Annotated in this window: 59 protein-coding genes, 1 pseudogene and 2 riboswitches (2 of these 62 cut by a window edge); of the genes and pseudogenes, 51 read left to right on the top strand and 9 right to left on the bottom strand. The window is 37.4% G+C overall.

Annotated features, from left to right (window positions below; translation table 11 throughout):
* From dnaX to thiD, 6 genes are all read left to right on the top strand, one after another.
* Window positions 1-1,049 carry the 3' portion of a DNA polymerase III subunit gamma/tau gene (gene dnaX / locus IGI80_RS00615; protein WP_002384047.1) on the top strand. It extends 712 nt beyond the left edge of the window, so the window shows 1,049 of its 1,761 coding nt (coding positions 713-1,761); its start codon lies off the left edge, out of view; it ends in the stop codon at window positions 1,047-1,049.
* A 20-nt stretch (window positions 1,050-1,069) separates the two neighbouring features.
* The gene (locus IGI80_RS00610; protein ID WP_002382484.1) at window positions 1,070-1,384 is read left to right on the top strand and encodes a YbaB/EbfC family nucleoid-associated protein; all 315 of its coding nucleotides are present in this window, start codon (window positions 1,070-1,072) and stop codon (window positions 1,382-1,384) included.
* Window positions 1,385-1,531: 147 nt separating this feature from the next.
* Window positions 1,532-1,620, top strand: a riboswitch (TPP riboswitch).
* Between the two features lie 140 nt (window positions 1,621-1,760).
* Window positions 1,761-2,249 carry an energy coupling factor transporter S component ThiW gene (gene thiW / locus IGI80_RS00605; protein WP_002356342.1) on the top strand — a complete coding sequence of 163 codons (489 nt, stop codon included), beginning with the start codon at window positions 1,761-1,763 and terminating at the stop codon, window positions 2,247-2,249.
* The gene (locus IGI80_RS00600) at window positions 2,233-3,051 is read left to right on the top strand and encodes a hydroxyethylthiazole kinase (RefSeq protein ID WP_002359422.1); all 819 of its coding nucleotides are present in this window, start codon (window positions 2,233-2,235) and stop codon (window positions 3,049-3,051) included. The genes thiW and IGI80_RS00600 overlap by 17 nt, the downstream gene beginning before the upstream one ends.
* On the top strand, window positions 3,048-3,683 hold the full coding sequence (gene thiE / locus IGI80_RS00595) for a thiamine phosphate synthase (protein WP_002387208.1): 636 nt from the start codon (window positions 3,048-3,050) through the stop codon (window positions 3,681-3,683). The genes IGI80_RS00600 and thiE overlap by 4 nt, the downstream gene beginning before the upstream one ends.
* The gene (thiD, locus tag IGI80_RS00590) at window positions 3,680-4,510 is read left to right on the top strand and encodes a bifunctional hydroxymethylpyrimidine kinase/phosphomethylpyrimidine kinase (protein WP_002362487.1); all 831 of its coding nucleotides are present in this window, start codon (window positions 3,680-3,682) and stop codon (window positions 4,508-4,510) included. The genes thiE and thiD overlap by 4 nt, the downstream gene beginning before the upstream one ends.
* A 93-nt stretch (window positions 4,511-4,603) precedes the next feature.
* On the opposite strand, the gene IGI80_RS00585 is transcribed toward thiD, so the two are convergent.
* A complete protein-coding gene (locus IGI80_RS00585; RefSeq protein WP_438722369.1) occupies window positions 4,604-4,960 on the bottom strand; it encodes a winged helix-turn-helix transcriptional regulator in 357 nt (118 codons plus the stop codon).
* Between the two features lie 144 nt (window positions 4,961-5,104).
* On the opposite strand from IGI80_RS00585, the gene IGI80_RS00580 reads away from it, so the two are divergent.
* Window positions 5,105-6,295, top strand: a complete 1,191-nt coding sequence (locus IGI80_RS00580) for an MFS transporter (RefSeq protein WP_002408818.1) — start codon at window positions 5,105-5,107, stop codon at window positions 6,293-6,295.
* A 50-nt stretch (window positions 6,296-6,345) separates the two neighbouring features.
* On the opposite strand, the gene IGI80_RS00575 is transcribed toward IGI80_RS00580, so the two are convergent.
* Together IGI80_RS00575 and IGI80_RS00570 are read right to left on the bottom strand one after the other, a co-directional pair.
* Window positions 6,346-7,707, bottom strand: a complete 1,362-nt coding sequence (locus tag IGI80_RS00575; RefSeq protein WP_002407934.1) for an MFS transporter — start codon at window positions 7,705-7,707, stop codon at window positions 6,346-6,348.
* Window positions 7,708-7,870: 163 nt separating this feature from the next.
* Entirely contained in the window at window positions 7,871-8,656 is a 786-nt protein-coding gene (locus IGI80_RS00570; protein ID WP_002356353.1) for a TraX family protein, read from the bottom strand.
* Between the two features lie 178 nt (window positions 8,657-8,834).
* Window positions 8,835-8,925: riboswitch (TPP riboswitch) on the top strand.
* Between the two features lie 104 nt (window positions 8,926-9,029).
* On the opposite strand from IGI80_RS00570, the gene IGI80_RS00565 reads away from it, so the two are divergent.
* The 16 genes and pseudogenes from IGI80_RS00565 to dinB all read left to right on the top strand — a co-directional run bounded on the left by IGI80_RS00565 (window position 9,030) and on the right by dinB (window position 21,239).
* Window positions 9,030-9,593: an ECF transporter S component gene (locus tag IGI80_RS00565; RefSeq protein WP_002359429.1), complete on the top strand. Its 564-nt coding sequence runs from the start codon at window positions 9,030-9,032 to the stop codon at window positions 9,591-9,593.
* The gene (locus tag IGI80_RS00560; protein WP_002407933.1) at window positions 9,590-10,948 is read left to right on the top strand and encodes an ABC transporter ATP-binding protein; all 1,359 of its coding nucleotides are present in this window, start codon (window positions 9,590-9,592) and stop codon (window positions 10,946-10,948) included. Before IGI80_RS00565 ends, IGI80_RS00560 begins: the two co-directional genes overlap by 4 nt.
* The gene (locus tag IGI80_RS00555; protein WP_002362491.1) at window positions 10,939-11,592 is read left to right on the top strand and encodes a CbiQ family ECF transporter T component; all 654 of its coding nucleotides are present in this window, start codon (window positions 10,939-10,941) and stop codon (window positions 11,590-11,592) included. Before IGI80_RS00560 ends, IGI80_RS00555 begins: the two co-directional genes overlap by 10 nt.
* A gap of 11 nt (window positions 11,593-11,603) precedes the next feature.
* The gene (gene tenA, locus IGI80_RS00550; RefSeq protein WP_002362330.1) at window positions 11,604-12,266 is read left to right on the top strand and encodes a thiaminase II; all 663 of its coding nucleotides are present in this window, start codon (window positions 11,604-11,606) and stop codon (window positions 12,264-12,266) included.
* A gap of 175 nt (window positions 12,267-12,441) precedes the next feature.
* Entirely contained in the window at window positions 12,442-13,038 is a 597-nt protein-coding gene (recR, locus tag IGI80_RS00545) for a recombination mediator RecR (RefSeq protein WP_002356363.1), read from the top strand.
* Between the two features lie 208 nt (window positions 13,039-13,246).
* The gene (gene tmk / locus IGI80_RS00540) at window positions 13,247-13,885 is read left to right on the top strand and encodes a dTMP kinase (RefSeq protein ID WP_002356366.1); all 639 of its coding nucleotides are present in this window, start codon (window positions 13,247-13,249) and stop codon (window positions 13,883-13,885) included.
* Window positions 13,886-13,904: 19 nt separating this feature from the next.
* Window positions 13,905-14,234 (top strand): cyclic-di-AMP receptor, encoded by a 330-nt coding sequence (locus IGI80_RS00535; protein ID WP_002356367.1) that lies wholly within the window; start codon window positions 13,905-13,907, stop codon window positions 14,232-14,234.
* A gap of 1 nt (window position 14,235) precedes the next feature.
* On the top strand, window positions 14,236-15,186 hold the full coding sequence (gene holB / locus IGI80_RS00530) for a DNA polymerase III subunit delta' (RefSeq protein ID WP_194178236.1): 951 nt from the start codon (window positions 14,236-14,238) through the stop codon (window positions 15,184-15,186).
* Window positions 15,187-15,302: 116 nt separating this feature from the next.
* Window positions 15,303-16,142, top strand: coding sequence for a PSP1 domain-containing protein (locus IGI80_RS00525; RefSeq protein ID WP_002356371.1), 840 nt, complete (start codon window positions 15,303-15,305; stop codon window positions 16,140-16,142).
* A complete protein-coding gene (locus tag IGI80_RS00520; RefSeq protein ID WP_002356372.1) occupies window positions 16,135-16,482 on the top strand; it encodes a DNA replication initiation control protein YabA in 348 nt (115 codons plus the stop codon). The genes IGI80_RS00525 and IGI80_RS00520 overlap by 8 nt, the downstream gene beginning before the upstream one ends.
* Before the next feature lie 112 nt (window positions 16,483-16,594).
* The gene (rsmI, locus tag IGI80_RS00515) at window positions 16,595-17,467 is read left to right on the top strand and encodes a 16S rRNA (cytidine(1402)-2'-O)-methyltransferase (RefSeq protein ID WP_010710676.1); all 873 of its coding nucleotides are present in this window, start codon (window positions 16,595-16,597) and stop codon (window positions 17,465-17,467) included.
* A gap of 14 nt (window positions 17,468-17,481) precedes the next feature.
* Entirely contained in the window at window positions 17,482-18,144 is a 663-nt protein-coding gene (locus IGI80_RS00510) for an ABC transporter ATP-binding protein (RefSeq protein WP_438722366.1), read from the top strand.
* Entirely contained in the window at window positions 18,128-18,886 is a 759-nt protein-coding gene (locus IGI80_RS00505) for an ABC transporter permease (protein ID WP_002356377.1), read from the top strand. The genes IGI80_RS00510 and IGI80_RS00505 overlap by 17 nt, the downstream gene beginning before the upstream one ends.
* A 173-nt stretch (window positions 18,887-19,059) precedes the next feature.
* A pseudogene (locus IGI80_RS00500) lies at window positions 19,060-19,257 on the top strand (helix-turn-helix domain-containing protein); the annotation flags it as partial.
* 234 nt (window positions 19,258-19,491) lie between these two features.
* Complete coding sequence (locus tag IGI80_RS00495; protein WP_438722365.1) at window positions 19,492-19,947, top strand: AraC family transcriptional regulator; 456 nt, start codon at window positions 19,492-19,494, stop codon at window positions 19,945-19,947.
* A 176-nt stretch (window positions 19,948-20,123) separates the two neighbouring features.
* Entirely contained in the window at window positions 20,124-21,239 is a 1,116-nt protein-coding gene (gene dinB, locus IGI80_RS00490; RefSeq protein WP_023894966.1) for a DNA polymerase IV, read from the top strand.
* A gap of 44 nt (window positions 21,240-21,283) precedes the next feature.
* Here dinB and nrdG read toward each other — a convergent pair whose 3' ends face one another.
* Together nrdG and nrdD are read right to left on the bottom strand one after the other, a co-directional pair.
* Window positions 21,284-21,880 carry an anaerobic ribonucleoside-triphosphate reductase activating protein gene (gene nrdG / locus IGI80_RS00485; RefSeq protein ID WP_002367217.1) on the bottom strand — a complete coding sequence of 199 codons (597 nt, stop codon included), beginning with the start codon at window positions 21,878-21,880 and terminating at the stop codon, window positions 21,284-21,286.
* A gap of 32 nt (window positions 21,881-21,912) precedes the next feature.
* A complete protein-coding gene (nrdD, locus tag IGI80_RS00480; RefSeq protein ID WP_002382497.1) occupies window positions 21,913-24,096 on the bottom strand; it encodes an anaerobic ribonucleoside-triphosphate reductase in 2,184 nt (727 codons plus the stop codon).
* A gap of 404 nt (window positions 24,097-24,500) precedes the next feature.
* Between nrdD and IGI80_RS00475 the strand changes: the two genes are divergently transcribed.
* From IGI80_RS00475 to IGI80_RS00410, 14 genes are all read left to right on the top strand, one after another.
* Window positions 24,501-25,268: an ABC transporter ATP-binding protein gene (locus tag IGI80_RS00475; protein ID WP_438722363.1), complete on the top strand. Its 768-nt coding sequence runs from the start codon at window positions 24,501-24,503 to the stop codon at window positions 25,266-25,268.
* Entirely contained in the window at window positions 25,258-27,354 is a 2,097-nt protein-coding gene (locus IGI80_RS00470) for an ABC transporter permease (RefSeq protein WP_002384061.1), read from the top strand. The genes IGI80_RS00475 and IGI80_RS00470 overlap by 11 nt, the downstream gene beginning before the upstream one ends.
* A 203-nt stretch (window positions 27,355-27,557) precedes the next feature.
* Complete coding sequence (locus IGI80_RS00465; RefSeq protein WP_002356384.1) at window positions 27,558-27,707, top strand: teichoic acid D-Ala incorporation-associated protein DltX; 150 nt, start codon at window positions 27,558-27,560, stop codon at window positions 27,705-27,707.
* A gap of 14 nt (window positions 27,708-27,721) precedes the next feature.
* On the top strand, window positions 27,722-29,242 hold the full coding sequence (gene dltA, locus IGI80_RS00460) for a D-alanine--poly(phosphoribitol) ligase subunit DltA (protein WP_002356385.1): 1,521 nt from the start codon (window positions 27,722-27,724) through the stop codon (window positions 29,240-29,242).
* A complete protein-coding gene (gene dltB / locus IGI80_RS00455) occupies window positions 29,239-30,444 on the top strand; it encodes a D-alanyl-lipoteichoic acid biosynthesis protein DltB (protein ID WP_002382500.1) in 1,206 nt (401 codons plus the stop codon). The genes dltA and dltB overlap by 4 nt, the downstream gene beginning before the upstream one ends.
* Before the next feature lie 32 nt (window positions 30,445-30,476).
* A complete protein-coding gene (dltC, locus tag IGI80_RS00450; RefSeq protein ID WP_002356389.1) occupies window positions 30,477-30,713 on the top strand; it encodes a D-alanine--poly(phosphoribitol) ligase subunit DltC in 237 nt (78 codons plus the stop codon).
* On the top strand, window positions 30,713-31,987 hold the full coding sequence (dltD, locus tag IGI80_RS00445) for a D-alanyl-lipoteichoic acid biosynthesis protein DltD (RefSeq protein ID WP_438722361.1): 1,275 nt from the start codon (window positions 30,713-30,715) through the stop codon (window positions 31,985-31,987). Before dltC ends, dltD begins: the two co-directional genes overlap by 1 nt.
* A gap of 212 nt (window positions 31,988-32,199) precedes the next feature.
* Complete coding sequence (locus IGI80_RS00440; protein WP_438722359.1) at window positions 32,200-33,282, top strand: M42 family metallopeptidase; 1,083 nt, start codon at window positions 32,200-32,202, stop codon at window positions 33,280-33,282.
* A gap of 20 nt (window positions 33,283-33,302) precedes the next feature.
* A complete protein-coding gene (locus IGI80_RS00435) occupies window positions 33,303-34,094 on the top strand; it encodes a DUF975 family protein (RefSeq protein ID WP_002365061.1) in 792 nt (263 codons plus the stop codon).
* A 145-nt stretch (window positions 34,095-34,239) separates the two neighbouring features.
* Window positions 34,240-34,980 carry an MBL fold metallo-hydrolase gene (locus IGI80_RS00430; protein WP_002356393.1) on the top strand — a complete coding sequence of 247 codons (741 nt, stop codon included), beginning with the start codon at window positions 34,240-34,242 and terminating at the stop codon, window positions 34,978-34,980.
* Between the two features lie 32 nt (window positions 34,981-35,012).
* Complete coding sequence (locus tag IGI80_RS00425) at window positions 35,013-36,017, top strand: lipoate--protein ligase (RefSeq protein WP_002356394.1); 1,005 nt, start codon at window positions 35,013-35,015, stop codon at window positions 36,015-36,017.
* Between the two features lie 613 nt (window positions 36,018-36,630).
* Complete coding sequence (locus IGI80_RS00420) at window positions 36,631-37,320, top strand: O-methyltransferase (protein ID WP_002381418.1); 690 nt, start codon at window positions 36,631-36,633, stop codon at window positions 37,318-37,320.
* Window positions 37,321-37,560: 240 nt separating this feature from the next.
* Window positions 37,561-38,124, top strand: coding sequence for an alkyl hydroperoxide reductase subunit C (ahpC, locus tag IGI80_RS00415; protein ID WP_002356396.1), 564 nt, complete (start codon window positions 37,561-37,563; stop codon window positions 38,122-38,124).
* Window positions 38,125-38,220: 96 nt separating this feature from the next.
* Window positions 38,221-39,903, top strand: a complete 1,683-nt coding sequence (locus IGI80_RS00410; RefSeq protein WP_438722358.1) for an FAD-dependent oxidoreductase — start codon at window positions 38,221-38,223, stop codon at window positions 39,901-39,903.
* A 99-nt stretch (window positions 39,904-40,002) separates the two neighbouring features.
* Here IGI80_RS00410 and IGI80_RS00405 read toward each other — a convergent pair whose 3' ends face one another.
* The 3 genes from IGI80_RS00405 to IGI80_RS00395 form a co-directional block, all read right to left on the bottom strand.
* Window positions 40,003-40,593, bottom strand: coding sequence for a hypothetical protein (locus tag IGI80_RS00405; RefSeq protein ID WP_010710668.1), 591 nt, complete (start codon window positions 40,591-40,593; stop codon window positions 40,003-40,005).
* Between the two features lie 120 nt (window positions 40,594-40,713).
* The gene (locus tag IGI80_RS00400) at window positions 40,714-41,247 is read right to left on the bottom strand and encodes a 3'-5' exonuclease (protein ID WP_002356400.1); all 534 of its coding nucleotides are present in this window, start codon (window positions 41,245-41,247) and stop codon (window positions 40,714-40,716) included.
* Between the two features lie 33 nt (window positions 41,248-41,280).
* Window positions 41,281-42,036, bottom strand: coding sequence for an exodeoxyribonuclease III (locus IGI80_RS00395; protein WP_173961593.1), 756 nt, complete (start codon window positions 42,034-42,036; stop codon window positions 41,281-41,283).
* A 206-nt stretch (window positions 42,037-42,242) separates the two neighbouring features.
* On the opposite strand from IGI80_RS00395, the gene IGI80_RS00390 reads away from it, so the two are divergent.
* Together IGI80_RS00390 and murB are read left to right on the top strand one after the other, a co-directional pair.
* On the top strand, window positions 42,243-43,157 hold the full coding sequence (locus IGI80_RS00390; RefSeq protein WP_002397883.1) for a Gfo/Idh/MocA family protein: 915 nt from the start codon (window positions 42,243-42,245) through the stop codon (window positions 43,155-43,157).
* 86 nt (window positions 43,158-43,243) lie between these two features.
* Window positions 43,244-44,131, top strand: coding sequence for a UDP-N-acetylmuramate dehydrogenase (gene murB, locus IGI80_RS00385; protein WP_153854350.1), 888 nt, complete (start codon window positions 43,244-43,246; stop codon window positions 44,129-44,131).
* Window positions 44,132-44,205: 74 nt separating this feature from the next.
* On the opposite strand, the gene cbpA is transcribed toward murB, so the two are convergent.
* On the bottom strand, window positions 44,206-44,844 hold the full coding sequence (gene cbpA, locus IGI80_RS00380; protein WP_002365057.1) for a cyclic di-AMP binding protein CbpA: 639 nt from the start codon (window positions 44,842-44,844) through the stop codon (window positions 44,206-44,208).
* Between the two features lie 405 nt (window positions 44,845-45,249).
* Here cbpA and IGI80_RS00375 point away from each other — a divergent pair, with 405 nt between their 5' ends.
* From IGI80_RS00375 to IGI80_RS00320, 12 genes are all read left to right on the top strand, one after another.
* Complete coding sequence (locus IGI80_RS00375) at window positions 45,250-46,485, top strand: replication initiator protein A (protein ID WP_438722355.1); 1,236 nt, start codon at window positions 45,250-45,252, stop codon at window positions 46,483-46,485.
* 1 nt (window position 46,486) lies between these two features.
* Complete coding sequence (locus tag IGI80_RS00370; RefSeq protein WP_438722353.1) at window positions 46,487-46,810, top strand: hypothetical protein; 324 nt, start codon at window positions 46,487-46,489, stop codon at window positions 46,808-46,810.
* Window positions 46,811-48,422: 1,612 nt separating this feature from the next.
* A complete protein-coding gene (locus tag IGI80_RS00365) occupies window positions 48,423-48,959 on the top strand; it encodes a hypothetical protein (RefSeq protein WP_438722351.1) in 537 nt (178 codons plus the stop codon).
* A 546-nt stretch (window positions 48,960-49,505) separates the two neighbouring features.
* Entirely contained in the window at window positions 49,506-49,682 is a 177-nt protein-coding gene (locus tag IGI80_RS00360) for a hypothetical protein (protein WP_332115432.1), read from the top strand.
* Window positions 49,683-49,708: 26 nt separating this feature from the next.
* The gene (locus IGI80_RS00355; protein ID WP_438722350.1) at window positions 49,709-50,593 is read left to right on the top strand and encodes a LysM peptidoglycan-binding domain-containing protein; all 885 of its coding nucleotides are present in this window, start codon (window positions 49,709-49,711) and stop codon (window positions 50,591-50,593) included.
* A 143-nt stretch (window positions 50,594-50,736) separates the two neighbouring features.
* A complete protein-coding gene (locus IGI80_RS00350; RefSeq protein WP_438722349.1) occupies window positions 50,737-53,058 on the top strand; it encodes a hypothetical protein in 2,322 nt (773 codons plus the stop codon).
* A 57-nt stretch (window positions 53,059-53,115) separates the two neighbouring features.
* A complete protein-coding gene (locus tag IGI80_RS00345; RefSeq protein ID WP_438722347.1) occupies window positions 53,116-53,733 on the top strand; it encodes a hypothetical protein in 618 nt (205 codons plus the stop codon).
* Window positions 53,734-53,901: 168 nt separating this feature from the next.
* Window positions 53,902-54,288: a hypothetical protein gene (locus IGI80_RS00340; RefSeq protein ID WP_438722345.1), complete on the top strand. Its 387-nt coding sequence runs from the start codon at window positions 53,902-53,904 to the stop codon at window positions 54,286-54,288.
* A gap of 131 nt (window positions 54,289-54,419) precedes the next feature.
* Window positions 54,420-55,841: an ATPase, T2SS/T4P/T4SS family gene (locus IGI80_RS00335; protein ID WP_438722343.1), complete on the top strand. Its 1,422-nt coding sequence runs from the start codon at window positions 54,420-54,422 to the stop codon at window positions 55,839-55,841.
* A complete protein-coding gene (locus IGI80_RS00330) occupies window positions 55,810-56,622 on the top strand; it encodes a hypothetical protein (RefSeq protein ID WP_332115426.1) in 813 nt (270 codons plus the stop codon). The genes IGI80_RS00335 and IGI80_RS00330 overlap by 32 nt, the downstream gene beginning before the upstream one ends.
* Window positions 56,619-57,341 carry a hypothetical protein gene (locus IGI80_RS00325; protein ID WP_438722341.1) on the top strand — a complete coding sequence of 241 codons (723 nt, stop codon included), beginning with the start codon at window positions 56,619-56,621 and terminating at the stop codon, window positions 57,339-57,341. Before IGI80_RS00330 ends, IGI80_RS00325 begins: the two co-directional genes overlap by 4 nt.
* Window positions 57,342-57,351: 10 nt before the next feature.
* A protein-coding gene (locus IGI80_RS00320) for a hypothetical protein (protein ID WP_438722339.1) crosses the window boundary here: on the top strand, window positions 57,352-57,671 show its 5' portion. The gene runs 40 nt beyond the window's last position; only the first 320 of its 360 coding nucleotides appear in the window; it begins with the start codon at window positions 57,352-57,354; its stop codon lies off the right edge, out of view.

The raw sequence follows: 57,671 nt of genomic DNA, 5'->3' as shown, positions 1-57,671 counted from the left end.
TGCAAGTGACAGGCAGCCTAACCTATGAAATGATGGATCATTATATTCAGTGTTGTGTCGCCGGTGATGTTGAACGAGCATTAGAAGGCTTGGAAAGTATTTTAGGCGAAGGCAAAGAAGCGCGCCGTTTCTTAGAAGATTTGTTATTATATTGTCGAGATTTGCTGATGTATCAGCAAGCACCGAAGTTATTAGCAGAAAAAGCAGGAACTTTGACAGAAGCATTTAAGGAACTAGCTACACAAACACCTGCTGAAAAAATCTACCAACTAATCCAAATTTTAAGTGACACACAAAATGAGATCCGCTTTACCAACAATGCGAATATCTATCTGGAAGTAGCCACTGTCAAATTAGCTAAAACGGTGCAACCCAATAAACACAACACGCCAGAAACAGCTAATCAAGATGGTAGTGCAGAGGGAAACCCAGAATTAGCAGATTTACAAAATCAAATCGGGCAACTGAAGAAAGAACTGGCTGAATTAAAGAAACACGGTGTAGCTGCTAAAGAAGCAGATGCGCCACGTCAACAAGCACGACCACAAGCGTCAAAAAGTTCGTTCCGCGTACCCACAGAACGCGTATATCAAGTCCTAAACGAAGCGACTAGAACACATTTAATGAATGTAAAAAATGTCTGGGAAGACTTACTGCAAACATTATCTGTGACTCAACGAGCGATGCTCAAAGCTAGTGAACCTGTCGCAGCGAGTCCTAAGGGCATCGTGGTGGCATTTGACTATGAGATTGTTTGTGCTCGTGCAACAGACGATGAAGAGATGCAGTTAGCTTTCAATAATAATTTAAGCCGTTTGATGGACTATACACCAGAAATGGTCTGCATTACTAGAGAAAGCTGGCCAAAACTAAGACAAAGTTTTATTAACCAAAATCAGGGCAGTTTGAATCATTCTGAACCTGAAAATGAAATGGCTCGTCTAGCGGACGAACCGCCTGTAACAAATGAACATTCACAAGAAAATCCAGTAGTAGATGAAGCAATCGCTATGTTTGGTGAAGAGCTTGTCGAAGTACTAGATGATTAATATGAAGGAGTAGAGGAATTATGATGCGAGGAATGGGCAACATGCAAGGCATGATGAAACAAGTACAAAAAATGCAAAAAGAAATGGCCAAAGCGCAAGAAGCGCTAAATGAAAAAGAATTTATCGGTGAAGCCACCAATCAACTTGTGACAGCGACCTTTACTGGTGATCGCACAATGAAAGATTTGACCATTAAAGAGGACGTGGTTGATCCTGAAGACGTTGATATGTTACAAGATTTAGTCATTATGGCTGTCAACGATGCGTTAGTAAAAATTGAAAAAGAAACCGAAGCAACTTTAGGTAAATACACCAAAGGAATGCCAGGATTCTAAATAATAAGACCAACGAAAGTATGAAAAACGTCATGCCCAAAAAATCGAACTTTTTGGGCATGATGTTTTTTCTGTTTTTGTGGGAAAACTCTTTGGCAATTTTAGTAGTCGCTTCCAAAAAACTATGCTATACTAAAGCCAATTGAAGAGAAACATTTGGGGTGCTATTAGCTGAGATTATACCCATGGAACCTGAAACAGTTAGGACTGGCGCAGGGAAATGTCTTGAAATTTTGACCGATTATTGCACCCAACTACGTTTATTTGTGGTTGGGTTTTTCTGTCTTTTTCAGTCGCGCCTCCTTTTGCTTCTCGCAGAAAGGAGTTTTTTTACGTGGAAAAAAATCGAATCCACAGAGTTACGTTACTAGCTTTAATGATTGCGATGGACGTCGTATTATCACCATTAATGCGAATTGAGGGAATGGCCCCTATGTCCAGTGTCATGAACATTATTGCCGGAGTTTTATTAGGTCCTCTTTATGGAACGCTCATGGCACTTGTCTGCGGCTTAATCCGTATGACATTCTTAGGTATTCCGCCATTAGCGTTAACAGGTGCCGTCTTTGGCGCGTTTTTTGCTGGTTTATTTTATCAATGGGGACAAAAATTAGGCTGGTCGATGCTAGGGGAAATTTTTGGTACAGGCATCATTGGCTCGTTATTGTCCTATCCTGTAATGGTTTGGTTTACTGGCAGTAAGCAGAATTTTTATTGGTTCATTTATACACCACGATTTATTGGTGCCACACTGATTGGTTCAGTGATTGCTTGGCTTGTCTTAGTAAAACTGAAAGAAACTCGAGTATTTAAACAAACACAGGAATTATTTTTGGGAGGGTACTTTTATGAAAACAAGCGTTAAGTTTGAAACGATTTTTCCACTGACAACGGCACCATTAATTCAGTGCATTACGAATGAAATTACGTGTGAGTCTATGGCGAATGCATTACTTTATATTGATGCTAAGCCCATTATGGCAGATGATCCCCGGGAATTTCCGCAGTTGTTTCAGCAAACCAGTGCCTTGGTTTTGAATTTAGGCCATTTATCACAAGAACGAGAGCAAAGCTTGTTAGCAGCTAGTGATTATGCTCGGCAAGTGAATAAACCGACCGTAGTCGATTTAGTCGGTTATGGCGCCAGTGATATTCGGAGTGAAGTCGGGGAAAAGCTGGTGCACAATCAGCCAACCGTTGTGAAAGGGAATCTTTCAGAAATGCGGACTTTTTGCCAGTTGGTGAGTCATGGCCGAGGAGTGGATGGCAGCCCTTTGGATCAAAGTGAAGAAGCAATTGAGGAGCTGATTCAAGCTTTACGTCAACAAACACAAAAGTTTCCCCAGACGGTATTTTTAGCAACAGGGATTCAAGATGTTTTGGTTAGCCAAGAGCAAGTGATTGTCTTACAAAATGGCGTTCCTGAGTTGGATTGTTTCACTGGCACGGGCGATTTAGTCGGCGCATTAGTTGCCGCTTTATTAGGTGAAGGCAACGCGCCAATGACTGCGGCAGTAGCCGCAGTGAGCTATTTTAATCTTTGCGGAGAAAAAGCCAAGACTAAGAGCCAAGGGCTGGCCGATTTTCGCCAAAATACGTTAAATCAGTTATCTCTTTTAATGAAGGAGAAGGATTGGTTTGAGGCGGTGAAAGGACGAGTGCTATGAGAGAGCAATTGAAAGTTTATTTGGTGACAGGCCGGTATGATTTTAGTGATACTGAATTTTTAAAACGAATTGAAACTGCTTGTCGCAGTGGAGTGACATTGGTCCAACTGCGCGAAAAGGAAGTGTCAACACGGCGCTTTTACGAATTAGCAGTGAAAGTTAAAGTGGTAACAGATGCGTATCAGATTCCGTTGATTATTAATGATCGTGTTGATATTTGCTTGGCAGTGGATGCAGCAGGTGTGCATATAGGGGATGATGAATTACCGGTTGCTCTTGTGCGAAAACTGGTTGGGTCCACAAAAATCGTAGGTGTTTCAGCCAAAACGGTGGCACGAGGAGTTGAAGCGGAAAACGAGGGCGCCGATTATTTAGGCGTGGGCGCAATTTTCCCCACAACGACTAAGGACAGTCCGTTAACTTCTTTGCAGACACTTTCTGAAATTGCCGCAGCAGTCACGATTCCTGTTGTAGCGATTGGTGGAATCAAAGAAGAAAATATAGAACAACTTATGGGAACGGGAGTGGCTGGTGTTTCACTGGTCAGTGAAATTATGCTGGCTGAACAGATAACCGAGAAAGTTCAAGGGTTGATGCGTGTAACGGAGCGAATGTTGGAGGCGAGAAAATGACCGAATATAATTTGACACCACAAGTAGTCACGATTGCTGGTTCTGATTCTGGTGGGGGAGCTGGCATGCAAGCAGATTTAAAAACATTTCAAGCACGGCAGGCATTTGGCTTAAATATTGTCATTGCATTGACGGCACAAAATACGTATGGCGTACAAGATAGCTTACCGATTCCTAGTTCATTTATTGATGCACAATTTCAATCACTGGCGGCTGATTTTAAAATTGGGGCAGCGAAAACGGGGATGTTAGCAGATAGTGAGCGTGTCGAAGCTGTCGTTCGTAATTTACAGAAAGTTGATTTTGGTCCGTTGATTGTCGATCCTGTAATGGTGGCTAAAGGTGGACATCATTTGTTAGAAGCCGAGGCAGTTCAAACAATTAAAGAGCAACTGTTGCCACTAGCAACGGTCGTGACACCTAATTTACCAGAAGCGGAAGTTTTACTAGAGACGACCATCAAGACAGAGCAAGAAATGCAGACCGCAGCAAAAAAATTACAACAATTGGGCACAAAAAATATTATTATGAAAGGCGGACATAGCACAAATCAACAAGCGGCTGATTATGTGTTAATGGAAGACGGTTCGAGCTTTTGGCTAAGTGCACCACGAATTGTAACGAAAAATACTCATGGAACAGGAGATACTTTTTCAGCGTGTATCGCAGCCGAATTAGCAAAAGGTACGCCGTTAGAAGCGGCGATTGTGATTGGCAAACAGTTTATACAAGGGGCCATTAGCCAAGCAATTTCTGTTGGACATGGCCACGGACCCACTAATCATTGGGCCCAATTAACGCAAGATATTCAAGTTATTAAAGCATAAGAAGAGCCTGGGGAAAAATCATTTTAGATTTTTCCCCAGGCTCTTAAATAGCTTAAAGCTCTTTTTTGATATAGTTTATAAACGTTTTATTCACTAATCTTCACATTTTAAATAAATTTCTTGGCCTTGTTCTTGCAAATGAGCCACGTGGGATTCTCCCCAATTACATAAGTTATCTAAGACAGCAGAGAGGCTTTGACCATAATCGCTTAAATAATATTCGACTTTTGGTGGAACTTGGTTGTAAACTTTCCGCTCGATAATGTTGTCTTCTTCGAGTTCCCGTAATTGTTCTGTCAGCATTTTTTGACTAATGCCAGTAATGCCGCGTTTTAAATCGCTGGGGCGCATGGCGCCGTGCCGTAAATTACACAGAATAATTGGTTTCCATTTGCCGCCAATAACATCCATCGTTGCTTCGACACCAATCGCATATGTACGAGTTTCCAAAAAACATTCCTCCTTAATAGGTTGATAATAACCAAAAGTTACTAAAAGGTACCTATGATACAAAAAAGTAGGTACTTATCAAAATTTCAATCTTAGTATATAGTAATTTTTGTTGAAATTCAAATGTTTTTTAGGAGGAAGAGAATGGAAAAGAAAATTTCACCAAATTTAACGCTCTTTGCATTAGCTATCAATGCTTTCGCAATCGGTTCAACAGAATTTATTAGTGTGGGTTTATTACCAATGATTGTTAAAAGTTTTCATATTAGTCTTTCCCAAGCAGGTTTGACTGTTTCTTTGTACGCTTTAGGTGTGACGATTGGGGCGCCGTTATTAACAATTTTGACAGGAAAATGGAATCGTCGCTCATTAATGCTAGGGATTATGCTTCTTTTCATTAGTGGGAATTTAATTGCTGCGTTTGCGCCAACGTTTATTATTTTATTGGTAGGACGGATACTTTCTGCATTGGCGCATGGCATTTTCATGTCTGTTTCGACTGTCATCGCCGCAGATGTTGTGCCGCCATCACGTCGTGCCAGCGCCATTGCTATTATGTTTACGGGCTTAACGGTTGCAACAGTGACTGGCGTACCTTTAGGGACGTTTATTGGGCAACAAACAGCTTGGCATATGTCCTTTCTTTTTATAGCCAGTATTGGCTTGGTGGGACTGATTGCTAGTTATTTTTTAGTTCCCAAAAATTTACCGATACCAGGGAAGGTTGACTTAAAAGGAATCACGCGGATTTTTACGAACAAACCCCTCGTTTTATCTTTTCTAATTACTGCTTTTGGTTATGGTGGAACGTTTGCTGCATATACGTACTTGTCACCGTTATTGGAAAATTTAGGCTTTTCAGCCAACGCGGTAGTGATTATTTTAGTTGTTTATGGCGTAATGGTCGCAATTGGCAATACAGTAGGTGGTCACTGGGCAAATAAAAAACCCTTAGATTCGTTAGTAAAAATGTTTAGCTTATTAATTCTGTCCTTAGTCTTTTTATTTATTACTGTTTTAATGGATAACAGTCTTCTAGGCTTATTAGCAAGTTTGATGTTGGGTCTATTTGCCTTTATGAATGTACCTGGTTTACAACTATATGTTGTAGAATTAGCGGAAAAGTATGTTCCAGAAGATATCACTTTGGCCTCAGCTTTTAATATTGCAGCCTTTAATATTGGGATTACCGTTGGCTCAATGACAGGTGGGGTGGTCACAGATCATTTATCAGTAACATATACACCGATTTTTGGTGGTTTTATCGTGTTAATTGCTGTCTTGTTCGTACTTTATATTCGGAAGCAAGAAGAACAAAAAAACAACTATCTTTAGAAAACTAAAAAAAGCAGCTGGTTACTATGGAACTGACCAGCTGCTTTTTTTTAAGCTTTTTTGCGGAAATAATTCCAGCAAGCAATTAAAACAATTACTAATAAGGTTAACAAGAAAATCAGAGAAATGAGGGAGCCCATCGTTGTCCCCTGAGCAAAATTATCTGCGTGGTCTTGAGCGATATTAATAATCGTCGCTACAATGGCCGTCGCAATAGCGCCAGAAAATTGTTGAAGTGTATTAAATAACGTATTGCCGTCGCCAAAATCTTTCTCCTCTAACAAGCTCATACCAGTCGTCATCATATTACTGTATGCAAAACCTAGACCAATCATATAGGTAACATGTCCAGCGACGAATCCTAATAAAACAGGCATCTCTAGTAAAATTGTTAAAGCTAGCCAACCGATTGTCGCCAAACTTAAGCCAAATAATATAGGTTTTTTAGCGCCGTATTGATCCAACACTCGTCCAGAAAGTGGTGCCAAAATGGCCCCGACTGTAGCACCTGGCAGCATGACTAGCCCAGCTACAAACGCATTTTTTCCAAGGACGATTTGAACAAAGTTTGGTAAGACAAAGGAAATACCTAACAATAAGAATTGACAAACTAAAAAGCCACATAAAAATAAAACGAAGGCGGGATTTTTTAAAATTGTCAAACGAACTAGTGGCTGTTCAGCGGTCGTTGCTCGTTTATAAAAAATAACAAAGCCAGTAACGGCTGCCAGAAGTGAAAGCCAGCCAAACAATGTACCAATTTTACTTAAAAACATCAACAAACCACTAAATAACAGGGCAATACCAATTAAACTAACCAAATCAAGAGTGGTGGTTTTTTTAACAGGTATTTCTGGAATAGCAGATAATCCCATAAACAAAGAAAGCAGTAAAACAGGAATTAAGAATAAAAAGATGGCGTGCCAAGATAGGGAAGATGTTAAAATTCCACCATACGTTGGACCAATGGCTGGAGCAATTGAAGTGGTCAATGTGCCTACCCCCATCATCGTTCCCCGTTTTTCCAGCGGGGTAAAGTTCAAAATAATATGAAACATCAGTGGCAAAGCAATCCCAGTGCTAGCCCCTTGGAAGAGTCGGCCTAATAACAAGATACTGAAAGATGGCGAATAGACATCAATCGCTAAACCAATCAAAAAGAAAAGATTCGCAACAATAAATAAGCGTCTTAACGAATAGGTTTTTAATAAATAATTGGATAAGGGCACCATGATAGAAATAACTAATAAATAAATCGTTGTCACCCACTGCACGGTACCGGTGGAAACACCAAATTCCTTTGTTAATGTCGGAAAGGTTACATTCATTGCTGTTTCAATTAATACGCCAGCAAAAGACATAATTCCTGTCGCTAAAACGGCAGGGAATAATCGTACGTTTTTTTGTTCCATTTAATCACCTCTATAGTTTTCATTTTTTCGTAAAAAAATAGAAGCAGTTTCTATAAGAATAGAAACCGCCTCTCTCTCGACACGCAACTTGCGTGTTATCTGTACGATTTGTTTACATGTTGCATTGTAAACAGTTTTTAGGCAATCGTCAAGCAGAAAATAATTAACGTTGCATGAAGAAACTAATAATTGCAAAAATAGCAATGTGAGCTGGATAGAAAATATAAAAGAAATTCCGCATGCCACGGCCTTTTTCACCATTATAAAGAACAATTGGAATCGCTGCTAAAATCATCATCCATTGGTGGTTCACCCCGAATAGTTCTTGGAAATTATAGCTGGCTGCTGAAATCAACGCAACAACGCCAATTGCTGAAATTTGTAACCACTTTTTGCCATGGAATAAATAAAAAGCTACGGCCAAGAGAACAAATAAAAACCCACCTTCTGTCATCATTAGTGATGGCACAATCAGATTGAAAATTTGGAAACCAATTAAGATAGCAGGGTTGCTTAATATGTCTGGAGAACTAAAAACAACGAGAGGTAGGGCACTGATTAATAAAGGCACAATAAACCAAAGAAGCCCTTTACCAATTTGTTTTTGTTTAAAATAGTCCATAGACTGCATGTAGACCGTACCTAAAAATAACGTCCCAAAAATATTATTGATAATTAAGCCACCTGTTGAAAAATACGCATTTAAAATGCCGTTCAGAATCCCCATAATCCAGAAGCCTAACAATAACCGGAACATGTATTTTCGCCGATTGCTTGTGTGAATGAAGCCTTCAGAACTTTCAAATAAGAAAATAGGTGCAGCAATTCGTCCAATCCATCCGAACCAACCAGGCACGCCTAAAAAACTAAAAAATTGCAATAGATGGTCAAAGACCATTGAAATAACCCCAATGACTTTCAAATGAAAGCCAGTTAATGTTTTACCCATAGTATAAACGCCTCTCTTTCATAAAGAACAATATAACAAAGTCCAGAAAAACCAACCATTTATTTGCCTAACAGTTATCTTACAAAATTGTTTGATTTCTTCAGCTTTTGATGAAAGAAAAAAGTGCCAAGACTAGTTTTTATAATTATTCTATGCTATAGTAAAAGTACATTTTAATAAAAAACATTTGGGGTGCTGTTATGGCTGAGATGATACCCATTGAACCTGATGCAGTTAGTACTGTCGCAGGGAAATGCCGATTTACTTTGATTTTTCACGCACTCATTCTGTCCTAGGATGAGTGTGTTTTCTTTTATCAGGGTTTATTTAAGTCACTCCTTTTGCTTTTTGTTAAGAGAAAGGAGTTTTTTTATTGAAAAAATGGTCATTGCAACAAGTCGTCTTACTCGCTTTTTTAGCCTTTTTGTTTGGCGGTGTTTTTATGGGGGCAGGATTCCTCTATGCGTTATTGAATGCTGCGCTGTTACCATTAGGACTGAGTCCATTTGCCAATGAGCTTTTATTTGGAATGTGGACCATGGTGGCACCAATTGCAGCGATGCTGATTCCACGAGCGGGAAGTGCTGTTTTGGCGGAAGTTTTAGCCGCTTTGGCAGAAATGCTTTATGGTTCGTATTTCGGACCTAGTGTATTAATTTCTGGTGTGATTCAAGGCCTAGGTAGTGAAAGTGGCTTTTTTGTGACACGCTACAAACGGTACGATACACTAACGTTATTTTATAGTGCGATTGGGACGACTATTTTTAGTTATGTGTATGAATACTTTAAGTTTGGTTATGGCAATTACGGTCTGGGGATGAACATTGCTTTAATTAGCGTTCGGTTCGTTTCTATTTGTTTCTTTGGTATTTTCTTAACGAAAGTTATTTTACGAATGTATCAGTCTGCGCAAGGGTTAGCTGTGAAGGCAAAATGAATAGTATCCAATTAAAAGCTGTGTCTTTTTCACGAGAACAACCCTTGTTTGAAAAGACAAATTTAGCAATTCCTCAAGGAACGTTTTCCTTATTAATTGGCGATAGTGGTAGTGGAAAATCAACGCTCTTACGATTAATTGCCGGATTTGCTCCGCTTGATTACCAAGGAGAAATTTTGGTTGAAGGAATGGAACGCCGACAATTATCAACTCGTGAAAAGGCGCAAAAAATTGGCATGCTGTTTCAAAACCCCAGTCAACAATTTACAATGAAAACCTTGGAACGAGAACTGATTTTTGCTTTAGAAAATTTAGGAATCCCGCCTGAAGAAATGAATCGAAAAATCCAAACAGCGCTTCAACTTGTACAGACTCAAACCTTATTCACACGAGAATTAGCGACGTTATCTGGTGGTGAAAAACAAAAAGCGGCGTTGACAGTTCTGCTAGCAATGAACCCAGATATTCTTTTATTAGATGAACCTTTTGCAAGCATTGATCCAACCTCTCGAAAACAATTTATTCAAATTTTAGCAAGACTCCATCAAGCAGGCAAAACGATTTTGGTGTGCGACCACGATTTCAACGATTACGCTGATGTTGTGGACCAAGTCGTCACGTTGAAAAATGGCCAGTTTGAAAAGCAACCGTTGACGTTTATCAAAACAAAACCGCAGACATTTCAGCTTACAACTTCTGTGGTAAAACAACCAATGCTCCAATTGAAAAATTTTCGTTTGTCTCAGGGAAAACGAGTGCTACTTGAAGAAAAAGAAGCGCTTTTTTTTAAAGGAATTACCACGTTGACGGGGCCAAATGGGGCGGGGAAATCCACCTTATTAAAAGCCATCGTTCAGAGACAAAAATATCAAGGAAAAATGTTCTTGGCGGGCCGCCGCTTGCGGGCTTCAAAAAAATTGTATCAACACATGACATTAGCGGTGCAACAAGCCAATCGTCAGTTTGTCACGTTGACTTTACGAGAAGAGCTTTTGTTTGGTCAGAACATGACAGCAGAAAAAAGAAGAAAACAAGAGGAAGCCTTAACTTTTTTAGGTTTAAAAGAAAAACTAGAGTACAGTGTTTTTCAACTAAGTGAAGGGCAAAAAAAGATGGTGCAATTAATTAGTTTGCTGAGCTTAGATTTGGACTGTTTACTTTTAGATGAACCTTTTGCTGGATTAGATGAGCGAGCATGCAATTATTTTGTTGAATGGATCAAAGAAAAAAGTGCGCAACAAGATTTTCTAATCGTCACGCATCGGCTAGAACCTCTCTCTGGCGTGAGCAATTACCGAATAGAATTGCTGCAGCAACAACTGATTATCTGGCAGGAGGGAACCACATGCAAATAAAGCAAACAAATGCAGCAATTTATGCTTCTTTGATTCTTATTTTGACCTTTGAATTATCTTTTTCTCAGTCAATTTTGGCAAATTTGGCGGTTTTTATGGGTTGTGTCATTTTTTTAATAGGCCAGCGAAAATCCCGCTTACTGCTTTGGTTATTTTTCTTGCCACTTTTACCAGCAATCGGGACGTTTTGGTCTATTTATTTGCATGGTACGAGTAGTCAACAAGCCTGGCTTTTGTTTAGTCGAACGTATGCCTTTGCCGGTTTAGGACTAGCTTTTGCTGTAGGCGTTGATTTTGAAGAATTATTGTTGTTATTGGAACAAAAGGGGCTAGCACCAAACTTTGTTTATGGAATTTTAGTGGTGGTTCACGCCTTACCGGAAGTGAAAAGAGAAATTAATGATTTAAAAGAAGCAAGCCTACTCCGTGGCAAAACGTTTCATTTTTGGTCGCCGATGCTTTATGTTAAAACACTGCTCGTTGCTGTTTCTTGGCGAGATAAATATACGGAAGCAATGTCTGCCCATGGCTATGAAGAAGGAGCCACCAGAAGTCGAAAAGAGCATTTTGTGTCAGCAAAAGTCAGTCTTGGGCTTGCTATTTTGATCATCATTTTTACAAATTTGTTTATTTTTCTAACGTAAAGGAGAAACCTATGACATTTACAGAACAAGCCAAAGAACAAGCGCAAGCTTCTTGGCAAGGAAGTTTTCAGCATCCTTTTATCACAGAGTTACATGAAGGAACCTTGAGTCCAACGATTTTTCGCTACTATTTAATTCAAGATCATTACTATTTAAAACATTTTAGTCAGCTTTATCGCTTGATTGCGGCACAAACGCAACAACCTCGATTGAAAAAATTACTCTTAACAAATGCGGAAAATCTCGCGTTGGGCGAATTAGCTATTCGTGAAACTTTTTTTGAAGAACTAGCAATTACGGAAGAAGAAGTTGCAGCGACACCGATTGCACCAACCGCTTATCACTATGTTTCTCATATGTATCGCCAACTTATTGAAGGAACGCCTAAGACGGCCGCAGCAAGTATGTTGCCTTGTTCTTGGCTCTATCAAGAAATTGGTGCACAGTTAGTCAAACAACACTCACCAGAGCCACTGTACCAACGTTGGATTGAAACCTATGCTGGGGAGGAAGCGTACCAACACGTCCAAGAGGAACGCCAACTGTTAGACCAATTATATGAAGAAAGTTCACCACAAGAACAAGCAGCTATGATCACCGCTTTTGTTATCAGCAGTGAGATGGAATACGCTTTTTGGGAAATGGCCTATACACACGAAACCTGGATTGGTTAATACAAAAGCAAGTCGTTTAGTGCTCGTAACTAACGACTTGTTTTTGTATTAGAAAGCAGTAATTGTCAGTTGCTTTTTTGACAGGGCGTGATAAGATATTCAGTGACGCAAAATCTGTTGTAACTCGCTCAGTAATAACAGAAACGCCTTGCTAAGAAAGGACTGTAGAAGCCTCATGAATTATCCAGAACCGATTGCAAAATTGATTGAAAGTTATATGAAATTACCAGGAATTGGTCAAAAAACAGCGACACGGCTTGCTTTTTATACAATTGATATGAAAGAAGAAGATGCTAATGCTTTTGCAAAAGCGCTAATTAGTGTCAAGAGAGATCTCCATTTCTGTAGTATTTGCGGAAATATTACTGAAGAAGATCCTTGTGAAATTTGCCAAGATAAAAATCGTGACCGTAGTATTATTTTAGTAGTGGAAGAACCAAAAGACGTTATGGCAATGGAAAAAATGCGTGAATATCAAGGTTTGTATCACGTACTCCACGGGGTGCTTTCACCGATGGAAGGAACAGGACCAGAAGATATTAATATTGCCTCTTTGATCAAACGATTGCACGATGATGAAGTGAAAGAGGTCATTATAGCAACAAACGCTACCACTGAAGGAGAAGCGACGGCGATGTATTTATCACGGCTCATTAAACCAGCTGGAATCACCGTTACTCGTTTGGCACACGGCTTGTCTGTCGGCAGCGATATTGAATATGCAGATGAAATAACCTTGCTAAAAGCAGTCGAAGGGCGTCGAGAAATTTAAAAGAAACATCGTTGGAAAAAGAAGTTGAAATCGAAGTAGGTCGTTTCTGTGAGAAAATGTCGCAGTTCAAGCTTTTCCGTACTTCTTTTTCAGTTTCTTTTTTTCAGCGGATGCATCACTTTAAATAGGACATAAGGATTTCAATTAGACTGATAGAGCAAGATGAAGTATAATAGATACAAGTAAAAATTGATTGGAGTTTTCGCACGTGCAGGGTATTTTTATAACATTTGAAGGTCCAGATGGCGCTGGCAAAACCAGTGTTTTGAAGGAAGTTTCTGAAAGATTAGCTAAAGAGTCAAAACGAAAAATTGTCACTACAAGAGAACCAGGCGGCATACCGATTGCCGAAAAGATTCGAACAGTTATTTTAGATCCAAGAAATGACAGAATGGATGAGCGAACAGAAGCTTTACTTTACGCAGCTGCTCGTCGTCAACATTTAGTGGAAAAAATCTTGCCAGCTTTGGAAGCGGGTCATTTAGTCCTATGTGATCGTTTTGTTGACAGCTCATTAGCCTACCAAGGCGCTGGGCGTAGAATTGGGATTGCCCCCATTGCTTCAATTAATGCGTTTGCGACAGAAGGTGTCTCACCAGATTTTACAATTTATTTAGACGTTGACTCAGATACTGGCTTACGGCGGATTCAAGAAAATCGAACACAGCAAATTGATCGCTTAGATTCAGAAGGATTAGAATTTCATCAACGTGTTCGTCATGAATATTTGAAATTAGCAGAAGAAAATCCACAACGTATCAAAAAGATTGATGCACGGATGAGTTTAGAACTTGTCGTAGAAGCAACGTATCAGGCGATTATTGAACGTTATCCAGAAAACTTTTAATTATAGGAAGGTGTAGACCATGAAGATTATTTTAGCCATTGTACAAGACAAAGATAGTAACCGATTAGCCAACGAATTTATTGATGCCAATATTCGTGCTACAAAATTATCCTCAACAGGTGGGTTCTTAAAAGCGGGAAACAGCACATTTATTATTGGGATTGATGATGAACGTGTCGACGAAACATTAGCTTTAATTAAAGAAACATGTCAATCAAGAAAACAATATGTTTCAACACCTGTGACTTTAGATATCACAATGGATGGCCAAATTCCTTATCCTGTGGAAGTTGAAGTAGGCGGCGCTACTTGCTTCGTCTTACCAGTTGAAGGATTCCATCAATATTAAGATGAATGAAGCACAACAGCTACAGCAAATGCAACCTTTGCTGTACAAGCAACTCCAAAAAAGTTTTGAGCATGGTCGTCTTGCCCATGCTTATCTTTTTGAAGGAGATACAGGAACTGGAAAACAAGAATTTGGCTTATGGATGGCGAAACATGTCTTTTGTACGAATTTAGTAAATCAACAGCCTTGTAACGAATGCCATAATTGTGTGCGGATTAATGAAAATGAACATCCAGATGTTTTAAGAATTGCGCCAGATGGGCAAACCATCAAAGTGAACCAAATCCGTGAATTAAAAGCGGAGTTTTCTAAAAGTGGGGTTGAGACTGCTAAAAAAGTTTTCTTAATTCAAGAAGCAGATAAAATGAGTACCGGCGCAGCCAATAGTCTCTTAAAATTTTTAGAAGAACCAGAAGGACAAATTTTAGCTATTTTAGAAACCACTTCGCTTTCTCGAATTTTACCAACGATTCAATCACGATGCCAAACCTTACATTTTCAACCATTAGTCAAAAAAACATTAATTGATCGCTTAATCAAACAGGGGATTGGTGAAAAGACTGCAACCCTTTTAGCTGAGCTGACAAATAGTTTTGAGAAAGCAGTTGAAATCTCTCAAGATGAATGGTTTAATGAAGCTAGGGAAATCATTTTGCAATGGTTTATTTATCTAAAAAGTAATGATTTACAGGCATTTATCTACGTTCAGAAGAAAATGGTCAAAGTATTTAAGGAAAAAGAACAACAAGCGCTTAGCTTTGACTTGCTCATGGTTTATTACCGTCAATTATTGGAAGAAAGTGTTGCGACACAGCAAGCCAAAAAAGTAACGGAAGAGCAGGCGGAACGGTTGGCGCTAATTTTGAAAGCACGCCAAAAATGGACTGCCAATGTTAGTTGGCAAAATGTTTGTGAACAATTAGTTATCCAAATGATTCACCCTAAATCATAAAGGAAAAAAGTGCCAAGTGGCATTCAGTTTCATAATATAGTAGGAACTTAGTTGTTTCAGCAAGTTCCTTAACCGATTGAAGCGACGTTCACTTGAACTAGATTAGGAGGAATAAAATGGTAGAAGTAGTAGGAGTTCGCTTCCGTGAAGCCGGTCATATCTATTATTTTGCTCCTGGAAAATCTGAGTATATTTATAATGAGAAAGTACTCGTTGAATCTCAACAGTCAAAACAATTAGCTACTGTTGCTATTCCTAAAAAAACAGTCGATTCAGACGATTTACCAGAGGACCTAAAACCCATTTTAAATAAAGCAACAGCCAATGATTTAGAAAAAGAACAAAAAAATTTGGCTGATGCAGAAGCTGCCAAAAGCATTGCCAATGAAAAAATTCGAGCTCATGACTTAAAAATGAAATTAGTGCGAGTAGAATATACCTTCGATCGTAGCAAAATGATTTTTTACTTTACGGCAGATGGGCGAATTGATTTTCGTGAATTAGTCAAAGACTTAGCGGCTATTTTCCGGACGCGAATTGAGTTACGTCAAATTGGTGTCCGAGATGAAGCGAAAATATTAGGTGGCATTGGCCCTTGTGGCAGACAACTGTGTTGCTCAACATTTCTAGGAGATTTTATGCCAGTTTCAATCAAAATGGCTAAAGATCAAGGGTTATCTTTAAATCCTGTCAAAATTTCGGGATTATGTGGCCGCTTAATGTGTTGTTTGAAATACGAAAACGACGAATATGAAGCCGCTAAAAAAGAATTACCAGATTATGGAAAAGAAGTAATAACACCAGATGGCAAAGGCAAAGTCGTCGGGTTGAATCTATTAAGTCGGATTGTCAAAGTTCGTCTGCATGGTCGTGAAATCGCAGCGGATTATGATTACGAAGAAATCAAAGAAGCTACTGCGAAAGTTGCTGCTGAAAAAGGTGATCAAAATGGATAAACGTTCGCTCTATGATGGATTAAATTCGTTGGAAACTGATTTAGACAGTTCAGTGACACAATTAAGAGAAATTAAAGCAGCACTCCATGAGTTGGTAGAAAAAAATACCACGTTGGAAATCGAAAACCAACGCTTACGGGAGCATCTCCAAGAACTGAATAAGTTAGCAGGAAATACAACTGAAACTGAAAAACAAGAGCTATCAAAATCACGTATGAATTTGGAAAAACTTTATGAAGAGGGCTTCCATGTCTGCAATATTTTATATGGTTCAAGACGTGAAAATGATGAAGAATGTGCCTTTTGTCTTGATGTTATTTATGGGGAACGTACGCGTTAAGTCTAGTGGAACACTGCAAATAAAAAGGAAAGGTTTGGTTTGACAGTCAATCGATTGTCAAATCAAACCTTTATCTATTTATAGAACGAAAAAGGAAAATGAGGGATGCGCTATGCAAAAACAAAAAAGTTTTGATAAGCAAACAACAAAAGGAAAATTGTATCTTGTCCCAACACCGATCGGCAATTTAGAAGATATGAGTATTCGTTGTTTAAACATATTGAAAGAAGCAACGGTGATTGCTAGTGAGGACACAAGAAACACACAAAAATTGCTAAATCATTTTGAGATTACAACACCACAAATTAGTTTACACGAACATAATTACAAAGAGCGAATTCCTCAACTGATTACACGATTGCTGAGTGGTGAAACGATTGCCCAAGTTAGCGATGCAGGTATGCCTTCAATTAGTGATCCTGGTCATGAATTGGTTACAGCATGTCTTGAAGAAGAACTGGCAGTGATTGCCTTGCCAGGACCTACGGCAGGAATGACCGCCTTGATTGCCTCGGGTCTTTTACCACAGCCATTTACGTTTTATGGTTTTTTACCAAGAAAGAAAAAAGAACAGAAAGACGTGTTATCAGCATTAAAAGAAGAACGGCCGACACAGATTTTTTATGAGTCCCCCTATCGGATTGCTAAAACGGTAGCAACGTTTGCTGAAGTCTATGGTCAAGAACGCCCCGCTGTGATTTGTCGAGAATTAACGAAACTTCACGAAGAGTATTTACGAGGTACCTTAGGAGAACTAACAGAATATTTAGCAGAAAATACGCTAAAAGGCGAGTGTTGTTTATTAGTTAGCGGATTTACTGGTGAGAAAGAGACAATAGCCGCAATGCCAGCTATTTCCCTCAAGGAACATGTGCAAGTTTTAATGGAGGAAGAGGGACGGAGTTCAAAAGATGCAATCAAAGAAGTGGCCAAATTGAGAAATGTAAAAAAACAAGAAGTATATAAAGAATATCATTCCATTTAAAAAAGGAGAGAAACATGAGTAATTTATTGCGAGCAGAAGGCGTGTCTTATCAAGTAAATGGTCGTAGCATTCTTTCTGATATTGATTTGTCATTTGAAACAGGCAGCAATACAACAATTGTTGGTCCTTCAGGTAGCGGGAAAAGTACATTTTTAAAAATTTTATCTTCATTATTAAGTCCTACAGAAGGCGAAGTTTTTTATCAAGAAGCGCCAATTACTACAATACCAATCGAAACATACCGCCAAAAGGTTTCTTATTTTTTTCAGCAGCCAACTTTATTTGGTGAAACCGTGTATGATAATTTGTTATTTCCATTTACCGTCAGACAAGAAGCGTTTAATCAGGAAAAAGTCGTGGCATTGCTCCAACAAGTGAAATTGCCCGCTGCTTATCTTGAAAAGAAAATAGTCGAACTCTCTGGTGGTGAGCGACAACGGGTTGCTTTGCTACGAAACATTATTTTTGTACCAGATGTTTTATTATTAGACGAAGTTACAACGGGATTAGATGAAGAAAGCAAACAGATTGTCAATCAATTGTTAAACCAATTAAACAAAGAGCAAGGAGTCACGCTGGTTCGTGTCACGCATGATACCGAAGAAATTCAGCAAGCACAGCAAGTGATTCGTATTGTAGCAGGAAAGGTGGCGCCGACAGATGGATTTAGCAGTTAATAATTTATCCTTATTTTTTTCAGCCATGCTAGTGGTGGTCGCATTAATTATTAGTACTAAAGAAAAATTAGGTTTTACCAAAGATATTATTATTAGTGTGATTCGAGCAGTCATTCAATTAGTCGCAGTCGGCTATTTATTAAAATATGTTTTTCAAGTCAATAACCTGATTTTAACGCTCATCATGGTTTTGGTGATTGTTTCCAACGCAGCCTTTAATGCAAAAAAACGCAGCCAGCAATTACAAAAGGGCTTTTTGATTTCTTTCATTGCAATTGGTTGTAGTACAGGAATTACCATTGGTATTTTGATTTTTTCTGGTTCTATTAAATTTATTCCTTCTCAAATCATTCCTATCAGTGGGATGATTGCCAGCAATTCGATGGTGGCAATTGGTTTATGCTATCGCAATTTAGATACTCTTTTTCAAAACCAACGGCAAGCGGTAATGGAGAAACTAGCGTTAGGTGCAACTATCAAACTCGCCTCTTTACCAATCATCCAACAAAGTGTGAAAACCGGGATGGCACCGACGATTGATTCTGCCAAAACTGTCGGAATTGTTAGTTTGCCTGGGATGATGTCAGGCTTAATTTTTGCGGGCGTTGATCCGGTCCATGCGATAAAATATCAGATTATGGTGACCTTTATGTTGCTATCAGCAACAAGTATTGGTTCAGTAATTGCAACTTATCTTGCCTATAAAGGCTACTATAATCAACAAAAACAATTGGTTGTTTAATTAAAAAGCTGGAAATCTGTGTTTATAACTTCACGGATTTTCAGCTTTTTCTGGTTGAAATAAAGAAGTTTCAATTCTAGAATGTATAATTTAAGTACAACACTGAAAATTGAGGGAGAAAAAACCTGTTATAATAGTGTTGACGAATTCTATCAACTAGGAGGTATTCAGCTATGACTTCATACACACACCTTACGATACGTGAACGAGAAATGATCTTTCTCTATCATGGTTTTGGATTTACTATCCGTAGAATTGGACGCTTAATCAAAAGAAGCCCTTCTACTGTTATGAGAGAGCTCAGAAGGAATACTACAAAGTTTAGAACCTATTCGCTTTCTTTAGCGCAAAAATCTTGTCATAAGAACAAGCAAAAATATGGAAGTGTTTTATGATAAATCACAAAAATTAATTCAATGAAAACCACCAAAATAAAAAGAATGTTGTTCCAAATATCAAAGACATTTAGTTCAATTATTTTGAATGTTACTTTATAATTTTTAAAAATTTTCTTGCTCTTTATTTTATATAGAGATACAGTAATACTATCGAAACTTCGAGAAAATGACGTCATTAAAACTAACTATGAATTGGAGAATTTTTTTATGAATTACACTATTGAAACTATCCCTACTCAACAATTTGCTTATATGCGCCGAATTGGTCCTTATGGAGAAGAAAACTATGTCTTAATGGCAACATTCAAGGAATGGATACAAAACAATGGTTTATTTAATGAAGATACTGTTATCTACGCAGTTGCTAGAGATAATCCTGAAATGGTAGCGCCAGGTAAATGTAGATATGATGTTGGCATTTCCGTAGTATCGACATTTCCTAATTCTAAAGATGTAAATATTGGTTCTTTATTCTCTGGTGGTAAATACATGATTTTTCAAATTGAACATACCATCGAAGGTGTTAATCAGTTTTGGATGACGTTTGAAGATATATTTAAACAGCAAAATATTACTAATAATGTTGAAAAACCTATCCTAGAAAGATTTGATAAAAAATTACTTGATAAAGGGTATTGTGAAATGTGTGTCCCTTTAGACTAAGATAGTAAATACACTGAACATTCAGGAGATATTTTTTAAGAAAGTACCTCTTGAATGTATAATTTTTTCCAAATAGTATTCAATAAAAAATGAAATGTTGCACCTAATTAGACAATTCTAGATTTGAAAAAGAACGGACGTTCGTATATAATGGAGGGAGGAGGCGAATCAAAATGATGAGCGAATTACGTTTTCCCTTAAAAAAAGATACGTCGAGAAAAATTATACATATAGATATGGATGCGTTTTTTGCTTCAGTTGAAGAACGAGATCATCCAGAGCTAGTAGGACATCCGTTAGTTATTGCGCGCCATCCAAGTGATACTGGGGGCAAAGGAGTGGTGACCACAGCGAATTATATTGCTCGACAGTACGGTATTCACTCGGCTATGAGTGCTCAAAAGGCGTATGAACTATGTCCAAGTGCCATTTTTAAGCCAGGTAATTATCAGAAATATAGTGAAATTTCTCAAGAAATCCGTGAAATTTTTCGCCGCTATACAGATGTGATTGAACCAGTATCTATTGACGAAGCGTATTTAGATGTAACTGAAAATAAGGTCAACAGTAAGTCGGCTATTAAAATTGCGAAAATGATCCAATATGATATTTGGCATGAATTGCAGTTAACTTGCTCGGCAGGTGTTAGTTACAATAAGTTTTTAGCCAAGTTAGCATCAGATTTCCAGAAACCAAAGGGCCTGACGGTTGTCTTACCAGAAGAGGCCGAAGATTTTTTGAAAGCATTACCGATTGAAGATTTCCACGGAATCGGGAAAAAAACAGTGCCCAAAATGCATGAACTAGGGATTTTTACTGGAGCAGATTTATACAAGCAAGATGAGATGACGTTGATTCGGTTATTCGGTAAAATGGGTTATTCATTGTATCGTAAAGTCCGCGGTATCCATGATGCGCCAGTTCAAGTGACTAGAGATCGTAAGTCGGTAGGCAAGGAACATACTTACGGCACCCCTTTAACGACGGAAGAGCAGGTTACGGCTCAATTGAGACAATTAGCAGCAGGGGTTGAGCGTGCATTGCAACGAGTGCAAAAGCATGGCAAAACAGTAGTCCTGAAAGTTCGTTATACTGACTATACGACGATTACGAAACGTGTGACATTACCTGAATATATTTCTAAAAAAGAAGAACTTTTCTATCAAGCGAATTTAATTTGGGAAGATATTTTAGGTTTAGAACAAGGAATCCGTTTATTAGGCATTACTTTAACGAATTTAGATCCACTAGCGTATGAAAACATTGTTTTACCTTTATGGGAAAAAAGTTAGCCCTTTAGACACATCCTCAAGAGATGGCTAAAGGGCTAACTTTTTTAAATTGATTTTTTGATTTGTTCATAAGACGTTTCGGCGTCATGACATTTTTCCCAAATAACAGCTTTGCCAGCAGCAAGTGATTTGGGTATATCAATAATCCGTTGATTACTACTGCCACGAAATTGTAAATTTAAATTACGTTTTGCCAGTTCAAAGCGCCCATCAACTAAAATGTCAATTGAATGGAGTAGTTCAAGCTTATCAGGCGTTTCTAAAAGTAGTTCTTCAAAGGTATACCCAGACCAAGACCAGATATCTTTGGCTGAGCCAAATGTTTCCCGCACACGTTTGACTACACTAAGACAAACATCTGTATTCAGAAAAGGTTCACCACCCAAAAGAGTCAAACCTTGGACATAGTCATGGGACAAATCTTCAATAATTTGATTCATTAAAGATTCTGTAAACGGCGTACCGTAATTGAAATTTTGGACAGCTTTGTTAAAACAACCTTCACAAGCAAAGAGACAGCCGCTCACATATAAACTATTGCGTACACCTTCGCCATCAACAAAGTTGAACGCTTTGTAATCGGCAATCTTTTTTTGGCTGTAGTCTTCGGTTTTCCATTCTTGTGGTTTCGGATTACGCATCAGCAAAACTTCTTTCTATAGAATAATCGAGTTTAATTTTTTAAATGTTTAACACGAGAGGAAATTTCTTTGTGACGACCATGTACCATTGGGCGAGCTTGCGGGTTACCTAAATAACCACAAGTCCGTTTAACGACATCACAAGTCTTAGGATCATGATTGCCACATTCTGGACATTCAAAGCCACGTTCAGTTGGATGGAAGTCCCCTTCAAAACCACAGGCATAACAATGATCAATTGGCGTATTGGTTCCTAAATAGCCAACTTTGTCATAAGCGTAATCCCAGACAGCTTCAAGTGCTTTGGGATTTTGCTGTAACATGGGGTATTCACAGTAGTGGATAAAACCACCAGAACAGTATTTTGGATAATCCTTTTCAAAATCAAGTTTTTCAAAAGGCGTTGGATTTTTGCGTACATCATAATGGAAACTATTTGTGTAATATTCTTTATCTGTAATATTTTCGACGATGCCAAATTTTTCAGTATCTAAACGGCAAAAACGGTCAGTCAAGCTTTCGCTCGGTGTAGAGTAGACACTAAAATGATAGCCGTATTCGTTGCCCCAGTTGTCGGCATTTTTTTTCAGTTCTTTTAAAATATCCAGTGTAAAGTTTTTGGCCTCTTGATTGTCCTCCCAAGCACCGCCGTAAAAGGCAGAAGCCACTTCATACAAGCCAATATAGCCAAGCGAAACCGTGGCACGTTTGTTTTTAAACAGTTCATCTACGGCATCCTGTGTAGCTAAACGTTTTCCAAATGCACCATACATGTATAAAATCGGTGCATTCGCTGGTTTAGCTTCTTTAACACGTTCAACCCGATAAACCAAAGCATCTTTAACGATCGCTAAACGTTCATTTAAAATTTGCCAGAACTTTTCTTGACTTCCTTGCGCTTCTAAAGCGATTCTTGGTAAGTTCAAGGTCACAACGCCTAAATTCATTCGGCCAACATTTACTTCTTCACCTTGTTCGTCTTTCCAGCCTTGTAAAAAGGAACGACAGCCCATTGGTACCTTAAAACTACCTGTTAGTTCAACGATTTTATCATAGTTTAAAACATCAGGATACATGCGTTTCGTTGCGCATTCCAGTGCCAGCTGTTTAATATCGTAGTTTGGATCAGTAGGTTGCGCATTGACGCCTCGTTTAATTGTGAAAATCAGTTTTGGGAAAATAGCTGTTCGTTTTTCAATCCCTAAGCCATTAATTCGGATTTGTAAAATCGCCCGTTGAATTTCTCGCTCAAACCAGTTGGTACCTAAACCAAATCCCAGAGAAGTAAAAGGGGTTTGTCCATTGGAAGTAAATAAAGTATTAATTTCATACTCAAGACTTTGCATGGCATCAAAAATATCTTTTTTCGTTTTCTTCTGAGCGAATGCTTTTTGGCGTTCTTCTCCTTCAATCCATTCTTGCGCATCTGCTAAATGTTTTTCATAATTACGTTCTGCAAAAGGCGCTAATAATTCATCAATCCGATCGGCAGAGCATCCACCATATTGACTGGAAGCTACATTGGCAATAATTTGAGAAATTTGTGCAGTGGCCGTTTGAATTGATTTTGGTGATTCGACATCAGCGTTCCCAATTTTAAAGCCATTGTTTAGCATGCCTTTAAAATCAATTAAACAGCAGTTTGTCATGGGCGTATATGGATGATAATCTAAATCGTGGTAATGAATGTCGCCTTTTTGATGGGCATTAGCCACGTGTGAAGGCAACATCTTTAAACCAATTGATTTTCCAACAATCCCAGCGGTTAGATCACGTTGCGTATTAAAAACGTCACTGTCTTTGTTGGCATTTTCGTTCACGACAGTCTGATCTTTATTAATTAATTTGCCGATAGATACATTAATATCAGTCGCTTTACTACGCTCAAAATCACGTTGGGTTCTGTAATGAATGTATTCTTCGGCTAAGGCATATTCGTTGTTGGATAGCAGAGTATGTTCCACAATATTTTGAATTTCATAAATTTTTACGTTATTGGTAAAACGTTCGGCAATTTCTCGATTGACATCGGCAACAATCGATTGGACTTTTTGATGTGTCAAAGGAGTGACTTGGTCATGTATTTTTTGTTCAGCTTTGATCAAAGCATCGTATATTTTTTGATCATCGAAAGTCACTAAACGACCATCCCGTTTGACGACTTTAATTGTTGAGAGATTAACATCCTCGGCTTTTTCATCAGTAATCTTCATCATTTTATCCAGCTCCTTATATCTCGTTAGTAACTATCCTAATACAAAGGTCGGCTAAATTCAATCGATATATTGCGTATTTTTAGTAAAATATCACTAGACAAACACTATATATTGTGCTTGCACTGTTTTGAAAAAATATGAAAACAAATGAAGAAAAGGATTGAGCAAATTTTTTTGCGTGAAAAAAATTCTTTGTCCAAATTAAAAAACAGCAAAGATTTTTTTGCCAAATTGCTAAAAGCAACACTAAAAAATAACAATTATTAAATAATAATTGTTTGCGGATTTATTCACGAAATGCCAATTATTCTTTGACTACCGAACGATATTGTAAGATAAAACGATGTTCATTCAGATTTTTTCTTGGTAAAATAAGAGTAATAACAAACGTTGGAGCGAGAAAAATGAAAAAAATTGTAGAAGTAAACAATGTCAGCAAGACATATGGTCGTTTAAATAATAAAACAGAAGTATTAGATAATATTTCGTTTACCGTTGATGAAGGCGAATTTGTGGGGATTATGGGTCCCAGCGGTGCTGGGAAATCGACACTGTTGAATGTCTTATCCTCGATTATTTTGCCAACCGCAGGAATCGTGCGCATCGCCGGACAAGATATTTTAAAAATGCGAGATAATCAATTAAGTGATTTTCGAAGAAACGAAATGGGGTTTATTTTTCAATCGTTTAACCTAATTGATACGTTAAATGTGAAGGACAATATTCTGTTGCCTTTAGCTGTAGAAAAAGTTTCATTAGAAGAAATGGATAAACGTTTGTTACATGTGACTTCGATTTTGGGGATTCAGGAGCTTTTATCTGCTTATCCACCAGAGATATCTGTGGGACAAAAACAACGGGTAGCAGCTGCTCGTGCTTTGATTACGAACCCTAAAATTATTTTTGCAGATGAACCAACTGGCTCGCTGGATTCAAAATCAGCAACAGAATTGTTGAAATATTTAGCTGAAATTAATCTACATGATGATGCCACAATTTTGATGGTGACACATGACCCGTACACGGCCAGTTTTTGCAATCGCATCTTATTCATTAAAGACGGTGCGATTTTCTCAGAAGTTGTTCGTCAAGGATCACGTAAGGAATTTTTTAATCGTGTGATAGATATGCAAGCAACGATTGGTGGAGGCGGGCGCGCAAATGATTTTTAAACTATCATTAAAAAATTTAAAAGCTCATGTACCTAATTATCTGGTTTATTACATTAGTATGACTTTTGCAGCGGTCGTTTATTATTGTTTCCGTGCGATTGCTTACAACCAGCCTCTTGTCGCAGGTGCAGGCCGTGATATCGAAATTAAGCGATCTTTAGGACTCGGTAGTACCTTAGTCACCATTATTATTTTGGGCTTTATGTTGGCAGCAAATCGTTTTTTTATAGGAAAACGTAGCCAAGAAATTGGCTTGTATCGATTAATTGGCTTGAGAAAGAGCCAAGTTTCACTAATTTTTTTAGTAGAAAATTTAGTTTTAGGCTTTGTTTCACTAATTAATGGAATTATTTTAGGAGTGATTTTCACCAAGTTGTTTTCAATGATTTTAGCCAAAGTTATGTTTTTAGAAGTGCCCAGTTTCTTCTATATTTCTTGGCGTTCCGTTATTGAAACCGGTGTAGCTTTTGCATTTATGATTTTGATTGTCTGCTTAAGAAGTATTTGGATGATTTATCGTTATCCATTGTCGCAGCTTATGCACCAAGAAAAAATTGGTCAAATTAATTATAGTCGTTTAACGAAACGGCGGCAGTTTCTAGGTATTTTAGGTCCTATTTGTTTACTGGCCGGTTATTTTATCGCGTTTGATTTTCGGAATTTAGCGACAGGTATTGTGTATAAACAATTAAATGATTCATTGGATATCTCGATTCCGATGATTATTACATTGACGCCTTTTATCATTTTGGGTCTATGTGTGGTGGGAACTTATTTATTTTTCCGTTATACCATGTATTTTATCATTCGCTTATTTAATCATAGAAAAAAATGGTATTACCAAGATTTACGTATGATTACTTTAGGCAATGCCAAACGCTACTTATTTAAAAGTAGCAAAACACTCACTGGTTTGACCTTGTTAATTGCGACAGCCTTGAGTGGGATCGGCGTGATGGTTTTTGTGTATACGATTAGTATGCACACGGTCAACAGTGATGGCCCCGTGGACTTTTTAGTTTCACAGGAAAGCTATCCTAAATTGAAGAAAGTTCTCGATGAAGCGAAGGACACCAAAATAAAAAATGAAGTGACACTTTCTTATAAAATTACTGGAATTGAACGCAGTTTGCGAATTGGTCAAGCGCAAGAGGAACAAGAAACGATTGAAGCAGTTAATGTTTTATCCTTCTCAAATTACCGCAACTATCAAAAAATTAATCCTTATTTAAACGATTTACATTTAAAAAATGACCAAAGTGTTATCTATATGGATAGCTTTACCAATATTTTAAGTGGTATGTCTCGTTATGAATCGAAACTGCAATTTGTTGAAGGAGAGAAGGCACAACTGCAACAAGTGCTGCCTAACTATCTAGGTAATTTTTTATTGCAATATTCCTTACCAACGATTGTCGTTTCCGATGCCCTTTATCAGAAAGTGACAAAAAATTCCATTCAGTATCAGATTAACGCCGTAAATGTTGACACGAAAAGCCGTGAAAAACTTTATGAAGCCGTAAATAAACAGATTGCCACAGAATGGCAAGCGCCAATTTTGTATAAGTATGAAAAAAATAACCAGCAGTTGAGTGGTTTTGCCAAACAAATGCCTAACGAAGAGGTAAAGAATACGCAAGATGATGTCACAGAAACTTGGCGGCTAAATATGAATGATCGCTACGCCTCTTTACGCTATGAACGAAAAATTAACGGCTTGACTTTATATGTCTCCATGTTTGTGGCAATTTTAGCGTTGTTTATTACGGGCAGTATTTTGATGTTACGACAACTCTTTTCAGCTGTAAGTGAGCGTCAAGATTACGTGACTTTAAAACGGATGGGTGTTTCTAGTAAAGCGATAACTAAGCAAATTTATCGACAGAATAGTTTGATTTTCTTTCCGCCGATGGTCATTGGGATTTTGCATACCACCTTTGCCATTTATTTGCTAAGCCAATTTATTAAGAGTCCAGGATATTTGTTAGTATATCTTTCTTGTGGAATCTTAATAATTGTTTATCTAATTTTTTATATTTTAACGTCTGCCATTTATGCGCGGATGATTCGACACATCCATTTTTAAAAAACTGTAAAAGCCGTTGTGAAGCGGTTTTTACAGTTTCTTTATGCGAAAAAATTATGAGAGTTCCGTTTATGAAAATCATGAAAATTTAAGAAGTGACGAAATTGTTAGTTTTTTTATTAAATTGTAAGAAATTTCAATGGACTTTGCTGAAATATAGCATAAAATAATGGATAGCGATTAACCTTAGGAGGTGAATGATAATGAAAACAACTTTTCAGAAAATTCTCAATAACGAAAGTCTTAAATTCATCGGTAAAACGTTATTTTATTCTTTCATTGTCATTGCATTAATTTATCTTTATCATTACAAGAATATCAATGGAGGAACCTTCATTTATAACGAGTTTTAAGGAGGCGGCTATACATGGAAAAAGTAATTAATATGATTCAAACGATTGATGAATGGGCACGTAAAGAACCCCAACGTCCTGTTTATTTAACCGAAGAAAAAGTCTCTACGTATGGAGAGTTAAAAGAAAAGTCAGACAATCTAGCCGCTTATTTAGCTGAGCTGAAAACGGACAAGTCAGCGATTGTCGTATACGGAGAATTAGATTTTGAAATGATTGTGAGTTTTTTAGGCGCATCGAAAGCTGGTTTTAGCTATATCCCCATTGATGCACATACACCAAAAGAACGCATTGAACTAATTCTAAACGTAGCCAAACCAACCGCAGTGATTGCTGTGCATGAATGGCCTGAATTAGCCACCGAAGTGCCAGTAATTACGGCGGAAGAATTAACAGAAATGATGATGCATGCACCCCGGCATGCGCCTGCGTTGATGCCTGTCACAGGAGCAAGTAATTACTATATCATTTTCACTTCAGGGACAACTGGCGTACCAAAGGGTGTGCAAATCAGCCATGATAATTTAGTTAGCTTTACGAATTGGTTGTTGCAAGATTTTGGTTTAGAAGAAGGGGCCCGCTTTTTAGCACAGGCACCTTATTCGTTTGATTTATCAGTGATGTCTATTTATCCCGCATTGGCGTTAGGTGGCTCATTAACTCCGTTACCCAATGAAATCATTAACGATTTTAAACAATTATTTACGCGTTTGCCACAATTAACAATCGACGTCTGGGTTTCAACACCGTCTTTTATTGAATTGTGTCTAATGGAACCAAGCTTCGATGGTGAACATCTACCAGCACTGCGCACGTTTTTATTCTGTGGAGAAGAATTACCAAAACCAACGGCTGAGAAATTAGCCGCTCGTTTCCCAACTGCGCATATTTATAATACGTATGGGCCGACAGAAGCGACTGTAGCGATTAGTGCCATTGAAATCACTCAAGAAGTTTTAAAAAGTGTCCAACGTTTACCAATCGGGTATGTGAAAGAAGATACGCAAATTTATATTATGGAAGGCATGTCAAAATTACCTGCAGGTGAAATTGGTGAAATCGTCATTGCTGGACCAAGTGTTTCCAAAGGCTATCTAAATAATCCTGCGAAAACAGCTGAAGCTTTTTTCCAATTAGATGGCGTACCAGCTTATCGCACAGGCGATGCTGGAAAGTTAGTCGATAACCTATTGCAGTATGAGGGACGCTTAGATTTTCAAATTAAATTGCATGGCTACCGCATTGAGTTAGAAGAAGTGGATCATCACTTAACGAATGTTTCCTACGTGAAACAAGCAGTCGTTGTGCCGAAATATCAAGGAAATAAAGTCCAACAATTAATTGCCTATGTCGTTCCGCAAGCACATGAATTTTCAAGTGATTTTCAATTAACTAAGGCAATTAAACAAGAATTAGCCACGTTGACAATGGACTATATGATTCCGCAAAAATTTGTATATGTTGAACAATTACCTTTGACAAGTAATGGTAAAATTGATCGGAAAGGGTTGATGAATGAGGTGAATGCCACATGATGAATTTTCCTCATATGATTCCCTATAATGCACCGTATTACTTTGTTCTGCTAATTGCGGCCTTGTTGCCGATGATTTTAACTTTAGCCATTAAAGGGACACGTTGGCCTTGGTACCAAACACTCGTGACACTGGTCTTTCTATATATCAGTTTTGGTGGCGAATTTTGGCAACAAGGAGTCGCTCTGATTGTATATGTTATTTATCAAACATTACTAACATGGGGCTATGCGGCTTATCGAAAAAATAAAAATGCAGGTTGGGTCTTTTATCTGGCTGTCTTTTTAGCTATATTACCGCTTGTTTGGGTGAAAGTTTCTCCCTTCATGACAGGCAAAACAACCTTACTTGGCTTTTTAGGGATTTCTTATTTAACCTTTAAAGCGGTCCAAGTGGTCATGGATTTACGGGATGGTGTAATGAAAGAATATCATCCGTTCCGTTACATTCAGTTTCTCTTGTTTTTCCCGACTATTTCTTCAGGACCTATCGATCGTTATCGGCGCTTTGAAAAAGATTTGAAAAACCCGCCGAGTGCGGAGAAATATTTAGACTTTTTAGAAAAAGGAATTTTTTATTTATTTCTAGGATTTTTATATAAGTTTATTATCAGTCATTATCTTGGTGGTGTCTTTTTACCACATGTGGAAAAAATGGCCTTGGCACAAGGTGGTTTATCCTGGTGGACAGTCGGCTATATGTATAATTACAGTTTGTATCTATTCTTTGATTTCGCAGGCTATAGTTTACTGGCCGTTGGCACAAGTTATTTAATGGGCTATGATACACCAATGAACTTTAACAAACCGTTCCTAAGTTGGAATATTAAAGAATTCTGGAATCGTTGGCACATGACCTTATCTTTTTGGTTCCGTGATTACATTTACATGCGCTTAATGTTTTTCTTAATGAAAAAGAAAGTCTTTAAAAGTCGGATTGTGACTTCTAATATTGGTTACTTTGCGTTGTTCTTAATCATGGGCATTTGGCATGGATTAACGTGGTTCTACATCGCTTATGGGCTCTACCATGCAACACTAATTTGTGTAACAGATGCTTGGCTACGTTTTAAGAAAAAACATAAAGACAAGATACCATCAAACAAATTTACACATGCATTTGCAGTCTTTTTAACTTTCCAAGCGGTTTGTGTCAGCTTCCTGATTTTCTCAGGATTTTTAGACAAACTATGGTTTAAATAAATAAAAATAAAAATATAAAGGGGCAATTTATAATGAACATTCAAGAAACAGTATTAAACATTTTAGAAGATATTACAGGAACAGACGAAGTTGTGAACAATCAAGACATTCAATTATTTGAAGAAGGATTATTGGACTCTTTAGCGACGGTTCAATTATTAGTAGAAATTGAAGGACAATTAGGAATCCAAGTTCCTGTATCAGACTTTGACCGTGAAGTATGGGGAACACCAAAACAAATCATTCAACAAGTGGAAGCTTTACAATAATGTTTAGAAAAAAACGACTAATCAGAATCTTAGGTCCAGTGCTTTGTTCAGCGGTCTTGGTTGCAGTGTTCTTTTTTGCACCGTTCAGAATCAATTTAACTTCCGAAAAAACGTTGAAGGAAGCATCAACGTCAATGGCACCGAACGTTTTAAAAGGCAATGTGATTAAAAACAAAGCAGTGGCTTCTGGTAAATATGTTCCTTTTTTTGGCTCTTCTGAATTAAGTCGATTTAGTGCTTTCCACCCTAGTGTGCTCTCTGAAAAGTATCAACGGAACTACCGACCGTTTTTACTAGGAGAAGCGGGCACACAGTCATTAACCCAAGCAATGGTCATTCATTCGATGGGCGATGCGATTGCCAATAAGAAAGCGGTCTTTATTTTATCTCCGCAATGGTTTGTCAAAAAGGGTGTACCTAATGATAGTTTTGGTGCACACTATTCACAATTACAAACCTATCAATGGTTAGCTAATTTAACCGAATTAACCAGCGGTGACCAATATCTAGCACAACGTTTGACCAAATTTCCAGTTGTTCAAAAAGACAAAGTCTTAATGGAAACTTTGGCAAATCTGCAGGCAGGGCAACTTCCCCAACGCTCTCAACGAGATTATTTTATAATGAATCTCCGTTTCTTGAATCGTGAAGATGAATTGTTTAGCCAAATTGGCATGGTTAGCAGAGAACCAATTGTTGAAAAAGATATGAAACAATTACCTGCTACTTATAATTTTAATGAATTAGATCAGCTAGCTGGAAAAATTGCGGCAAAAGCCATTAATAATAATAAATTTGAAATTAGTAACGGTTTTTATCGCCAACGGATTAAACCAGTTTTACCGAAATTAGCTCATTCACAAAAGAAATGGGATTATCGTTTTTCTCCAGAATATGGTGATTTCCAAGCTGCGTTAGAACAGTTAGCAGAAAAAAATGTCGATGTTTTATTTGTAATCCCACCTGTTAACAAACGTTGGTCGGACTATACGGGCTTGTCACAAGATATGTTGCAACAAGTAGCACGCAAGCTGAAATATCAACTTCAAGAGCAAGGCTTTACTAACATTGCTGACTTCTCAACATGTAGTAATGAACGTTACTTTATGGCGGACACGATTCATTTAGGTTGGCGTGGTTGGCTCGCTGTTGATCGTCAAGTAGATGAATTTATGAAACAACCTGCGCCTAAAAAGTTAGCGTATCAAATTGATGATCGTTTTTATCAGACAGATTGGCAACAACAAAATCCATTGGTCTTACCTCAATTTTAAGAAGGCAAGATGGATCAAGTACCAATTATCTGAAGCGGACTAGAAGCGCTTCGTAACAATGAAAATAGCCTGTACCTGCCGTTGAATAACGAGCGTGCAGGCTGTTTTTTCGTTTATTTTTAGTGGAGAACGTTGCTCAATTTATTTTTTGTAAGTATTTTTTTAGTTCGTGGTATAATGGATAAAATTGGTTTTTGAGGGGAGTTATTTTTATGGATGCAAAAGAAGAAAAAATGTTAATTGATTTAACAAGTGCTAAAGGGATTGCTGGGAATGAAGACGAAGTACGTTCGTTATTTAAAAAGTATGCAGCACCGTATGCGGATAAATTTTTATATGATGGCCTTGGCAGTATTATTGCAAAAAATGTTGGTGATAAAGAAGGACCAAAAGTCTACATTTCTGGGCATATGGATGAAGTCGGTTTCATGGTTACCCAAATCACAGAAAAAGGCTTTTTAAAATTTCAAACCGTTGGCGGTTGGTGGGAGCAAGTGATGTTGGCCCAACAAGTTCAGATTAAAACCACGACTGGTAAGGTTTACCATGGTGTCATTGGGTCTAAACCACCGCATGTGTTAACAGCGGAAGTTCGTAACAAACCCTATGAGATTGCAGATATGTTTATTGATATTGGTGCAAGTAGCGATCAACAAGTTGCAGAATGGGGGATTCATCCAGGAGATATGGTGACACCATATATTGACTATCGTCGCATGAATGATACAAAATTTTTATTGGCAAAAGCGTGGGATAACCGAATTGGTACGGCCGTTTCATTAAAAGTTTTAGAAAATTTAGCGACAGCAGGGCACCCCAATATTTTATTTGCAGGCAGTGATGTGCAAGAAGAAGTGGGGCTACGCGGTGCGCAAACAAGTACGCATCTTGTGAATCCAGACATAGCGTTTGCTTTAGACACAGGAACAGCTGGTGACACACCAGGAATGACACCTAAAGAAGCCGACTCTGTTTTAGGTGAAGGGCCACAAATTTTGATTTATGATGCATCAATGATTCCGCATAAAAAATTACGTGATTTTGTTATTCAAGTGGCGGAAGAAAATAACATTCCCTTCCAATATATAGTGATTACAGGGGGAGGTACGGATGCTGGCCGCATGCATTTAACGCGCAACGGGATTCCATCATTAGCCATCACGGTGCCTGTTAGATATCTGCATTCACATACCTCAGTTATTCATGAAGATGATTATTTCAACACAGTCAAATTAGTCACAGAAGTGGTGAAACGTCTAGATAAAGAAACAGTCGCTAAATTGACTAGTTATTAGTTTCAGAAAGGATGGAATGAATGAAAAGTTTAGTAACAAATTCGCAACATCGTGCCAATGCTCGCAGAGCTCTTGATGGGCAATGGGGGATCATGGCTTGGTTAACTTTCTTAGGAGTGGTTTTACAGAGCTTCTTAACATCGATTGTGCAAAATTTATTTTCTGGTGAAAATCAAGTTTTTCAAAGTAGTTTTGCCGCAGTATTACTGCAAATTTTTGTTTTATTCGCGTTAAGTTATGCGCTATATTACGCAGCCTTGAAGGTGTTACGTGGTGAAAAGGTGCGGGTCAATATTTTAATGAGTGTTTTTCAAGGAAAATATTATGGTCCGCTATTTGTGGTCAACCTACTTCAAAAAGTACTTGAACGTGTAATTGGTTTGTTATTTTTGTTACCAATTTTATTTGGGGCAGGGACAACCTTGTATTTCAAATTGATGTTTAATACAGTTACACCAGAGGAAATCCAAGCCTTTTTCTTAAATGATTTTTCCTTTTTCCTAGCATTTGGCGTTGCCACTATCTTGATCTTTTTAATTGGTTTATTTGTGAGTGGCGTTTTTCAATTTGCTGTGTGGCTACGTTTTGATAATCCAGAACTGCCAATTATGATGGCATTGAAACAGGCGTTATATTTAATGAAAAATCGTTTTTGGCAATATTTATGTTTACAATTTTCTTTTATTGGTTGGTATATTGTGGGCTTTTTAGCTATTGGTATCGGTCTATTATGGGTGATTCCTTATAACTATGTAGCGTTAGCTAGTTTTTATCAAACTGCCTTAGAAGAAAAAGGTTTAGCCGAAGAATAAAAAAGAAGCTTGAATCCTTCGTTATCTCGACAAAGGGTTCAGGTTTTTTCTTTGGTCTTTTTGTGAAAATTTAAGCGTTTTAACCTCGTTTTTCCGTTATTTTATGGTAACATGGAAGTATCGTATTGAAGGAGGTTGTCCACACATGAAATTGACTGTCTTAGGCTGTTTAGGTGCTTATCCATACAAAGGAGAAGGAACGAGTTCCTATTTGTTAGAATCTGAAGGCTTTCATTTGCTTATTGATGCAGGCAGTACGACATTAGTGCGTTTAGAAAACTATCTAGATCCATTGAAATTAGATGCTGTCATTCTGTCGCATTACCATCATGACCATATCGCAGATTTAGGTGTTTTACAATATTATCGTCAGCTTTATCCAACGCTGGAACCGACTCCTATTTTGCCAATATATGGCCATACACAAGATCAAATGCATTTCAAAGAACTAACGCTTCCTAACGTTTCCGAAGGGAAAGAGTATTTTGAAGCAGAAGAGTTGGCAGTAGGACCATTTTTAATTACTTTCATGGAAACGATTCATCCTGTCACTTGTTACGCGATGCGGATTGTTGAAAAAGCGACTGGCAAAGTCTTTGTCTTTACAGGAGACTCTGGTTACTTAGCAAGTTTTGAAGACTTTGCAAAAGACGCTGATTTATTCTTAGCGGATACGTACTTATTTGAAGGTAATGAACGACATCATGCACACTTTACGTCAAGAGAAGCGGGTGAAATTGCCAAAGCAGCACAAGTCAAACAATTGATGTTGACCCATTTACCACAACATGGGTCATTGGAACAACTACGTGAAGAAGCGCAAAACTATGCTGGAACGGAAATTCCAGTGACATTAGCCCAACCAGATTTAACAGTTGAGATTTAAAAAAGTAACTATACCAAGGGAGAGAACCGATTGTGATTTTTGTACCGAATGAAAATAATGACCCACGAGTGAACTTAGCAATTGAAACATATTTGTTAACAGAAATGCCTTTAGATGAGCCCATTCTTTTATTTTACATTAACGAGCCGTCAATCATTATTGGCCGTAACCAAAATACAATTGAAGAAATTAACAAAGAATATGTAGATGAGCACGGCATTCATGTTGTTCGTCGCTTAAGTGGCGGCGGCGCCGTTTATCATGATCATGGTAATTTGAATTTTAGTTTTATTATGCCAGATGACGGCAACTCTTTCCGTGATTTTGCGAAAGTTACCCAACCAATTATCCAAGCATTGCACGACTTAGGCGTTGAAGGTGCCGAATTAAAAGGGCGCAATGACCTAGTGATTAATGATATGAAGTTTTCAGGAAATGCGATGTACGCTACCAACGGCCGCATGTTTGCACATGGAACCTTAATGTTTGATAGTGATATTGATGAAGTTGTAAATACATTGAAAGTACGGAAAGATAAAATCGAATCTAAAGGTATCAAGTCTGTTCGTTCACGGGTAACAAACATTAAACCATTTTTATCTGAAGATAAACAAGAGATGACAACGGAAGAATTCCGCCAAGAAATTCTTTTGAAAATTTTCGGCGTAGATTCGATCGACCAAGTTAAAACGTATGAATTAACTGATCAAGACTGGGCGGCTATTAACAAAATTTCAGAGCAATACTATCGCAATTGGGATTGGAATTATGGTAAATCACCTGCATTTAACTTAGAACGTCGCCATCGTTTTCCAATTGGTTCAATTGAAATGAAAATGAATGTGGCGGATGGTGCCATTCAAGAAATTAAAATCTTTGGGGACTTCTTTGGGCTTGGTGAAATTAAAGATGTTGAAGATATTTTAACCGGCGTGAAATATGATAAAGCTTCTTTAGAAGAAGCCATTGATCAAATTGACGTTAAAAAATACTTTGGCAATATCGAAAAAGAAGATTTGCTTGGGTTAATTTATTAAAAAAAAAGACAGCCGTTTCAAACGGTTGTCTTTTTTCTAGCTAAAAATAATTTTTAGCTTTTAGAAAGGTAGTGCTATGTGCAAAATCGTCGAAACGATTTTTATCAGGGAACTATCAAATAGCTCGCCTGCATATGTACTTGAACCAAGTCAAGTCCGGGAATTTGGTTATGTGCTTCACTATAAATCACTATCTGTAAAGAGTATACAAGATTTCCTTTCTTTTGTGATATCAAATTTTTACAGACAAAGTAGTAAAAATTGACGTTTCTTATTTTAGCAAGGTTATAGGCTTGTTTTGGGGCTTGAAATAGCAAGAATTAATAGTGATTTAAGGGAAAATATTAACATATGTAGAAATATTTTTATAAGAAATAACGAGAAAAAATCAATAGGTATGTTCTTGAGGGCTACTTTTTGACGTTTTCTGAATAAAACTTAATAAAAAATAGCAGAAACAAAGAAAAAATGTGCTTACAAGAAGTAATCCGCACTTAGCTAGGAAGTTAAGAATGTGCATGTTATTTTCAAACAAATACTAAGAATCCTATTTCAATCCTTTACAGAGGAACAAGGACTTCGTATAATAAAGGGACGAAAAGGAGCGAAAGTGATGAGAAACGAAATGATGCATCGACCAGTCGTTAAACCAGAATTGGTTGAGTATATGCGTACAAAACAAAAGAAACTTCCCGGAGAATTAGGTGCAGTGGAGGCGGAAGCCAATGAAGCAGGGGTGCCGATTATTCCGCACGAAACAGTAGTTTTTCTACAATTTTTGCTAGGACAACTAAAGCCCAAAAATATTTTAGAAATCGGGGCAGCAATTGGTTTTTCTTCAAGCTTGATGGCCCAATTTGTCGGTGAAGATGGTCACGTGACCACGATTGATCGTTTTGACGTAATGATAAAAAAAGCGAAGAAAACCTACCAACGCCTAGACTTAGAAGAAAAGGTCACTCTTTTAGAAGGACAAGCAGCTGAGATTCTACCAACGTTGGAAGGACCTTATGACTTTATTTTTATGGATAGTGCCAAATCAAAATACATTGAATTTTTACCTGAATGTTTACGGTTGCTACCAGTTGGCGGCGTTTTGATGGTGGATGATGTATTTCAAGCTGGGACAATTTTAGACCCTGCTGAGGAAGTACCGAAAAAAAATCGAGCGATTCATCGTAAATTAAACCAATTTTTAGATGTAGTCATGGCGCACCCTGATTTAACTTCTACTTTAGTTCCTCTTGGTGATGGAGTTATTTTAATTACCAAAGAGAAAGAAACGATTATTTTAGATAGTTAAAGAATGTCTTCACAAAAAGAAAGCGAATCATTAAAAAGCAAGTTCTTTTAATGATTCGCTTTCTTTTTTATGTTATTTAAAAAGTTATCTCGCTATTTCTAATTGAGAATGATAATCATAAAATTCTCAATAGGACAGTATTATACGCTAATAGAACCTCATTTGTTTATAATTATTCTATTGACGGAATAATTATAAACTGTTATCCTTAAAGAGTAAAAAAACAGAGGAGGAACGACAATGAATTTAATTAATCAAAAACTTTTTGACTTTGAATGTGATGCCTATCACGATGGTGAATTTACACGAGTATCAACAGAAGATATTTTAGGAAAATGGAGTATTTTCTTCTTTTATCCAGCTGATTTTTCTTTCGTGTGTCCTACGGAATTAGGGGATATGCAAGAGCATTATGCGCATTTACAGGAATTAAATTGTGAGGTTTACTCTGTTTCAGAAGATAGTCATTATGTGCATAAAGCATGGGCTGACGCTACAGAAACGATTGGAAAAATTAAATATCCAATGTTAGCCGATCCCAACGGTCAACTTGCTCGTTTCTTTGGCGTTTTAGATGAAGCTTCTGGAATGGCTTACCGTGCTTCATTTATTGTGAGTCCAGAAGGTGAGATCAAATCTTATGAAATCAACGACATGGGTATTGGTCGTAATGCTGAAGAACTTGTTCGTAAATTAGAAGCTTCTCAATTTGTAGCAGAACATGGTGATAAAGTTTGTCCAGCCAATTGGCAACCAGGAGAAGAAACAATTGCGCCAAGCTTAGATTTAGTTGGCAAAATTTAAATTCGCTTTGTAAATAGAGGTCAAAGAGTTGGATAAAACAGAGAAAATGTTTTGTTCAGCTCTTTTTCTGAAACACAGAAGAAAGAGGAGAAGCAAGTGACAGAAGAAATCTACGATTTGATTATTATTGGTGGCGGCTCAGCTGCTTTATCTGCAGGTATCTATGCAGGTCGCGCAATGATGGATACCTTAATTATTGAAAAAGACAAAATTGGTGGACAAGTAACGACGACTTCTGAAATTGTGAACTATCCAGCGTTTCGTCACACAACAGGTCCAGAACTAATGGAAGAAATGCGCATTCAAGCACAAGACTTCGGTGTAGCTTTTACAAAAGACGAGATTATTGATGTTGATTTTAGTCAAACGATAAAAACTGTTCAATCGGCGAGTCAAACCTACCAAGCATATGCAGTATTGATTGCGACAGGGGCCTCTGCTCGTAAAATTGGTTTCCCTGGTGAAAGTGAATTTACAGGACGCGGCGTGGCCTATTGTTCTACTTGTGATGGGGAGTTTTTCCAAGGCCTAGATATTTTTGTGATTGGTGGCGGTTATGCAGCAGCGGAAGAGGCCGTTTATTTGACACGTTACGGTAAATCAGTAACGATGATTATCCGAGAACCTGATTTTACATGTGCAAAATTAACTGCGGAGGCGGCTAAAAATCACCCGAAAATTAAGATTGTTTATAACACAGAAGTGAAAGAAATTACGGGAGATGATTTTGTCCGAAAAGCTGTGTTTGTCAATAACCAGACGGGAGAAGAAACGGTTTATGAAGCGCCAAAAGACAGTACATTTGGTCTGTTTGTTTTTGCTGGAAATAAACCAAGTACAGAAATTTTTGAAGGAAAAATTGCCTTAGACCGTGGGTATGTGCCAACAACTGAAAATATGGAAACCAATATTCCCGGAGTTTATGCAGCAGGAGATTTACGAATAAAAGAATTACGTCAAATTGTGACGGCGGTTGCAGACGGTGCAATTGCCGCCACTCATGCGCAACGTTACGTGACAGAACAAAAAACACAGGCGGGCCAATCGATTGTAACGAAGCGAATGACTGAACGATTAGCTAATCAATCTGCCCCTGAAACAAGCAGTCAGCAACCAAAAGAAAAACAGCCAGCGAAAGTTACTGGTAAGCATCAGTGGTTCCCAGAAAGTATGCGCCAACAATTAAGCGGTATTTTCGCTAAACTAACCAAAAAAGTGACATTGCTTCAGTTTTTGGATGCAAGTGATGAAAAATCATTGGAACTTCAGTCATTCTTAACAGAATTTGCAAGTCTGGATCAGAAGATCACTTTAGAAACGATTTTGAAAGATACTGAGCCAGCCAAAGAATTGCTGTATGGGATTGAAAAAATGCCTAGCGTTGTGCTCTTAGATGCGGCAGGAAACTATACAGGAATTAAATTTAGTGGTATTCCTAGTGGCCATGAAGTAAACTCGTTGGTTTTGGCGGTTTATAATGTCGGCAGCGAGGGGCAGCCGTTAGAAGCAAGTCTGCAAAAGAACATACTTGCATTGCCAAAAAGAAAAATAGAAATCTTTGTTTCACTAACATGTCATTTCTGTCCCGATGTCGTGGCGGCTTGCCAACGTATTGCATCAATTAATCCTCATGTGGAAGCAGAAATGGTGGACATTAGTCTATTTCCAGAGTTGAAAAAAGAAAAGAAAATTATGAGCGTTCCAGCAATGCTAATTGATGGCGAACAAATGATTTTTGGTTCAAAAACAATGACCGAAATTATTGAAGCCTTGGCTTAAAAGAGGCGGAAAAAGTAATTAGCCTAAAGAACCTAAGTCATTCAAAAAAGTGAGAAATACGTCGAGATGATGTATTTCTCACTTTTTTCGCATAGTTAGTCAAGTACCTTTTTTGATTAGGCGATTGAGTTTCCTAAAAAGAATTAAAAAGACACAACAGCAAATGAACAACAGGCTTCCTGTTAGTGGTAAAAAGACATCTTGCATGTAGCTATCGATATGCATTAAACCAGGTACCTCGCTGAAAAAATCATGGATAAACTGTTGAATGAGCTTATTAGCTAGAAAAGCAGCTAAAGGCAAAACAAAAATCAAATAATAGAGGGGTTGTAAGGCATAGCTAATTAAAATTTGTAATTTTGTCGTACCTAAAAGAACTAAGATCAGTAAGTCGTTTTTTTGCTCTAAAAAAGTTAGGAAGAAAGTTCGGCAAATATAACTAATCAGGAAGAAAAAGAGTGTTCCAGCGCTGATTCCAGCCAAACCTCTGAAAATTTTCAAGGGAGGAATCACTGCATAATTATCAAGAAGAATCATTTGTGAAAGCCATCGAGAAAACAACAAAGTCAATAATAGAGCAGAAAAAGTCAGAAAACTAATAATAAAGATAAGAATCAACGTACTAAATTGGTTTTTTGAGCGCCACGCATTTTTGAGAGAGTCTGTGAATAAGTAAAGAATCGAATACATCATCGCGTCCTTTCTGAAAAATTTTTGGTTTAGCGGAAAAGTTATGTAAAAGAAAAGACGTTATCTCCTGCCAACTAGCCACTGAAAGAGATAACGCCTTCGCTGGAAACAAGAACTGGATTATTTCACCAATACTAATTTTTTTAAAGGTTCAACCCCAAATCGTTGTTCTTGCTGTAAAAGAATTTCGGCACAAGCTCGGCTATCTTCTAAAGCATCATGATGATTATTTAAAGTGATATTGAGGTTTTCACAAACGGTATTTAATTTATGATTAGGAAATTCAGGAAACAGTTTGCGACTCGTTTTGACTGTACATAAAGAAAGGTAATTAGGTTGTTCTAAGCCATAGTAATCTAAACAGCCAGCCAAAACACTACAATCAAAACTTGCATTGTGAGCGACCACTAACCGATTTGGTTGAAAACAATGCTGAATTTGTTGCCAGACTTCAGGGAATTTGGGCGCATTGACAACATCTGATTCATGAATGCCGTGAATTTGCGTATTTCGCCAGAAAAAAGGTGTTTCTGGTTTGATTAACGTGTAAAATTCATCCACAATCCGACTATTTTCTACTTTAACAATTGCAATGGAACAGGCACTATGTTTATCATAACTAGCTGTTTCAAAGTCAAAAGCGTAAAAGTTCATTAAAAAAACTCCTTTCAACGCGTTGAGTAACACTTAAAAATCAAGTACAACTTCCACTGGACAATGATCACTACCAAGAATATCTGTATGGATTTTAGCACTGACTAAACGTTCATTCAAGGATTCTGACACAACGAAATAGTCAATCCGCCATCCTGCGTTATTTTTTCGTGCGTTAAAGCGATAACTCCACCATGAGTAGATGCCTTCAGCTTCTGGATAAAAATAACGGAATGTATCAGTGAAGCCACTGTCTAATAACTCAGTAAATTTTTGCCGTTCTTCAGGCGTGAATCCCGCATTTTTTTGATTGGTTTTCCAATTTTTTAAATCAATCTTTTGATGAGCTACGTTTAAATCACCGCAAAGAATGACGGGTTTTTCTTGATTTAATTCGTTTAAATAGGCACGAAAAGCATCTTCCCATGTCATTCGATAAGCTAAACGCTTTAGTTCAGCTTGTGAGTTTGGTGTGTAGCAAGTGACCATGAAAAATTCTGGATATTCTAAAGTGATCACGCGGCCTTCTTGATCGTGAGCCTCGATACCTAAGCCATAGCGAACACTTAACGCTTCTTCTTTAGCGAAAATTGCTGTGCCAGAATAGCCTTTTTTTTCGGCGTAATTCCAATACAGATGATAGCCAGGAAGTTCTAAATCAATTTGTCCAGCTTGTAATTTTGTTTCTTGTAAACAGAAAAAATCTGCATCCAATTCATTAAAAACATCCATAAAATTCTTTTTAACAACCGCTCGTAAGCCGTTGACATTCCAAGAAATACATTTCATTGTTGAAACTCCTTTCAAATAAGAAACGCTTTTGCTCGTTTCAGTGCAAACCAGAACCAAAGAAAAGGTCGCTTGGTGCTTTCTTCTATTCTAATACTTTTTAAAGAAGTTTTAAATACTTGAAAAGAAAAAGAGAAAATGACTGATTTTTGGAAAGAAGTAGTCTATGATAAAATAGTAAAAAGAGCAGAAATGAGGACAAACGAATGAAAATTGGAGTCATTGGTTTAGGAAATATTGCACAAAAAGCGTATTTGCCAACTTATAGTGAATGCCGCCACTTGGCAGAGTTTGTATTAGCAACTAGAAACCCAGAAACACGACAAAAAATCGCTGATCAGTATGGCTTTACAGAAACCGTTGAGACCGTAGAAGAATTGATTGAAGCGAAGATTGATGCTTGTTTTGTCCATGTAGCCACAAAAGTGCATGGTGCAGTCGTTCGCCAATTATTACAGGCTGGTATTCACGTCTTTGTGGACAAACCTTTAAGTGAAGAGCTTGCTGAAGTCAAAGAATTACAAGCATTGGCAGTAGCAAAAAATCTGCGCCTGATGGTTGGTTTCAATCGTCGTTTTGCCCCTTATACGGAAGTATTGAAAAATATTCCTGAAAAACAAACAATTTTTATTAAAAAGAACCGCATCAATACAACGAGAGAAACAAGTTTTATGATGTATGATTTATTTTTACATGTCGTTGATACCGCAGTTTATTTAGCGGAAGGACCGCTCCACGTGGTGCAGTCAAAATTAGTGGAAGAAAACGGTCATTTAAAACGAGCAATTTTACAATTAGAAACCGAACAGACAACGATTGTTTGTTCCATGGATTTACACTCTGGAGCCAATACAGAAACTTTTGAAGTCACCAGCCCCACAGGTACTTATCGCTTGGAAAATTTAACGCATTTGACCATCCAAACAGAAGAAGAATACCAAGTAAAAGAGATGGGGGATTGGACGCCAACATTGGAAAAAAGAGGTTTTTACCAAATGGTTACTGCTTTCATTCAGGCCATTCAAAAACCGCAAGAGCAAGAGTTAAAACAAGAAAAAGTCTATGAAAGTCATGCGTTATGTGAAGAAATGCTACGCCAACAACAACGGCATGTTCTTTAAAGAGGACTAGCAACTTTCTTTCTATCATGCTAGAATAAGACAGATATTTTGAAAAGAAAGGACTAACTTTCGTGAACACTAAAGCTATGTTAGAAACATTAAACGAAATTACTTTATTAGTAGATGAACCATTAAAAAACGTAACCTTTACCAAAACAGGCGGCCCAGCTGATGTGTTGGCCTTACCCAAAACAAAAAAAGAAGTTGAAGAGATTGTGGCGTATTGCCGAGAACAAGGACTTTCATGGTTAGTATTAGGCAATGCTAGCAACTTGATTGTTCGTGATGGCGGTATTCGCGATGTCGTGATTATGCTAACAGAAATGAAAGAAATCAAAGTAGCCGGTACCACCATGGTTGTGGATGCTGGTGCCAAACTGATTGATACAACCTACGAAGCCTTAGCAGCTGATTTAACTGGTTTTGAATTTGCTTGTGGCATTCCAGGAAGTGTCGGCGGTGCTGTTTATATGAATGCTGGAGCATACGGCGGGGAAATTAAAGATGTTTTCCAGTCTGCAGAAGTGCTGTTGGCAGATGGAACTATCCAAACAATGACGAAAGAAGACCTGAATTTCCGTTATCGTCATAGTGAAATTCAAGAATTACATTGTATTGTCTTGCAAGCAACGTTTGCTTTAGAAAAAGGAAACCATGCAGAAATTAAAGCCCAAATGGATGAATTAACGGAACTTCGTGAACTGAAGCAACCGCTAGAGTATCCCTCTTGTGGCAGTGTCTTTAAACGCCCTGTTGGTCATTTTACAGGGAAATTAATTCAAGACGCTGGCTTACAAGGCTTAAAATGGGGCGGTGCTCAAATTTCCGAAAAGCATGCGGGATTTATTGTTAACATCGATCATGCAACCGCCACGGATTATGTGGAATTAATTGCACATATCCAAGAAGTGATTAAAGAAAAATTTGATGTTGAATTGCAAACGGAAGTTCGAATTATTGGTGAAGAAGTCTAAAAAAATAAGCTAGGGAGGTAAGTCAAATTGGCTTACCTCCCTAGCTTTAAATCCTAAGCTAAAGGTCGTAAATTTTACTCGTCTTCTAAATTTTCCAATTCTACAACTTTAAAGTTTTTCCGCTCTAAATGTTCTACAATGGCTGTACACGTTTCGGCAGTTGTGCCGGCTGGTAAAGTAATAAGTGTGCGACGAACAAATTCTTCACTATCGACATCCAATGTAATACAGCTGGCGATGCTGCTATATTTGGCAATGATTTTTGAAATGGCTGCTAAGTCGCCTTGTTGACCAACTGAAGCAATCGTTAAAACATAGCTCCCTTGTTTTACATTCCAAGATTGCGCTAAAATATTTAATAAGGTGCTGTGTGTTAAAATACCATAAAAATAATTATTTTCATCTAAAACAGCAATGTAAGGTAGTTCTTTAATAGTAAAAAATACCTTGAAAAATGAAGTGTTGACATAAATAAATTTTGTGGCATTTTTTAACAAATAGGTAACAGGTAAACTCATATCGCCACCGTTTGCTTTATGGCGGTAAATATGCATTTTATAGATATTTCCTCGGAAAATTTTTCCAGATTCGTCTAAAATTGGGACACAACGGTAACCTGAGTCTTCTAAAATAGAAAGAGCTTCTTCTAGAGTACAAGATTCATTGACGGTTGTTAAATTATCTTTTTTAATAACTACAGATTTTAATAACATAAACAGGCCTCCTAAGGGTTCATTTTTAATAAATTTATCATATCATAACTTAGCAGAAAACAATAGCTGAGACCTCAGAATAAAAGCAATTTTGTTAAAATAAATAGAAAATAAAGAAAAATCAGATATTTTATAAAAGAAATCAAGCACGTATTCGCGATAATGGTAAAAAATTACGTAAGAATCGGCACAGCGCTTCTTTAAAAAGTAAACTAAGTGTCTAGTTTTTACCCAAAAGATTATAAAATGATTAGAAAAAATAATCCTCTCTCATTTTAAAAGAAAAAGAGGAAATGATTAAATAACAAATTAGAAAAGACTTCTAGTGAGGCGTTTTAAATCACTATGAAGTCTTTTTTTGTTGATACTAATTTATTTGATTTTTTAAAAGAGAGAGGGTTTCCCATGTCAGAATTTAATTTTTTTAAAGTGGATCGCGTGTATCGCGAATTATACTATCAATTTCCCGAAGTTTTTATCACTTCCGATAAATACGCAACTATGAGTGATTCAACAAAAATCGCTTATATGTTGTTAAAAGCTAGACTAGAATTTTCAATTAATAAAAATCAAGTAGATGAGGAAGGAAATGTTTATTTCATTTATACAGTCAACGAACTATGTGAAGTCCTAAATTGTGGGAATAAAAAAGCAATTAGGATTAAAAAAGAACTGGAAAATTTTGGTTTATTACTACAAGTCGATATGGGTTTTAATAAAAAAATGGGTAAGCGTAATGCAAATAGACTTTATTTAGCTGAGCTTAATGTTGACGAAAATGATATTTATTTACTCCGACAGTTTGATGAAAAGAACGCTAGAAACGTTGATATAAGTGAAGGTGTCAAAAGCACACCTAGCCCCGAAGAAAAGAAACCAATGGAAACAAGTGATAGAACAGAAGGTGTTAAAATGACACCTAGCGAAAACGTTGGTATGAATGATGATGTCAAAATTACACAAGAATTAGATAATCCAGTGCTTAATACTAAAAAGATAGATACCAAAGAGATCGATACACCGGCTGATCATTTATTCAGTGGTTGTGAAGAACGTGAACAAATCGACCTAGAAAAAATGTATGAACAAGATCGTTTACTGCGAGAAAATTTTGCGCAAACCTATGCGCAAACATTTTTTACCGGACGAGCTTTAAAACAAATGGCTATTTTTAGTCCTAGTATCGAGGCTGCGGTTGAAATGATTGATATTGCCTATCAAGCGAAGCGCAAGGTGGAAAGTAGACGTAACGCCGCTTTACAAAAAGAAGGGGATCAACCATTTAGATTTGGTATTCTAGCGGATTCTTTCAAAAACGCTTTGGCAGATTGTGTGATCCGTTTCTTGTCTAAAGAATCGATTAATCGCAATAAAGAGAAACCGTATCGAAATCGTAGTAGCGTGTGGTATACCACCGTAGAGACTTTTTGGGAAGCATGCATGTTAACACAAGAATCATTAAGTGATAGACATGCGTTTCCATACGGTGAACAGGCAGACTTATTACCAGATATCGAAAATATGCTACGTAAAGATAAACAAAAGAATAAGCAAGCCGTACAACAACAAATCTATTCTCGAAAGAAAACCAACGGGGTAACCATCAGTATGCATGATTGGCTACACGAAGGGAGTGAATAACATGGCTAGAGGGCAAGGAGTCTTTCGTTTTAACGATTTAGAACGTTTTGGGACACGCTGCACGCTGTTTCCAACGTTTGACACCTATCACTTACCGGAAGGTAAGACGCGGATGGTTCGAAGAATCAGACACTTCAAAATGGATGGTTCGGTAGCCATAGAAATCGAAACCTATCACGAAAGGAATAAGGAGCGACACAGAGAAAAGCAACGAGTGCCGTTAAAAGAGATTTATCCTGATATCAAGCATGTCTATAATCAACATGGACAATTAATTGCTCGTCGAGTCATAAGGGATAAGTCAATCCAATGGGTATCAAAATGAAAACAAGCAGGAATATTTGATAACCAGCATTAGCTAAAAGATCAGCGCTAAAAGGGATTTAAAACGAAATATAGAATCACTTGAAACCAATCATTTTGTCTTCTTTGACGTACCTTAACAGGTTGTCAGAGAGCAAGGGATGGCTAGTAGCAGTTGTGAAAGTTTGAAGGGGAGCAGTCGGACTTAAAGAGTCTGCGGGTAAAGTTAGGGCGTACGCGCCAGTCCTTTTTCGAAACAACGTCGGTTCTTTTTAACGTAGGTACAACAACGAATCGGTACTTATGAGTAAACGCTGTTTCCACTTAAACTTGACATGTACTGGAAAGAGGACGTTTCCTGGTAACAACAACCAACTAAAACTAGACAGAACTTGAACAAACACAACACATAGCTCCTAGTCTAATCAGAGCCGCTACTAAGGGGACTAGGTTACGTACATTTCTGAAATAGTGAAATAACACTTTCCGTAATGGGAAAGCTTTTCTAAAGGTTTTTAAACGTCTTTAGGAAACGTATGCGGTCGTACATTCAGACACTTGCTTCACAAGAAAGCATTTACCGTTGTCTGATAGGGTCCTGGGTCCGGACGCCATAACCCAGTCGAACCTGCCGTTAAGGCAGGTCAAAGAAGACAATGTGTGTAATTAAGAGGGAAAACGGTATAGAAAAACTAATTTCAGAAATAACTTTACCGGAAAGAGAAAAGTTATTGATAGTCTATTCAGCATTATTAAATGGAAAAATCACCTTAATAGTAGAGAGTTCTCGATGAATGTTACTCCTCATATTCGATACTAGATAATTTTATCATCTTATTATCAATATCGATCTCAGTATGAACTTGGTAACAGTCAAGTGAGTAAATTGAGATTGAGTTTTCCGTAAGTTGTCCATAGAAAAGTTCGCTTTTATCTGCAGATGTGGATTTAATACACACTTCATTTTTATTAGTTAAAATGGAGAAGTTTAAATTTTTTGATTCAATGGTCCAATTATGAATAGTCGTTTGTCTCAAGATAATAACCTCCTAATGAATTTTATAATCAATATAGTATCTAGAAGAATTATAACAATATTAGAATAAAATTGATACGAACAAATTTGAAAGCTTTTTAGTTGTCTGATAGGGTTCTAAGTCCGAATCAATACGCCAGTTAAAACTGTCTTTAGGGTAGTTCAAAGAAAACAACAGGTGAACAAAGTGACAAATATAGGAAGTATAGTTCTTTAGATAGGGGTTATTTCAAAAAAAGGAACTGAGTTCAACTCAGTCTAAATTCTGCTGTTCGCCTTCCTAGAAGCTAAATTCATATTGATTATGAAGTTGATAAAGAAGATAAAGCTAGCGATCTTAGTCATATATCCAGAACTAAAAATTAGAAGTAACGCAGAAAGAAAATTTAGTAGAGCAATGTATAGAAAAATATTATTCAATTTCTTCATGTAATATGGCTCCTTTCATGATCAAATATACGCTTATTATTAATTTTTTTGGAATAGTATTTTAGTCAGTATACGTAGTAGTTAGTGGCTTTAGAAAGAAGATAAAACAATGGAAAAATCATTTAATCAGTAGTGAGATAATTATATATTTCGAAGGGAGGCTATGAGGGTGAACACATTCATGAAATATCGATTAACCAATGAAACTCGAAGGTTTCACGGACGAACACTTTATCGCATTCAAGCATTACAAGATTTTTTGGATGTGAAAGCAGGGGATTTTGGGGGCTTTGTCCAAAAGGACAATAACCTGGCACAAGCTGGCAACTGCTGGATCTATGGTCAAGCTATGGTATATGATCACGCATGGATTCATGGCAATGCAAAAGTATGCCGTTTTGCGAAGGTCTTCGGTCAGGCAGAAATCAATCACGAAGCGTTAGTCACCGATTATGCTCAGGTATTTGATCAAGCGTATGTCTTTCACCAAGCCTTGGTGAGTGGCAATGCGAAAGTTTATGATCAAGCTAAAGTCAGTGATAACGCGCAGATGAAAGATTATGCTGAAATTTATGATCGAGCTTGGCTTTATGATCAGGGAGCGCTAGGCGGTAGAGAAAAAGCCGGAGGCTGTGAGCGAATCATTAGCCATAGCTATGCTAAAAAGAAAATGCAATGGCAATTAAGCATATGGACAAACATTTAAAGGCTTAAACATAAAAAGGAAGGTTGCTTCTTGATATGGTTATTTCTACTGGGATTGGTAGTAAGCGGTGCATTGGGTGCAACTATCATGGCCTGTATAGTGATAGAGAAACGAAGTGATCCCACAGATCATTCTTAATTGATGCCACTTCTGTAGATAAGATTCTTATAAATGTTAAAAAAAGTTATCCACTTATTGACTAGTGAAATTAATAAAAAAGGGAATGTAGCAACATTGAAATTTTATAGTTATCAGTTAATAATTGCCATAAACAGTATTAAATATCGAAACTAATAGTAGATAAAACTTTTAATTACTATTTAAATAAAATGGAAACCAAATTAACCAATAAATAAATTAAAAGGCGGGATAAGAAATGATTTATGCTATAAAAAGTGCTATTTTTACGAATTATCTTGGTCGTGTGTTACAAGAGTTGAATCTCAATTATCACCCGCCTTGAAGGGGAAGAATTAGCGTTGAAAAAGACCGAAGGTCGTTGGATAAAATCATGTAACAACACAAATAAATGATAAGGATTAATTCATGATGGGAAAAAAACGAATAAAGCTAATTGATATCAACTCTCAAGAAATTCAGGATTTAGAAGAAATCAAACAATTATGGGAGGAACAAAAGCCGTTTGTTGGTAAGTTAACTTTAGGAATTGTTACAGAAATACTTATAAAAGAAGAACTAAAGCGATTAAAAAATAAAAACTAAGGTAAAGAAAGATGAGGGATTTAAAGATGAAAAAAATGATGACAGGGCTGTTCCTATCAGCGATTACACTAGGAGGTTTAACCTTTTCACAAACGATTGTCCATGCGGACAATTGGAAAGCCAATACACCCGAACAAATTCAGATTACCAAAGATCAAAAAGAGTATACGTTGAAAAATGGCGATACCTTATGGGCAATCGGTCAAAAAATTAATATTAATGTTGAGGCACTCGCAAAAATTAATCATATTGATTTAGCTAAAGGGGAAGAGAAAAACTTGCCTGTCGGTCGTGTCATTAGTTTTGATGGAAACATGGTAACAGTGAAAGACGCGGATGGATCAGTGGTCGATAAATCAGAAATTAAAAAAGAAGATAAAGTGGATCCTAAGAAACCAGTTGGGGAACCAGTAAGCTTTAAAAAAGTAGAGGATACGAAAGAAGCACCAGCGTTAGTAACACCTGAAACTGTAACGCCTGAAGCTGAGGCAACGAATGACACAGCAACTGGAGCGTTAGAAAATACAGAAACACCTAGTGATACTGGAAGCAATACCACTGTAACATCTGCTCCACAAAGTCAACCTATGGCACCAGCAACAGCTACGACACCGGCAGAAACGCCAGCACCGAAACCGGTTGAAGCAACACCAGCACAACCAGTAGAACAACAAAAACCAACTCAACCATTAACGATTGAAGAAATGCGACAAAATGTAGATATAACAAAAATCCCAGCTGAAATCCTTTTAAATGAAGAAACGGCAAAAATGTGGGGTGTTTCAAGAAATAACGGTTGGATTCCTACTCCATATCCAGTTGGTAGTGATGAATTAATGAATTTTCTTGTAGAACAAGGTTATAGTAGTTATGACAGCTTTGGAGATGCGTTTATTCAACCTCATCGTTAAGAACAATTAACGTAGTGTGCGTATATTTAATCAAAAAAAGCAGTTTTCCGTCATTGGGAGGCTGTTTTTTTGTTACGTAATACTCCTTAAGTTAGATGCTGTACTGATCAATCATTAAAAAGACAAGGAGGGTATAAAAAAGAGTGAAACTAAAACAATCTAAACAAAAGCTTTGGATATGGTCGTTGCTCATTTTTCAATTAGTGATAATAGCTTTTACATCAGTAATAGCTAACGCCGCAATTACACATCCTAATAAAGTAACGATTGAATATGATGTGAATAGATTATATGCCTTTAGGGGGACTAATTCTAACGGAACACCATTTTATACTGTTTCAACAGGTTTATTTGCGGTTAGCGGAAAAAGTAGAACTCCCGTATTTTGCGTAGAACCGGGGCTTGTTATTTTTAATTCAGTAACACCAGGGTATACTACTGGACCATTACCCGTCATGAATAATAAAGCAAAAAAAACTAGTATCTTGTGGAAATATGCGGGCGCAGATATGGACACTCAAATGGTTGCTCAAACTATAGTTTGGGAGGAAATAAATGGGATAAGAATTACGTCTATTACGAAACCTAACGGGTTATTAATGACCAATTATGGGGCAATTAAACAAAAAATCAATAAAGTTGTAACCGATTATCAAAAAAAACCTAGTTTCAATAATCAAACAGTTAAATTAACAGTAGGTGAATCAGTTACACTAACTGATACGAATAACGCTAACATAGGTAAGTTTGATAGATCTATTTTAAATTCTGCTAATATTAGTTATTCTATCTCAGGGAATAAATTAACTCTTACCCCTAAAAATAATTCAGCTATTAAGGGTGGATTAACTGTTGTTAAATCAGGAGATATGGGTACTCCTGTTGCATATAAGAAAACCGGACAACAAAAAGTTATTGCTTCAGCTATTGATGACCCTAATAGTTTCCACATCAACATCGAAGTCACAAAAACAGCCCCAATAGTTGTTGAGCATCGAGATAAAGTTACGAATGAGTTATTGAAGACAACGACTGAAACCAAAACCATTGGCAGTAACTATTCGTATAAGCCGATTAATCCATTGAAAATAAAAGACAAAACATACATTCCACAAACCACTACTCCCAAGACTGGTACGGTCAAACCTCGGGGGAATAAAGTGGTTTTTTATTATGATCTGGAACGTACGATCACGATTTCTCATGTGGATAAGCGTACGAATGCTCTGATTGTACCAAAAACAGTTGAAAAGAAGCGTCGTGGGCAAAAATACACGTATAATCCTAGAAAAGATTTGAAAAAAGGGACGTACTCCTATCGTGTGTTAACCCCGAATCCAGTGACTGGCACAGTGGGTGGAAATAATATCAATATAACTTTCTATTACGATTTACCTTTAATGGATATTGGGTTTAAACACATTGAAATCCATACGGCGAATGCTAAAAAAGGTTTACCGCTGAAACTGTTGATTGATAAAACGGCGTTATATAGCGACACCAGAAACGAATACGCGCAACAAAAAGTAACCGTTCAAGTAACCGATATAACCACTAGACAAGGGGTTTATGAACAAAGCTTTACGTTACGTGATCTACCCAAAGAAATAACCACTACCATTGCGCCTAAATTCTTAACGAAGAATCAACAACATAATTATGTAGTGCGGTTATTAGGTTTGAAAACCGGAGAGATTGTTTCAAAAGCAGAAAAAATCGATACTGATGGTTACACGGCTTCGGAAAAACAAATCAATGTTACGCCTAAAGAAGCACCTCACATTAGCTATAAGAATGTCATTATGACTGAAAGAGATTATGGCCGTCCAATGGTGAAAAAATATGAACAATTTCGCATGGATACAGTCAAACTCTCTGATCAAAAAACAGGATACGGGTTTCATTATGCAGTTATTCCTTCCTATGAAACTGATTTATCAATAGTAGGAATCAAGCGTGCCTATTTCGATTTATTCTTAGATTCCCATTTAGTAGAAAAAACGCTATCCTATCCAATTGTTGACAATAAAACGAAGCTTTCTTTAGAAGCAACGCTCTCAAACGTAACCAGTAAATTAATTGCGATTAAACAAGAATTACCAACGGTTTTTCTTGAAAAAGAATCGGGAAATGTTTTCTCAGAAAAGCAAAAACAGAAGAACGATCCAGCGATTAAAGAACCCTTGGTTCCTGGCGGCCGCAAGGTCTATGTTCCTATGTGGATTGACTTAGGAAACTATGACGTTATCTTACAATCAAGAGAACCCATCGGGGTCAATGAAATCCAAGTGAAAGTAACGGATCAATTACCGGTTAAAGCTTATATGTTTGGTCACGTGAAATCACCATCAATTAAACAAGATGAAATTATCTTATCACCGGCTCGTTCCGATAATCCATTCCCTAACGGTGTACCTAAAGACTTTACCGAATCAGATCTGAAATGGTTCAAGGATGAAAAATAGATCGTCGTTAGTCTTTAGGGGACTAAACTAAAAAAATAGAAAGGAGGCGATCGTCGGATGAATTTTTTTGTATATCCTGAAGAATATCCATGGCTTTTTACAAGTGTTGTTTTTTCCTCTTCTGTCTATATCTTGTTGCTTATAGCGAAAATGTGTCATGTAGAGATCACTGTAGGTAATGTTCAACAGTATATTGATTATTTTTTGCTAATTCCTCCTTGTTTATTGCTGATTATATGTCTGGTTGGGTGCTTTTTTTGGGAAATGTCTTGGGGAACAGTATTAATTAGCACCACTCTGTTACTTTTAGCTTCTCTATTTGTTTTGGTGGCTAAATTACCGGCATTTATGACACAACACCAACCTCCATTGCTTTTTGGGGGTTCAATGAGCGTACTAGGCTACTTGTTGGCCGGAATTATTCTTTTTCGAATCTTCTCTTTCGGATACCTTTTCTTTGCATGGAAGTCTTATTGGATGGAATATAACAAATTTGCTTTTGTGTTGTTTTACCTAATAAAGCCCATTTTTTATTTTGTGATCTACGCTTATGTCTATCAAGCTTATGCAGAACTAGCACTTTCACCTGCTTGTGTTGCTTGGTCGTATCTGTTGTTTTTTCTTTGTTTGTGTATTGAAGGGGCACTTACCTGTCGTTATCCCTTTCTTTTATAAAAACGTCTGCTTATGATTCACAGGGGCGTTTAATTGATTAATGTTTTCCAAATATGAATCGGGAACCAAAATTAGAACATTCACAGCGAAAGTAGAAAAAACTTTGTAAAATAGCGCATCATCGTTTAATAACGAAGAAAAAACAAATAATTGAAAGGAAAAAACAGAATGAAAGATATAGCCACTATATTTGGGATCTTATTGTTTATTTGTTCGGTGGGATTGGTGTTAGTGTTTTACCAACAAAACGCCAATAGCCAAGACAGTGTCTTTCTGGCAGTAAATGAAACGGTTAAAACAGAAGTAGCCACGCATGTATCCAAAGGTGATAGTCGGGTAAATGTCGGTGAACTTTATTTAGATATACCACAGTTTGAAAAAGAGACGGTCGAAAAATTATCTCAGCCGATTGGTTCAAAAGTGACTGCTGATCAAGTTTCTTTCCGTTACTTAAAAGGAACCAAAGGGCAAATTAAAGCGGTTCGAGCGATGATTAAAGCAGGAAAAAAAGAATATAAAACCACGATTGTCGTGGATACGCACCATGGGTTTTAAGCACAATTGAAAAGATTAGTAAGCTATCCTTTCTTAATGAGAGGATCGTTTTTTATGAAGAAAAGAGGGATACAGTGAATTTTTTTAAACTAATAAAACCTAAAAAAATAGTAGTTAAATCAAAAACACCATTGAAAAAATTAAAAATCGATCCTTTCTTAATAAGAAGATCAATTTTTTATGAAGAAGAGAGGGATAGAGTAGAATCTTGTGAACCAATAAAGCCTAAAAAAATATCGGTTAAATCAAAACAACAAAAACCCAAGCCACCACAACAAGCAGAAACTAAACCAGTTCAACCCGATCCACCAGTACTTGATCCGGTAATAGAAGCAAGAATTATTCAAGCGGTGAATGATGGTATTCGTAGACGGTATGCCCGCTTAAAAATTGCTTGTTTAACCAGTGAGAAAGCTAAAAAAGAATTACGTCAGATTATCTTAGAAGAGTTTCAAGCTGAATTAGAAGGACATAACGAACTAGTAGATAAGATTTTACGAGAAAGCGTTGGGTTAGGGGTCATTGAAGAGATCTTACAAGACCCAACGATTACGGACATTGTTTATAACGGTACGGAATTAGTCATTGAATCGAATGTAAGCAAATGGATACATGATATGCCAATTCCTTTTGAATACATGGAAAAAATTGTTCATAAGTTAGCGAATGCTAGCGGGAAAGAATTTACTACCAAAGACCCCGTGTTAGATATCCAATTCCATAATTTACGGGTGAATGCCGTTCATAGTAGTTTAGCGACAGTTGGCTTAACCGTGGCCTTTCGGATTTCTCGTAGTGCGTTAGTCCTGACCGAAGAAAATTTCCCGGAAATGGCGCCCATAAGGGCGTTAAGCTTATTACAAGCGTGTGTACAAAGTATGTGTAATGTGGTGTTATCTGGTGAAACTGGCGCTGGTAAAACGGAGTGTCAAAAACTATTAATTCAGGCGATTCCTTTTGGACAAAGGATTGCGTTAGTGGAAGATGTCCAAGAATCACACGTAAAAGAGTTATTCCCGGAAAAAGACATTCTAGCATGGCATAGCGGAGAAAAGACTGGCATTAGTGAATTGATCAAAGCAGGACTACGTAACAACCCAAAATGGATCATGGTCACAGAAATGCGGTATGCCCGGGAAGCTTATGAGTGGCTACAGGGGATAATGACGGATCATAAAAGTATCACTACAATTCATGCGGTGTCAGCGAGCGATATTCCTGATCGGATTTTAAGTATGATTTTAGAAGAATTTCCGGTCAATGAAGAGCGTTTTTTGCGCAATATAAAGAAATACATTGATATTGGGGTTCAAGTAAGTGTGCGGGTAGTAAATGGCAAAAAGATTCGTTATATTAACGAAATTATGTATATTACCCCAGAAAAGGACTATCCCTTGTTCTCACAACGTTGTACGAAGGATGGGCATTTATACCCGACTTTTTGTACTGCATTACCAAGTGAATTAGAAGAACGTTTTGTTGATTACGGGGTGACCTTTGATATCGGGGAGGAGGAAGGACATGTTTCAAAAGAAAAAACGGTACGCCATTGATGAATTAAACGCCTATAAAATTGCTTATGGGCGGCCGATTGCCAAAGAAGATTATTTCTTGAACATTGTTCTGCCGGCTTGTTTTGGTAGTGCCATGATTTTCTTATTGTTAAACAGTTGGTTACTGATGGTGCTGGTGGGTCTGGGCTATGCTTTTTACGGGTACCGTGTGTTGTTTCCTTTAAACATTCGCCGATTCTATATGCACAAGGCCTTTGATCAGCGCAATCGTTTTATTAACAATTTAACTCAATTACTCTCCGATCCTACTATGAGTTGGTTTATTGCTTTACAAAGAGCAACAGAACGTTGTGAGGGCGAATTTAGAGAAGATTTAGACCAGTTGTTAGTTGAACTACAAGAAGCTTCTAGCAATGAAATTAGCCAACATTTTCAACGGTTTGCAGAAAAATATAATAACGATGTGGTATTTAGTTTGTTTATTGAACAAGTGGAGACCGTGGCGTTAGAAGGTCGCACCAATATTGATATGATTCGTGACATTAAAACCTATCATAATCAGTTGCGGGAACAAACCAAGCAATTTATGAAACGTAAAAAAAGAATTGTGGACCAATTGGTCCTCTACGTAATCATGAGTAGTGCTATTTTACTGATCTTTCACTTTTTCCCACTGGGCTATGAGGTCTATCTTAAAAGCTTTGCCCATTCATTGATTGGTTGGATTACCAGCGGGCTTTATATGCTTGTATTAACGCTCCATCTGCATAAATCATGTCACTGTTTTTATGATGACGAAATTATGGAGGTGACGGTATGAGTAAGCTTCTAAGAAAAATAAGTGAACCCTTTATTTACCGCATGGGTGAAAAAATGGGGTATTCAGAACAAGAGATCAATACTTTCCAATTAAAGCGGATCGGCCTTAGCCTGCTTTGTTTTTGGTTAGGGATTGGTCTTTTTAAGTTGTTGGGTCTTTATGGTTTAGGCGGTTGCTTTTTGTTAGGTATTCTTTTCTGGTTCGACCAGCGCAAACGATTGATTAGTCGCTATAAAAACTTCTCATTTGTGCGACAAGTTTCCTTTTCTAAGTTTTGTCGGATGTTGATTCCCTATCTGTTAGTAGAAAACCAAGGAAAAAGCCTATATGCCATTTTTAGTCATTTAGCGAAACGGATTGAAGGGGATAGCTTACAAGAGCCGTTGTATCAATTATTAACGGATATGAATGACTACCCTAATGAGATTGAACCCTTTATTCACTTTGCAGAAAATTGTAGCGGCACGGACGAGGCCATAAACTTTATGACCACCTTGTTTTATTTTCAACAAAGTTCAGATGATCCTACGATTATTCAAGAATTAGGCCGCTTAGCCAATGATGAATTATTTGCGGGAGTAAAAGAAATTGTTGATATGAAAGTGCGGCGTTTTGGGAAATATCCCATGTTCGTTGTTTTCTCATTAGGGGTGCCTATGTTTGGTATGATGGGGGCTTTTGTGTGGGAAATTATCAAAGGAAATTTATTAATGAAATGAGGGGGAATCTATGGATAGCTATGTATCATTGTTCTTTAAACTATTAATTGGTGCCATGGCCATGTTTTTATTTTTAGGTGCCTGGAGCGTCGGGATTGCCTTATCAGATATTTCTAATTATAAGCAACAAGTCAATTATGCCATTGAACAAAATGGTGGCTTGACGCCCAATGCTTTAACTTATTTAGCCAAGTATGAAGCTAATGAGAGTCATGGGCATTACAAAATCAGTAGTAAACAATTGGGTCAGAAAGTGGCCTTTGGCGAACGCGTGACTTATGAAATTACTTGTACGTTCCCTACTTATCTGCCAGCACCTAAAGAAGTGAC

It is taken from the genome of Enterococcus sp. DIV1420a, assembly GCF_051712165.1.
In the GTDB taxonomy this organism is placed as follows: domain Bacteria; phylum Bacillota; class Bacilli; order Lactobacillales; family Enterococcaceae; genus Enterococcus; species Enterococcus faecalis.
Note: the sequence above shows the minus strand (reverse complement) of the source record. Positions and strands in the feature narration are given on the sequence as shown.

Excerpts from the sequence above, each read along its gene's own strand:
- IGI80_RS00535 (WP_002356367.1), top strand. The coding sequence starts at position 13,905 with ATGAAGATTATTTTAGCCATTGTACAAGACAAAGATAGTAACCGATTA.
- IGI80_RS00580 (WP_002408818.1), top strand. The coding sequence starts at position 5,105 with ATGGAAAAGAAAATTTCACCAAATTTAACGCTCTTTGCATTAGCTATC.
- dinB (WP_023894966.1), top strand. The coding sequence starts at position 20,124 with ATGAGCGAATTACGTTTTCCCTTAAAAAAAGATACGTCGAGAAAAATT.
- murB (WP_153854350.1), top strand. The coding sequence starts at position 43,244 with ATGTTAGAAACATTAAACGAAATTACTTTATTAGTAGATGAACCATTA.
- IGI80_RS00395 (WP_173961593.1), bottom strand. The coding sequence starts at position 42,036 with ATGAAATGTATTTCTTGGAATGTCAACGGCTTACGAGCGGTTGTTAAA.
- IGI80_RS00360 (WP_332115432.1), top strand. The coding sequence starts at position 49,506 with ATGATGGGAAAAAAACGAATAAAGCTAATTGATATCAACTCTCAAGAA.
- IGI80_RS00435 (WP_002365061.1), top strand. The coding sequence starts at position 33,303 with ATGAAAAGTTTAGTAACAAATTCGCAACATCGTGCCAATGCTCGCAGA.
- IGI80_RS00505 (WP_002356377.1), top strand. The coding sequence starts at position 18,128 with ATGGATTTAGCAGTTAATAATTTATCCTTATTTTTTTCAGCCATGCTA.
- IGI80_RS00520 (WP_002356372.1), top strand. The coding sequence starts at position 16,135 with ATGGATAAACGTTCGCTCTATGATGGATTAAATTCGTTGGAAACTGAT.
- recR (WP_002356363.1), top strand. The coding sequence starts at position 12,442 with ATGAATTATCCAGAACCGATTGCAAAATTGATTGAAAGTTATATGAAA.
- IGI80_RS00420 (WP_002381418.1), top strand. The coding sequence starts at position 36,631 with ATGAGAAACGAAATGATGCATCGACCAGTCGTTAAACCAGAATTGGTT.
- holB (WP_194178236.1), top strand. The coding sequence starts at position 14,236 with ATGAATGAAGCACAACAGCTACAGCAAATGCAACCTTTGCTGTACAAG.
- thiE (WP_002387208.1), top strand. The coding sequence starts at position 3,048 with ATGAGAGAGCAATTGAAAGTTTATTTGGTGACAGGCCGGTATGATTTT.
- IGI80_RS00330 (WP_332115426.1), top strand. The coding sequence starts at position 55,810 with ATGTTTCAAAAGAAAAAACGGTACGCCATTGATGAATTAAACGCCTAT.
- IGI80_RS00475 (WP_438722363.1), top strand. The coding sequence starts at position 24,501 with ATGAAAAAAATTGTAGAAGTAAACAATGTCAGCAAGACATATGGTCGT.
- IGI80_RS00405 (WP_010710668.1), bottom strand. The coding sequence starts at position 40,593 with ATGTATTCGATTCTTTACTTATTCACAGACTCTCTCAAAAATGCGTGG.
- cbpA (WP_002365057.1), bottom strand. The coding sequence starts at position 44,844 with ATGTTATTAAAATCTGTAGTTATTAAAAAAGATAATTTAACAACCGTC.
- IGI80_RS00525 (WP_002356371.1), top strand. The coding sequence starts at position 15,303 with ATGGTAGAAGTAGTAGGAGTTCGCTTCCGTGAAGCCGGTCATATCTAT.
- nrdD (WP_002382497.1), bottom strand. The coding sequence starts at position 24,096 with ATGATGAAGATTACTGATGAAAAAGCCGAGGATGTTAATCTCTCAACA.
- rsmI (WP_010710676.1), top strand. The coding sequence starts at position 16,595 with ATGCAAAAACAAAAAAGTTTTGATAAGCAAACAACAAAAGGAAAATTG.
- IGI80_RS00400 (WP_002356400.1), bottom strand. The coding sequence starts at position 41,247 with ATGAACTTTTACGCTTTTGACTTTGAAACAGCTAGTTATGATAAACAT.
- IGI80_RS00430 (WP_002356393.1), top strand. The coding sequence starts at position 34,240 with ATGAAATTGACTGTCTTAGGCTGTTTAGGTGCTTATCCATACAAAGGA.
- dltB (WP_002382500.1), top strand. The coding sequence starts at position 29,239 with ATGATGAATTTTCCTCATATGATTCCCTATAATGCACCGTATTACTTT.
- ahpC (WP_002356396.1), top strand. The coding sequence starts at position 37,561 with ATGAATTTAATTAATCAAAAACTTTTTGACTTTGAATGTGATGCCTAT.
- IGI80_RS00610 (WP_002382484.1), top strand. The coding sequence starts at position 1,070 with ATGATGCGAGGAATGGGCAACATGCAAGGCATGATGAAACAAGTACAA.
- IGI80_RS00340 (WP_438722345.1), top strand. The coding sequence starts at position 53,902 with ATGAAAGATATAGCCACTATATTTGGGATCTTATTGTTTATTTGTTCG.
- IGI80_RS00600 (WP_002359422.1), top strand. The coding sequence starts at position 2,233 with ATGAAAACAAGCGTTAAGTTTGAAACGATTTTTCCACTGACAACGGCA.
- IGI80_RS00555 (WP_002362491.1), top strand. The coding sequence starts at position 10,939 with ATGCAAATAAAGCAAACAAATGCAGCAATTTATGCTTCTTTGATTCTT.
- IGI80_RS00440 (WP_438722359.1), top strand. The coding sequence starts at position 32,200 with ATGGATGCAAAAGAAGAAAAAATGTTAATTGATTTAACAAGTGCTAAA.
- thiW (WP_002356342.1), top strand. The coding sequence starts at position 1,761 with ATGATTGCGATGGACGTCGTATTATCACCATTAATGCGAATTGAGGGA.
- IGI80_RS00390 (WP_002397883.1), top strand. The coding sequence starts at position 42,243 with ATGAAAATTGGAGTCATTGGTTTAGGAAATATTGCACAAAAAGCGTAT.
- IGI80_RS00575 (WP_002407934.1), bottom strand. The coding sequence starts at position 7,707 with ATGGAACAAAAAAACGTACGATTATTCCCTGCCGTTTTAGCGACAGGA.
- IGI80_RS00570 (WP_002356353.1), bottom strand. The coding sequence starts at position 8,656 with ATGGGTAAAACATTAACTGGCTTTCATTTGAAAGTCATTGGGGTTATT.
- IGI80_RS00325 (WP_438722341.1), top strand. The coding sequence starts at position 56,619 with ATGAGTAAGCTTCTAAGAAAAATAAGTGAACCCTTTATTTACCGCATG.
- IGI80_RS00560 (WP_002407933.1), top strand. The coding sequence starts at position 9,590 with ATGAATAGTATCCAATTAAAAGCTGTGTCTTTTTCACGAGAACAACCC.
- nrdG (WP_002367217.1), bottom strand. The coding sequence starts at position 21,880 with ATGCGTAATCCGAAACCACAAGAATGGAAAACCGAAGACTACAGCCAA.
- thiD (WP_002362487.1), top strand. The coding sequence starts at position 3,680 with ATGACCGAATATAATTTGACACCACAAGTAGTCACGATTGCTGGTTCT.
- IGI80_RS00510 (WP_438722366.1), top strand. The coding sequence starts at position 17,482 with ATGAGTAATTTATTGCGAGCAGAAGGCGTGTCTTATCAAGTAAATGGT.
- dltD (WP_438722361.1), top strand. The coding sequence starts at position 30,713 with ATGTTTAGAAAAAAACGACTAATCAGAATCTTAGGTCCAGTGCTTTGT.
- dltC (WP_002356389.1), top strand. The coding sequence starts at position 30,477 with ATGAACATTCAAGAAACAGTATTAAACATTTTAGAAGATATTACAGGA.
- dltA (WP_002356385.1), top strand. The coding sequence starts at position 27,722 with ATGGAAAAAGTAATTAATATGATTCAAACGATTGATGAATGGGCACGT.
- tenA (WP_002362330.1), top strand. The coding sequence starts at position 11,604 with ATGACATTTACAGAACAAGCCAAAGAACAAGCGCAAGCTTCTTGGCAA.
- IGI80_RS00495 (WP_438722365.1), top strand. The coding sequence starts at position 19,492 with ATGAATTACACTATTGAAACTATCCCTACTCAACAATTTGCTTATATG.
- IGI80_RS00345 (WP_438722347.1), top strand. The coding sequence starts at position 53,116 with ATGAATTTTTTTGTATATCCTGAAGAATATCCATGGCTTTTTACAAGT.
- IGI80_RS00465 (WP_002356384.1), top strand. The coding sequence starts at position 27,558 with ATGAAAACAACTTTTCAGAAAATTCTCAATAACGAAAGTCTTAAATTC.
- IGI80_RS00470 (WP_002384061.1), top strand. The coding sequence starts at position 25,258 with ATGATTTTTAAACTATCATTAAAAAATTTAAAAGCTCATGTACCTAAT.
- IGI80_RS00355 (WP_438722350.1), top strand. The coding sequence starts at position 49,709 with ATGAAAAAAATGATGACAGGGCTGTTCCTATCAGCGATTACACTAGGA.
- IGI80_RS00370 (WP_438722353.1), top strand. The coding sequence starts at position 46,487 with ATGGCTAGAGGGCAAGGAGTCTTTCGTTTTAACGATTTAGAACGTTTT.
- IGI80_RS00375 (WP_438722355.1), top strand. The coding sequence starts at position 45,250 with ATGTCAGAATTTAATTTTTTTAAAGTGGATCGCGTGTATCGCGAATTA.